Below are 55,052 nucleotides of genomic sequence, written 5' to 3'. Positions count from 1 at the left end.
ATCGCGCGCTTCGGAAGACCAAGCGATGCAAGCTCTTTCGCGTAAAGATGATCGCCCAGCCGGACGCGCACGCCGCCAAGCCGGGTCCGTACACCGTCCAGCGTGTGCTCAAACGCGGTCTCGCGGGTGATGCCGTCGCGGTGCGAGTAGCTGCGCTGCGCCTGCTGTCGCGGCGTCAGCCGAATCGGCAGGCCGCGACGAAAGTCCATGCCGATCACCAGTTGCCCGTCGACACTGCAGTCGAAGCCGAACTCACGGCCCTCTCGAATCTTGAAGTCCGCCATCACTTTCGGATATCCCCAAATCTTGGTTCCCGCCTCCAGGGTGAACGCCTGGTCGACGGGGAGGTGGTGGATGAAAGCGCCGGCCGACCGCAGGGCACCAAGCCCGCTCGCCTTCGAACCCGGCGGATTGACCATCACGCTGGTACCGAACTCGTGGTACTGGCCCAGGTCGCCGTCGATGTAGTGCATCAACATCAGCACCACGACCGCGCGGCCGGGAAGGTAGCGGCACACCTGCAGGCCGCTGTAATCGATCATCCGCTGCGCGGCATCGGCGTCGACGGAGAACATCGCCATGTGTTGATTTGCCTGGCGGATCTTCACCGGCATCGTGAGTACCGTGCCCGCGATGGTGTGCTGCGAGGCTGTCATCGGGCCAATCTAGAACGTGTTCTATTCGTTGGGCAATACCGGGTCAGATTAGCGTGGCGAGCTCCCTGATCTGCGCCTCATTGCGTCCGTTGACCACCATCATGGTCACACCCGCGGCCTCCCAGACCTTGACCTGCTCACGGACGTAGTTGATATCGCCGACGATCGCGGCGTCGTCGACCACCTCGTCGGGGATGATCGTCGCGGCCTTGTCCTTCTGGTTGCTGCGGAACAGCTTGGTCACGTCGTCGACCACGTCGCCGTAGCCCATCCGGCGGTACACGTCGGCGTGGAAATTGGTGTCCTCGGCGCCCATCCCGCCCATGTAGAGGGCCAGATAGGGCTTCATGCCCGCGAAGGCTGCAGCGCGGTCGTCGGTGATGACGATGTTCGCGGTCGCGCAGATCTCGAAGTCCTTGCGGCTGCGCCGCGCCCCTGGCCGCGCGAACCCTTCGTCGAGCCATTCGTTGTAGGTATCCGCCATCCGCGGCGTGTAGAAGATGGGCAGCCAGCCGTCGCAAATCTCGGCGGCCAGCGCCACATTCTTCGGCCCCTCGGCCCCCAGCATGATCGGGATGTCGGGACGCAACGGGTGGGTGATGGGCTTGAGCGGCTTGCCCAGGCCGGTCGTGCCCTCGCCCGTCAACGGCAGCGGATAGTGCGGACCGTCGCTGGTCACCGGCTTCTCCCGGGCCCACACCTGCCGCATGATGTCGATGTACTCACGAGTGCGGGCCAGCGGCTTGGGGAACGGCCGACCGTACCAGCCCTCGACTACCTGCGGGCCGGAGACGCCGAGCCCAAGGATGTGCCGGCCCCCGGACAGGTGGTCGAGCGTCAGCGCGGCCATCGCGGTCGCTGTCGGGGTGCGCGCGGACAGCTGGATCACCGAGGTCCCGAGCCGGAGCCGGTGCGTCGACGATCCCAACCAGGCCAGCGGCGTGTAGGCGTCGGACCCCCACGCCTCGGCCGTGAACACGGCGTCGAATCCGGTTTCCTCGGCCGCCGCGACGAGCTCCGCGTGATTCTCAGGCGGCTGAGCGCCCCAATACCCGAGCTGCAACCCCAGCTTCATAGTCACTGACCCTTCCGAGGCCGTCCCGATACCAAAAAATTTGAAACCGTTCTTAGAACCTGTTCTACTCGATGGCGTGACAGCCAGCTCGAGCAGCCCGACCTTGACGGATCACCATGAGCCACCGCTCTCCGCGCCACTGACGTTGTCTTTCGACTACACCCGTTCGGTCGGCCCCACGCTAAGCAAATTCTTCACCGCACTGCGTGAGCGCCACGTCCTGGGGGTGCGCGGATCGGATGGCCGGGTGTACGTACCACCGGCGGAATATGACCCGGTTACCTACGAGCCGCTGGGCGAGATGGTACCGGTGTCGAGCGTCGGCACGGTCGTTTCCTGGACGTGGCAACCCGAACCGCTGGAGGGTCAGCCGCTGGACCGGCCGTTCGCCTGGGCGCTGATCAAGCTCGACGGCGCGGACACCCCACTGATGCACGCCGTGGACGCCGGCAGCCCCGGCGCCATCAAAACCGGCTCGCGGGTGCACGTGCACTGGGCCGACGAGCCGGTCGGCGCCATCACCGACATCGCCTACTTCGCGCTCGGCGGGGAAGCCGAACCCGTGTCCGAACATGCGGCGGGCGAACAAGACCCGGTGACCATGATCGTCACGCCGATCTCGCTGACGATCCAGCACACCGCCTCCCACGAGGAAAGCGCCTACCTGCGCGCCATCGCGCAGGGCAAACTACTGGGCGCGCGCACCGGCAAAAACGGCAAGGTCTACTTCCCGCCGCACGGCGCGGACCCGGCGACCGGCCAGCCCACCACCGAGTTCGTCGAGCTGCCCGACAAGGGCACGGTCACGACGTTCGCGATCATCAACATCCCGTTCCAGGGCCAGCGCATCAAACCGCCCTACGTGGCGGCCTACGTGCTGCTCGACGGGGCCGACATCCCGTTCCTGCACCTGGTCGCCGACATCGACGCGCACGAGGTGCGGATGGGCATGCGGGTGGAGGCGGTGTGGAAACCCCGCGAGGAGTGGGGCTTTGGCATCGACAACATCGAGTACTTCCGGCCGACAGGGGAACCCGACGCCGAATACGACACCTACAAGCACCACCTGTAAAGGGCATACCTGTAAATGAGCGCTCGCAACGTTGCGGTTGTCGGCTTCGCCCACGCCCCACACGTCCGCCGCACCGACGGCACCACCAACGGCGTCGAGATGTTGATGCCGTGCTTCGCCGAACTCTACGAGGACCTCGGAATCACCAAGGCCGATATCGGCTTCTGGTGCTCGGGGTCGTCCGATTACCTTGCCGGTCGGGCGTTTTCGTTCATCTCGGCGATCGACTCGATCGGTGCCGTTCCGCCGATCAACGAATCGCACGTCGAGATGGACGCGGCGTGGGCCCTCTACGAGGCCTACATCAAGATCCTGACCGGCGAGGTCGACACCGCGCTGGTGTACGGCTTCGGCAAGTCCTCGGCCGGGATTCTGCGGCAGATCCTGTCGCGGCAGACCGACCCCTACACCGTCGCGCCGCTGTGGCCGGACTCGGTGTCGATGGCGGGGCTGCAAGCCCGCATCGGGCTCGACACAGATAAGTGGACCGAAGAGCACATGGCGCGCGTCGCGTTCGACTCCTTCGAGAATGCCCGCCGGGTGGACTCCGTGGAGCCGGCCATCAGCGTCGCGGAATTGCTCGAAAGGCCGTTCTTCGCCGAGCCGCTGCGGCGCCACGACATCGCGCCCATCACCGACGGCGCCGCCGCCATTGTGCTCGCGGCCGGCGACCGGGCGCGCGAGTTGCGCGCAAACCCCGCCTGGATCACGGGAATCGAGCACCGCATCGAAACCCCGTCGCTGGGCGCGCGCGATCTCACCGACTCCGCGTCGACTAGGGCGGCGGCCAAAGCGGCAACGGGAGGCAGGACCGACAACCTCGATGTGGCAGAGATTTGCGCGCCCTTCACCCACCAGCACCTGATCATCGCGGAGGCCATCCGGATACCGGGGCAAACCAAAGTCAATCCGTCCGGCGGCGCGCTGGCCGCCAACCCCATGTTCGTCGCCGGGCTCGAGCGCATCGGCTTTGCGGCGCAACACATCTGGAACGGGTCCGCCGAGCGGGTCCTCGCGCATGCCACCAGCGGGCCCGCGCTGCAACAGAACCTGGTCGCGGTCATGGAAGGAAAGATCTGATGGCCGGTGCAGGACCAAACCTCGCCGCGGTACTGGGTACCGGGCAGACCAAGTATGTAGCCAAGCGCAAGGACGTTTCGATGAACGGCTTGGTGCGCGAGGCGATCGACCGTGCACTGGAAGACTCCGGTTCGACATTCGATGACATCGATGCCGTCGTGGTCGGCAAGGCCCCGGACTTCTTCGAGGGCGTCATGATGCCGGAGCTGTTCATGGCCGACGCCATGGGCGCCACCGGCAAGCCGCTGATCCGGGTGCACACCGCGGGTTCGGTCGGCGGATCCACCGCGGTGGTGGCCGCGAGCCTCGTGCAATCCGGTAAATATCGGCGGGTGCTGGCGATGGCCTGGGAGAAGCAGTCGGAGTCAAACGCGATGTGGGCGTTGTCGATTCCGATCCCCTTCATCAAACCGGTGGGCGCGGGCGCGGGTGGGTATTTCGCCCCGCACGTGCGGTCGTACATCCGCCGCTCGGGCGCACCGTTGAACATCGGTGCCATCGTCGCGGTCAAGGACCGGCTCAACGGCGCCCGCAACCCGCTGGCTCACCTGCATCAGCCCGACATCACCGTTGAAAAGGTGATGGAGTCGCCGATGCTGTGGGACCCGATCCGGTACGACGAGACCTGCCCGTCCTCCGACGGTGCCGCCGCGGTCGTGATCGGCAACGAGGAGGCCGCCGAAGCCCGTCTGGCGCAAGGACAACCGGTGGCGTGGATCCATGCGACCGCGCTGCGCACCGAGCCGCTGCAGTTCTCGGGTCGCGACCAGGTCAGCCCACAGGCCGGGCGCGACGCGGCCGCCGCGCTGTGGAAGGCGGCCGGCATCAAGAGCCCGATCGACGAGATCGACGCCGCGGAAATCTACGTGCCATTCTCGTGGTTCGAGCCGATGTGGTTGGAAAACCTGGGATTCGCCGCCGAGGGCGAGGGCTGGAAACTCACCGAAGCCGGCGAGACGGCGATCGGCGGGCGGCTGCCGGTCAATCCGTCGGGCGGTGTGCTGTCGTCGAACCCGATCGGCGCCTCGGGCCTGATTCGGTTCGCCGAGGCGGCGATTCAGGTGATGGGCAAGGGCGGAGATCACCAGGTTCCCAACGCGCGCAAGGCCTTGGGGCACGCCTACGGCGGCGGCTCGCAGTACTACTCCATGTGGGTGGTCGGCGCGGACAAGCCCACGCCTGAAAAAGTCGGCGCGTGAGCGAGCATCCCGCGCACGAGGCCGGCCGGCGCTCCCGCGAGGCGGTCATAGCCAGGGACAAAGAAGCGTGGCTGGCGGTGTTCGCCGACGACGCCATCGTGGAGGACCCGATCGGGCCGTCGGCCTTCGACCCGGAAGGCAAGGGACACCGTGGCCGCGACGCGATCTCGGCCTTCTGGGACAAGGCCATCGCCCCCACCACCAGGATCGAGTTCGTCTTCCGCGACACCTACCAGTGCGGCAACGAGGAAGCCAACGTCGGGCACATCCTCATCACCCATGGCGACTTCCAGGTGACCGCGGAAGGCGTCTTCACCTATAAGGCCAACGACGAGGGCAAGCTGACCGCGCTGCGTGCGTATTGGGAGATGGACCGCGCGGCCGCGTCGGCCCGGAAGGTCTAGAGCGGCTCGAGCCCGGCCAGGTGCCGCTGAGCCAGTTCGCGGTAGGCCTGCGGATTCACCTTGATCCACATTTCCGCGCCTGTTCCGGCGACCGGGCCCTTGATCTGTGCCGGCGCGCCGACCGCCAGCATGCCGGCCGGAATCTGGGTGCCGGCCGTCACCAGCGAGTGCGCCGCGATCAGGCTGCGCGCGCCGACCACGGCGCCGTCGAGAACGGTGGCGTGGTTGGCGATCAGGGCCTCGGATCCGACGTGCGCCCCGTGAATGCAGCACATGTGCGCCACGGTGGCGCCCGGGCCGATGTCGACCGGGATGCCGGGTGGCGCGTGCAGCACGGACCCGTCCTGCACGTTGGCGCCCTCGCGCACCACGATGGGCCCGTAATCGCCGCGCAGCACGGTGTTGAACCACACCGATGCACCGGCCTCGACGACAACATCGCCGATCAGGGTGGCGGTCGGGGCCACAAATGCGGTGGGATCGACTCGCGGCGCCCGACCCTCGAAAGCGAACAGCGGCATCGTCTAGATATACCCTGAGCGCGCACGCGTCGCGGGAAAGCCCAGCCAGACTCGCCATCATTGCGCGCCACCGCCGCAAAACTGTAACGTGTTCTAGTTAGAGGGCCAGTGAGTTGGAGGTGACAGGTGAGTACCGACACCAAGGCGGTCGGCATCCGGGAGATCGATCCCGGCGCATTGCCGACAAGGTACGCCCGGGGCTGGCATTGCCTGGGCGTCGCGAAGGACTTCCAGGACGGTAAGCCGCACTCGGTCGAGGCGTTCGGTACCAAGCTGGTGGTTTTCGCCGACTCGCACGGGGACCTGAAGGTGCTGGACGGCTATTGCCGGCACATGGGTGGCGACCTGTCGGAGGGCACCATCAAGGGCGACGAGGTGGCCTGCCCGTTCCACGACTGGCGCTGGGGCGGTGATGGCCGCTGCAAGCTGGTGCCGTACGCCAAGCGCACACCCAAGACGGCGCGCACCCGCTCGTGGACGACCGATGTGCGCGGCGGCCTGCTGTTCGTCTGGCACGACCATGAACAGAATCCGCCGGATCCCGCGGTCCGGATTCCCGACATCCCGGAAGCGGCCAGCGACGAGTGGACCGAATGGCGGTGGAACCGCATCCTCATCGAGGGGTCGAACTGCCGCGACATCATCGACAACGTCACCGACATGGCGCACTTCTTCTACATCCATTTCGGTTTGCCGACGTACTTCAAGAACGTTTTCGAGGGCCACATCGCCTCGCAGTACCTGCACAACGTGGGCCGGCCGGACGTCAGCGACCTGGGCACCTCCTATGGCGAGGCGCACCTTGACTCGGAGGCGTCCTACTTCGGGCCGTCGTTCATGATCAACTGGCTGCACAACAGCTACGGCGGCTATAAGGCCGAGTCGATCCTGATCAACTGCCATTACCCGGTGACCCAGAACTCGTTCGTCCTCCAGTGGGGCGTCATCGTCGAAAAGCCCAAGGGCATGGACGAAGCGATGACCGACAAGCTGTCGCGGGTGTTCACCGAAGGCGTCAGCAAGGGCTTCCTGCAGGACGTCGAGATCTGGAAGCACAAGACCCGCATCGACAATCCGCTGCTGGTCGAGGAGGACGGCGCCGTCTATCAACTGCGCCGCTGGTATCAGCAGTTCTATGTCGACGTTGCCGACATCCAGCCGGAAATGGTGGAACGCTTCGAGATCGAGGTGGACACCACGCGCGCCAACGAGTACTGGAACGCCGAGGTCGAAGAGAACCTGAAGGGCGCCAACGACGAAATGCCGGCAGAGCAACACTGACGGCATGACCCACGATCAACCGGCGGTCCCAGACGTCGACCGGCTCGCCCGGTCGATGCTGATGCTGCACGGTGACCATCACGATCACGACGACGCGCCCGCGCGCAACGGCGGCTCGGGATCCTGGTCAAAGTCAAGGGATTTCACCAACGATCCGCAACGCGCGGCCGCCGTCGCCGAAGCCAGCCGCGCCGACCGGGAGCGCTACCTCAGCTCGGGGCTGCTGCCGGTGGACTGCCGGTTCTGCCACGTCACGGTCACCGTCCGGCGGCTGGGCCCGGGCCATACCGCCGTGCAATGGAACACCGAAGCATGGCAGCGCTGCGCGCACTTCACGGAGGTGCGCAACTCCGGTGGTGATACGGCACGCACCCGGTCGTGCCCCAAACTGAGCGACAGCATCGAGCATGCGGTCGCGGAGGGCTATCTGGGCGAGCCCGGCGACCCGGACGCTGACTGATTCACTGCCCTTGGGGCAGTTTGGTTATCGCCTCGAACGCCTCGAGGAATACCGCCGCGATGTCACCTTCCCGAGCGCTAACCATCGGCTTCTTCTGGAGCAGGACGCGCTGCACGCCGATGCCCAGCAGCAGGGCCGTGACCATGTCCGCGCGGATTCTGGCCCGGTCCGCCGTTATCCGCTTCGCCAGGTTGCGGGTAAGCCCCTCCTCGAGCTGCGCGTTGAGTCGCGTTACCACCGCGGGGTCGCCGCTGGACCGCAGCAGCGCGAACAACGGGGCGTCGACGTCGCGGCGGGCGTCCAGGACGCGGGCAATCAACCGCTCCCCCAGCGCGTCGTCTGCAGCGCCCAGGATCTCCTGCACGTTCTCCGAAACATCCGTTGCTTCCGCGAAAAGCCGTTCCTTGGAGCCGAAATAGCGGCGAACCAAAGTGACATCCACGCCGGCTTTCGACGCCACCTCGCGCAGACCGATGGCGCTATACCCCCTGGCCAGAAAGAGTTCGGGAGCCGCTTCCAGCAGGCGGGTTTTGGTGGCGCCGGCGTCGCGGCGCCGCGGCGGCACGGCGTTCATGTCGCTCCTTTCGCGTGGTCTACAACTGTAGACATGCCCACCGCAGCCGCGCTAGGCTGGACACTATGTCTACACATGTAGACATAGTGAACGGAGATTTTCATGACCGGAGTCATGCTTGTCAAACAGCGAGTCGCCAGCGTCGACCAATGGAACACGGTGTTTCGCGACCCGGAACTCGACGCGATTCGACGCCGGCACAGCCTGGTGGTAACGGGGACCTACATCGACGGCGACGACCCCAACACCGTCATCGTCGTCATGGAAATGGAAAACATCGATGCTGCAAGGCAGTTCGCGTCCTCGCCGGCCCTCGCCGCCGCGCGCGAGCGGGCGGGCGCGTTCGGGCCTCCGGACGGTGTGTGGTTAGGACCGCGGCGGATCGACGGCTGATCCAGTCGCGTCACAGCCCGGCGAAGCGCTCCTTAACGGTTTCGACGGTCAGCCCGTAATCGGCCAGCGAGTAACGGTGTTTCGGCGCGCGCTCGCCGGACTGGCTGTCGGCGTGCGCCTGTTCCATCGCCGCTCGCGCCTCGTCGGTCAGCGTCAAACCGAAGTGCCGGTAGACGTCGGCGACCGTGCCGATCGGGTCGGCAATCAGGTCCTTGTAGTCGACGTCGAAGAACTGGGCCGGCGAGTATTTGGCACGGGCGGTGTTGAAGCGCTCCAGCCCGCGCGACCAGGTGTCCATCGCGTCTGCACCGATCTGAGCCCCGTCGAACGCCGTGGACCATCCCTCGGCGGTGTGCTGGGCCAGCGAGCACATCGAAGCCATGATCGTCTCGACTGGCCGATGGGTCTGGATCACCAGCGCGTCCGGATAGGTCGCCATCAAGGCGTCCAACGCAAAAAGATGGCTGGGATTCTTGAGCACCCAACGCTTTTCGGCGTCATTGAGTCCGATTAGCTGGAGGTTTTTGCGGTGCCGTTGGTAGGACGGCGTCCAATCCTGTTCGGACAGCCACTGCGCGTAAGTGGGGAGGTGTGCCAACGTCTCATAGGACACCGAATGCAGCGACTGCCGAAGCAGCTGCCAACATTCCTCGAGTTCGTATGCGGCCATGAAATGCAGACCGGTGTAGCCGGGGTTGTCCTGGTGGTGCTGGTTGAATTGCGCGTCGAGCTGACGATAAAGGGGATGCGACTCCCAGGTTTCGCGTGGCGGACGCGGCTGCGGGAACTCGGCCAGCCACATGTGCAAGCCCTGATGCGCGGGATCGGCGCCCAGCAGCCGGTGTAACGCGGTGGTGCCGGTGCGCACCAGGCCGGTGACGAAGATCGGGCGCTCGATCACGACGTCGGCGTGCTGCGGGTACTGCTTCCACGAAGCCTCGGACAGCAACCTGGCCACCAGCGCGCCGCGCAGGAAGAACCGGTTCATCTTGCTGCCCAACACCGTCAGGCCGGCTTCACGCCGGTAGGAGTCCAGCAGCACCTCCAGCGCTTCGAGATAGTTGTCGTCGTTGGCCCCGAAGTCGTCGAGCCCGGTCAGCTTGGTGGCCGATGCGTGCAATTCTTCGACGGTGCCGATATCGGTGCGGTCGGACATCAGTTGTGGTACTCCCCGCAGTTGACGTCCAGGGTCTGCCCGGTGATGCCGCTGGACAGGTCGCTGGCCAGGAATAGGATCGCCGAGGCCACCTCGTCTTCGGTGGGCAAGCGCCTCAGGTCGGAGTTCGCTGCGGTGGCCGCGTAGATCTGATCCACCGTGGTGCCGTACTTGCCCGCCTGATGTTCGAAGTACGCCTGCAGGGTGTCGCCCCAGATATATCCGGGGGCAACGGAATTGACGCGGATGCCCTTCTCGCCCAGCTCGGTGGCCAGCGACTGCGACATGGACAGCAGCGCCGACTTGGCCATCTTGTAGGCGCCGTATTTGGCCTGTGAGTGTCGCAGCACCATGGAGTTGACGTTGACAATCGATCCGTGCGACTTCTCCAGCGCCGGCGTGAAAGCCTGGATGAGCCGCAGCGCGCCGAGCGCACTGAGCTCGATCGCGTCACGGATGTGCTGAAAGCTGGTACCGGCCAACGGCTTCATGGACGGCACCCGAAACGCGTTGTTGATCAGCACGTCCACCTTGCCGTAGGTCGCCATGGTGGTCTCGACGAGGTAGTTCACCTCGTCGTCGTCGGTGATGTCGGCACGCACCGCCAACGCCTTGTGCCCGGTGTCGTTGACCTGTTTGGCGACGCTTTCCAGCCGTTCCACGGTCCGCGCCGCCAGCACCAGGTCGGCGCCATCCTGGGAGCACCGGTGCGCCAGGGTGGTACCGAGCCCCGGTCCGACGCCGCTGATGACGACGACCTTTTCATTGAGCAAGCCTGACATCGTCACCCCAGCATCCTGGCCGCAATTTGTTGTTGGCGCAGCGTGATTCGTGCACGCCATTCGTCGTCGGAGATCTTATTGTGTTCGAAGTACGGCAACGTGGCCGGGATGGCATCGAAGTCGACCAGCTCCACGGTGGGGCCGTCCGCGTCGGTGAGTTGACGGGACACCCGCTGCCAGCGGAACTGCAAGAAGCCTCGCCGATGCCCCAGCGTCTCCACCCAGTTGGTCACTCCGGGGTTCTGGTCGGCAACGACGATGCGCACCTTGCCGTCCGGATCGGCTTGCGCCTGAGTGTTGTTCAGCGAAGTCTGGTGATTGATGTAGTCCAGCGAGATGTACCACAGGCTGCCCAGCTGGAAACCGAGGTAGGGCGCGTCGGAGACCGGGATGGTGATCACCAGCGCCTGATCGGGTCGCAGGTCGTAGTGGCCGACCGATGAATACTGGGTCGCCAGGCCGCCCGGCGTCAACCGGGGCGCGACCATGGTGTTGACCGGCAGGTCGAGATAGAACCACTGGGGAAACTGCAGCCAGGTCTTCACCCGGTTGACAAGCTGCTTTCCGGCCGTGGCATAACGCTTTTCGATGATCTCGCGGGTCAGCGGAGGCGGGGCGGTGCCCGCGGTGTCCAGGCGGGAAATGGCCAGCGTGCCGCGCTGCGCCGACCAGTCGCCGTAGACCTCGCGGATGACCAATTGCCCGGGGCTGGTGGGCCGCACCCGCCACTCGAAGCTGCCGTCGGCGGCGATCTCGAGCTCTCGGTCGTCGAACGCGGCCTGGCTGGCCGGCACGTTGTCGTCGGTGTATTCACCACCGAGTAGCTGGAAGCTCAGGTCGGTCGTGGTGCCGCGCCGGCCGGTCACGACGTAGTCGTGATTGGCGTGCACCCGGGTACCGAAGTACAGGGTGTCGGGGTTGTCCAGGCCCATCTTGGTGAACGGCCCGGTTCCCGACTGCAGGAACGGGTGGTCGCGGTCGTAATCGAAGGCCAGGTGTATGCAAGCCGAAACACAGCCCGCCAGATACTGCAGCCCTTCCAGCAGGTCGGCTTCGGTCTCGATGAAGGGCGCGTCGGCGACCAGTTTCTCGGCTTCGACGATCGCGGAGGTGAGGGGATCAGAGAACACGCATAGACGCTAGAACGTGTTCTACTTTTTCGTCAATGGCGAACGTTCCCGCGCGTCGGCCGCGTCGTTCAACGACGAGGCCGATTCACTAGGGTGCGCACTGCTGCGACAGGTCGATCAGATGCTGCCGCACGTCCGGATGCCGATTCAGGTAATCCATCACGTTGCCGTTGCCGCCCTCAGCCTGAGACTTGGCCTGCAGCTGCTGGTGGAGGTCGGGATGCCGCTTCAGGTACGAGTCGATGGAACTACCCACGGTCTGATCACACTGGGGAGCCGCGCTGGCCGCCGGCAGCGCGATCGTCATCGCGGCGGTAACAGCCAGCAAACCTCCGGCGAGCACGCCGTACAGTCCGCGGCCTCGAGATTTCCTGGATGTCACGGTCATGCGCGACAGATTACTCGCAGCACCTTTGTGTGGCCTGTGCGCGCGGCTGCCAGCTACTTGGCGGGGGCGCCGCTTTCTTGCTCGCGCTTGATTTCCAGGGCGATGTCGATGAGTTGGTCTTCTTGGCCGCCGATGAGTTTGCGTTGTCCGGCGCGGTGCAGTAGTTGGTGGGCGGGCACGCCGTAGCGCTCGGATTGGCGGATGGCGTGTTTGAGGAAGCTCGAGTACACCCCGGAGTACCCCATGATCAGGGCGTTACGGTCCAGCAGGCACTCGGCGGGCATCACCGGGGCGACCACCTCTTCGGCGGCATCAGCGATGTCGAAGAAATCGATGCCGGTCTTGACCCCGATCTTGTCGAACACCCCGATGAGCGCCTCGACGGGTGCGTTGCCCGCTCCGGCGCCGAACCGGCGACACGAGCCGTCGATCTGCTTGGCACCCGCCCGCACCGCCTCCACCGAGTTGGCCACCCCCAGGCCGAGGTTCTCGTGCCCGTGGAAGCCCACCTGGGCGTCGTCGCCGAGCTCGGCGACCAGCGCGGCCACCCGGTCGCGCACCCCTTCGAGCACGAGCGCGCCGGCCGAGTCGACCACGTAGACGCACTGGCATCCCGCATCGGCCATGATGCGGGCCTGCGCGGCCAGCTTCTCGGGGGAAATCGTGTGCGACATCATCAGGAACCCCACGGTCTCCAAGCCGAGTTCGCGGGCCAGGCCGAAGTGCTGGATGGACACGTCGGCCTCGGTGCAGTGGGTGGCGATCCGGCAGATCGACCCGCCGTTGTTCTGGGCTTCCTTGATGTCCTCTTTGGTGCCCACCCCGGGCAGCATCAAAAACGCGATCTTGGCCTCTTTGGCTGTCTGCGCGGCCAGCTTGATCAGCTCCTGCTCCGGAGTCTTGGAGAACCCGTAGTTGAAGCTCGACCCGCCCAGCCCGTCCCCGTGGGTGACCTCGATGACCGGCACCCCCGCGGCGTCCAGCGCGGCCACGATGGCACCCACCTCGTCTTTGGTGAATTGGTGGCGCTTGTGATGCGAGCCGTCCCGCAACGACGTGTCGGTCATCCGCACGTCCCAGACCGGATTGAAGAAGATGTCGGTACTCATGCCTGTATGCCTCCCGCCGTCGCGGATAGAGATTCCTTCGCGATTTCCTCGCCGACCTTGGTCGCCGCGGCGGTCATGATGTCCAGGTTGCCCGCATACGGGGGCAGGTAATCGCCGGCGCCCTCGACCTCGACGAACGTGGTGACCACCGCCTGCCCACCGGAGTTCAGCGACGGCTCGTCGAACTGTGGCTCGTTGAGCAGCCGATATCCCGGCACATAGGTCTGCACCTCGGCCACCACATCGTGGATCGACTTCGCGATCGCGTCCCGGTCGGCGTCCTCGGGGATCGCGCAAAAGATGGTGTCGCGCATGATCATCGGCGGGTCGGCCGGGTTCAGGATGATGATCGCCTTGCCGCGCGTGGCGCCGCCGATTGTTTCCACCCCCCTGCTGGTGGTCTTGGTGAACTCATCGATATTGGCCCGGGTGCCCGGCCCCGCCGACACCGACGCCACCGAGGCGACGATCTCGGCGTAGGGCACCTCAACAACCCGCGACACCGCGTACACGATGGGAATCGTCGCCTGTCCCCCGCAGGTGATCATGTTGACGTTCGGCGCATCCAGGTGCTGGCGCAGGTTCGCCGGCGGAATCACCGCCGGGCCCACCGCGGCCGGGGTCAAATCGATGGCGCGGATGCCCGCGGCCGCATACTTCGGCGCCGCGTCCCGATGCACATAAGCACTCGTCGCCTCGAACACCAGATCAGGCTTCTCCGACTGGGCCAGCAGCCAATCGACCCCTTCGTGCGTCGTCTCCAACCCCAACTTGCGGGCCCGCGCCAAACCCTCACTGTCCGGGTCGATGCCCACCATCCAGCGCGGCTCCAGCCAGTCCGACCGCAACAGTTTGTAGAGCAGGTCAGTACTGATATTTCCCGACCCGACAATGGCCACACTCGCCTTAGCCGGCATGACGCTCCTTTGCGAAGCTCTCGATTTTAAGTCCGACGATTTAATTCGAGACTATTCGAACGACAAATGAACAGAACCCAGGCCCGTGAAGTCGGCCACAAACTGGTCGCCGGCGTGCGCGTCGATCGCTCGCGTGCACGAGCCGGGAAGTACCACGTCGCCTTTGCGTAACCGTACGCCGAAGCCCTCCACCTTGCGGGCCAGCCAGGCCACCGCGGTGACCGGGTTGCCCAGCACCGCATCGGTCCGACCCTTGGCGACAACCTCACCGTTGCAGCTGAGGACGGCGTCGATCGCCTTGACGTCGATATCGCCCGGTGAGACGCGGGCCTTACCCAGAACGAAGCCCGCCGACGAGGCGTTGTCGGCGATGGTGTCGCACAGCTCGATCTTCCAGTCCGTGATCCGGGTATCGATCAACTCGATCGACGGGACCAGTGCCTCGGTGGCCGCCAGCACGTCGTCCTCGGTGCAGTCGGCTCCCGGCAGGTCGGCGTTCAAAATGAAACCGACCTCGACCTCGACCCTCGGCCACAGGTAGCGGCTCGCCTTCACCGGGGTGTCTTCGAACAATTGCATCTCGTCGAGCAAATGCCCGTAGTCCGGCTCGTCGACCCCCATCATCTGTTGGATCGCCTTCGACGACAGGCCCACCTTGTGGCCCAGCACCCGGGCCCCCTCGGCGACCCGCTGACGGATGTTGATCAACTGGATCTCGTACGCATCGACGACGTCGATGTCCGGGTGGGCGGCGGTCAGCGGAGCGATCGGCAGGCGACTCCGCTCGGCCTGCGCCAGGTCGGCAGCTAGCTCGTCTCGTGTCGCAACACTGAGCATCTGCAGAAGTCCCCTCGTTCGTGTGACCGGCCCAGTAGCGGCCGACCCGGGCAATTCTATAACGTGTTCTACATGACAGCACAGGAGCTCGACGTCGTCGTGGTCGGGAGCGGCGGAGCCGGCATGGTGGCTGCCCTTACCGCCGCTCACCGGGGCCTTTCCACAGTAGTCATCGAGAAGGCTGCGCATTTTGGCGGCTCGACCGCACGGTCCGGTGGGGGCGTCTGGATCCCCAACAACGAGGTGCTCAAGCGTGACGGCGTCCGAGACAACCCCGAGGCGGCCCGGACCTACCTGCACGGCATCATCGGCAACATCGTCGAGCCGGAACGCATCGACGCCTACCTCGACCGCGGACCCGAGATGCTGTCGTTCGTGCTGAAGCACACCCCGCTGAAGATGTGCTGGGTTCCGCGGTACTCGGACTACTACCCCGAAGCGCCGGGCGGCCGCGCGGAGGGCCGCTCGATCGAGCCGAAGCCGTTCGACGCGCGCAAGCTGGGCGCCGACATGCCCGGCCTGGAACCGGCATACGGCAAGGTGCCACTCAACGTCGTTGTGATGCAACAGGACTACGTGCGGCTGAACCAGCTGAAGCGGCACCCACGGGGCGTGCTGCGCAGCCTGAAGGTCGGCGGCCGCACGATGTGGGCGAAGGCGACCGGTAAGAACCTCGTCGGCATGGGCCGGGCGTTGATCGGTCCGCTGCGAATCGGGCTGCAGCGGGCTGGGGTTCCGGTGTTGCTCAACACCGCGCTGACCGATCTGTACGTCGAGGACGGTGTGGTGCGCGGAGTTTACGTTCGCGACACCGGTGCATCGGAGTCATCCGAGCCGCGGCTGATCCGGGCTCGGCGCGGGGTGATCCTCGCCTCAGGCGGTTTCGAGCACAACGAGCAGATGCGGGTGAAGTATCAGCGCGCGCCGATCACCACGGAGTGGACCGTCGGCGCCAAGGCCAACACCGGCGACGGCATCGTCGCCGCCGAAAAGCTCGGCGCCGCACTGGAACTGATGGAAGACGCCTGGTGGGGGCCGACCGTGCCGCTGGTGGGTGCACCCTGGTTCGCGTTGTCGGAACGCAACTCGCCAGGATCGATCATCGTCAACATGTCGGGCAAACGTTTCATGAACGAATCGATGCCCTACGTCGAAGCCTGCCACCACATGTACGGCGGGGAATTCGGCCAGGGACCGGGACCGGGCGAGAACATTCCGGCGTGGCTGGTGTTCGACCAGCAATACCGGGACCGCTACATCTTCGCGGGATTGCAGCCGGGACAACGCATTCCCCGCAAGTGGCTGGAGTCCGGCGTCATCATCCAGGCCGACACCCTCGAGGAACTGGCCCAGAGAGCCGGCCTTCCGGTTGCCGAGTTCGCCGCAACGGTGGCGCGCTTCAACGGCTTTGCCAGGTCGGGTGTCGACGAGGACTACCACCGCGGCGAGAGCGCCTACGACCGCTATTACGGTGACCCGACCAACAAGCCCAACCCCAACCTCGGCGAGCTCACGCACGCGCCGTACTACGCCGCCAAGATGGTGCCGGGCGACCTGGGCACCAAGGGCGGTGTCCGCACCGACGTCCACGGCCGCGCGCTGCGGGACGACGGCACAATCATCGAAGGCCTTTACGCCGCGGGCAATGTCAGCGCCCCGGTGATGGGCCACACCTATCCGGGCCCGGGCGGCACCATTGGCCCGGCGATGACCTTCGGCTACTTGGCCGCACTGCACATTGCGGGGGAACACTAATGCCCATTGATGTAGACGTTGCGTTGGCCGCCGAACTGGACCCCATTGAATTCTCTTGGACGAGCAGCGATGTGCAGCTCTACCACCTGGCGTTGGGGGCCGGCAAGGATCCGATGGACCCGCGCGAACTGCGCTACCTCGTTGACGACACACCGCAGGTCCTGCCGACGTTCGGCAACGTGGCGGCCTCCTTCCACATGACCAAGCCGCCGACCGTGCAGTTCCCCGGCATCGACATCGAGCTGGGCAAGGTGCTGCACGCCAGCGAGCGAGTGGAGGTTCCCGGGCCGCTGCCGCCTTCGGGGTCCGCCCGCGCCGTCACCCGGTTCACCGACATCTGGGACAAGGGCAAGGCCGCGGTGATCTGGAGCGAGACAACGGTCAGTGCGCCCCACGGCACGCTGCTGTGGACGCAGCGGCGGTCCATCTTCGCCCGCGGCGAAGGCGGATTCGGTGGCGAGCGTGGCCCATCGACGTCGGACGCGGCGCCGGACCGGGCGCCCGATGTAGAGGTCGCGGTGCCGATCCTGCCGCAGCAGGCACTGCTGTACCGGCTCTGCGGGGACCGCAACCCGCTGCACTCCGACCCGGAATTCGCTGCGGCCGCGGGCTTTTCGCAGCCCATCCTGCACGGTTTATGCACGTATGGCATGACGTGCAAGGCCATCGTCGACACGCTGCTGGACGGTGACGCCGCAGCGGTGGCCGCCTACGGCGCACGCTTTGCCGGTGTGGCGTTCCCCGGCGAGACACTCAATGTCGGCATCTGGAAGGAAGACGGGCGGCTACTGGCCAGCGTTGTCGCGCCCTCGCGCGACAACGCGGTGGTGCTCTCCGGCGTCGAGCTCATCCCGGCCTAGGGTTTTTGGCTTTGCACCGAGCGTCACGCTAGCGTGGCGCTAGGCAGCGAGCGTGACGCTAGCGTGACGCTCGGCGGGCTAGTGCGGCCCCTACGCGTCGAACGATGTCGAATGGCCGGTCGCCGGCAACCACCCGGATAACCATCCAACCTAGGCGCTCCAGCATTTCGCTGCGACGGATATCCCATGTGTATTGTCTGCGGTCGGTGCGGTGTTGCTCGCCGTCGTACTCCACCGCGACTTTTACGTCCTCCCAACCCATATCGAGATAGGCGACCAAATCGCCGAACTCGTCACTGACTGCGATCTGCGTCCGTGGTCGCGGCAAACGAGCCCGGATGAGCAGTAGCCGTAGCCATGTCTCTTTCGGTGACTGCGCTCCGGCATCCGCCAGCCCCAAGGCACTCCGCGCTCGCCGGATCCCGCGTCGGGCCGGATACCGCTGCGCCAGCATTTCAACGTCGGCCACCTTAACGTCTGCCGCCCCCATCAGGGCGTCCATTGCCGCCACCGCATTGTCCATCGGATACCAGCAACCCAAGTCAAGGACCGTCCGGGTTGGCGTCGTGACCGGTATGCCGTCGATCAGGCTGAACTCGTCACATTCGATGCGATCACCGCGCACTCGCAGACCTGGCGATGGGTTTCTGTTGCTGTGGATTATCTCCAAAGGCGCAGCGGCGTCAATCCAATGCGCACCATGCAGTGCGGAGGCCGATAGGCCCGCAACAATCCCTTGTCGTCGCGACCACAGCCAACCCGCTCGCGCGCGAACAAGCGGAGTCAATTCAGTGCCAGAGCAGACATACACGTCGCGAAATAACCTGGTGTACCGGCTTCGCAGGGCGCTCTTAACGACATCACCGTTCGCGACCGCCTCGCTGCCGATGAATGGCTCCGCCATGACGGCAGGGTTCCACGTCTCACGGCAAGCGTCACGTCAGCACACGGCAACCATCCACAGCGTCACCCCAGCGTGACGCTCGGCGACCACAGCCACGCTAGCGTGACGCTCGGCGTGGTCAGAGAGATGGAGGCTAGCCGAGGATGAGGCCCGACGTGGGCACGCCGGTGCCCGCGGTGACGAGGACGTGCTCGACGTCGGGGACCGGGTTCACCGAGGTCCCGCGCAACTGCCGCACACCCTCGGCGATGCCGTTCATTCCGTGGATGTAGGCCTCACCAAGCTGGCCGCCATGCGTGTTGATGGGGAGCCGGCCACCAATTTCGATCGCACCGTCGGCGATGAAGTCCTTGGCCTCGCCCTTACCGCAGAATCCCAACTCCTCCAACTGAATCAGCGTGAAGGGTGTGAAGTGGTCGTACAGGATGGCGGTCTGAATGTCGGACGGCTGCAGACCGGATTGCTGCCACAGCTGCTGCCCCACCACGCCCATCTCGGGCAGGCCCAGTTCCGGTCGGTAATAGCTGACCATCGTGTACTGGTCGGGGCTCGAGCCCTGCGATGCCGCCTCGATGACGGCCGGCCGCTGCTTGAGGTCCCGCGCGCGCTCGGGCGAGGTCACCACGATCGCAACCGCGCCGTCGGTCTCCTGGCAGCAGTCCAGCAGCCGCAATGGTTCGGCGATCCACCGCGAGTTCTGGTGATCCTCAATGGTTATCGGCTTCTCGTAGAAGTACGCCCTCGGATTTCTGGCGGCGTGCTTGCGGTCGGCCACCGAGATGATGCCGAAGTCGCGGCTGGTTGCGCCGGACAGATGCATGTACCGCTGGGCGATCATCGCGACCTGGGCGGCCGGTGTGGAGAGGCCATGCGGGTAGGAGAACGAATTGTCCGCCGCGGTCGAATCAGCCTGTGCGCGGGCGTCTCCCACGAGTCGAGTCTGCACCTGCCCGAACCGCATGCCCGACCGCTCGTTGAACGCCCGGTACGCCACCACGACGTCAGCGACCCCGGTGGCGACGGCGATCGCGGCCTGCTGGACGGTCGCGCACGCCGCGCCACCGCCGTAACCGATCTGCGAGAAGAACTTCAGGTCACCGATACCGACCGCACGCGCCACCGCGGTCTCGTTGTTGGTGTCCATCGTGAACGTGGTCAGCCCATCGACATCGGCCGGGCTCAGACCAGCATCGTCCAACGCATCCAACACCGCCTCGGCCGCCAACCGCAGCTCGCTCCGGCCGGAATCCTTCGAGAAGTCGGTGGCGCCAATTCCGACGATCGCAGCTTTACCCGACAACATCAGGAATCCCCCATCGTCAGCGTCACGGTCGCGATGACGTGGTCGCCAAGGCTGTTGCGGCCGAACACCTTCACCGTGATCAGGCCGTCTTCCACGGCGATCACCTCACCCGAGAAGGTCACCGTGTCGTAGGCGTACCACGGCACGCCGAGCCGCAGCCCGATGGACTTGATCAGCGCCGATGGGCCCGCCCAGTCGGTGACGTAGCGCTGCACCAGCCCGGTGTCGGTGAGGATGTTGACGAAGATGTCCTTCGACCCCTTGGCCTGCGCCAGATCGCGGTCGTGATGGACGTCCTGAAAGTCCCGCGTGGCCAGAGCCGTCGAGATGATGAATGTGGGATCACCGTGCAGCTTGAGCTCTGGCAATACAGTGCCCACTTCGATAGCGGGTGCGCTCATGCCTCGGGCTCCCAGGCGTAGAGGCTCCACTCCGGGCCGCTGTCGCCCGCGGGGAAGTCGATATAGGTTGCGCGCACCGGCATTCCGATCTTCACCTTGCCGGGGTCGGCGCCCCGCAGCTCGCCCAGCATCCGCACGCCCTCGTCGAGTTCCACCAGCGCGATCACGAATGGCAGCGTGCGGCCCGGCACCTTCGGCGCATGGTGCACAACGAAACTGAACACCTTGCCTTTGCCGCTTGCCACGAGATAATCGGACGGGGCGACCTCCTTTTTCGGGTCCTGCCACACCGCCGGCACCGGCGGATGCTGCAGGCTGCCGTCGGGCCGCCGCTGGATCCTCAGCTCGTGCGCCTTGACACCCTCCCAGAAGAATGCCGTGTCGCGCGACGACGCGGGACGCATCATGGCGTCGGGATCCAGGTCCGCGGGCACCGAAGACGCCTGCCCAGAGGACTCACGCGGCTTGAATTTGAGGATGCGCCAGTTCATCTCGGCGACGTCCTCGTCCCCGACCCGCCAGATGATGTGCTGGTTGATGAACCAGCCCTCTCCGAGTCCGGTCTGTTTGGGTCCGACCACATCACCCATCTCCGAGGTGATGCTGACCTGCTCGCCAGGCTGCAGGTAGCGGTGATAGGTCTGTTCGCAGTTGGTGGCGACGACGCCGATGTAGCCGGCGTCGTCGAACAACTGCATGATGGGCCCCATCGGATCGTCCTTCGGGCGTTCCCCGCCCAGGCCGAACATCGTCCACACCTGAATCATGGCCGGCGGGGCGACAATTCCCGGATGTCCGACGGCGCGGGCGGCTGCCTCGTCGACGTAGATGGGGTTGCGGTCGCCGATGGCCTCCACCCAGTTGTTGATCATCGGCTGGTTCACCGGGTCGCGGCCGGCGCGCGGCTTGGGGCCGCCGGCCGCTTTGATCTCCGCGATCGCTTCTTGAATGTCGGTCACCGGGGCACCCTCGGCACTTTGAGGCCGGCGGCCGCGATCATCTCTCGCATGACTTCGTTTACGCCTCCGCCGAAGGTGATCACCAGGTTTCGCTTGGTCTGCGAGTCCAGCCAGTTGAGCAGGTCGGCGGTTTCCGACTCGGCCGGGTTGCCGTACTTGCCGACGATCTCCTCGGCGAGCCGTCCGATGTACTGAATTCGCTCCGTACCAAAGACTTTCGTTGACGCGGCATCCGCCACGTTGATGTCTTCGCCCGCCGCGGCCACCTGCCAGTTCAGCAGCTCGTTGATCCGCCACATCGCATGGATCTCACCCAGTGCCCGCTTGACGTCGGCGTGGTCGATCGGCGTGACCCCGTCACCACCGGGCTTGGACGCCCAGGCGTGCACCCGGTCGTAGATACCGGCAGTACGGCCCGCGGGGCCCAGCATGACCCGTTCGTTGTTGAGCTGGGTGGTGATCAGCCGCCACCCGCCGTTCTCCTCGCCGACCAACATGTCGGCGGGTACCCGCACGTCGTTGTAGTAGGTGGCGTTGGTGTGGTGGGCGCCATCGGACAAAATGATCGGCGTCCAGGAGTAGCCGGGATCCTTGGTGTCGACGATCAGGATCGAAATGCCTTTGTGCTTTACGGCTTCGGGGTCCGTGCGGCAGGCCAGCCAGATGTAGTCCGCGTCATGGGCACCGGTGGTGAAGATCTTCTGTCCGTTGACGATGTACTCGTCGCCCTGACGCACCGCGGTGGTCCGTAGCGAAGCCAGGTCGGTACCCGCCTCGGGCTCGGTGTAGCCAATCGCGAAGTGCACTTCGCCGGCCAGGATCGCCGGCAGAAACCTCTTCTTTTGCGCCTCGCTGCCGAACTGCTGCAGCACGGGGCCGACCGTCTGTAACGTCACCGCGGGCAGCGGCACGTCGGCCCGATGCGCCTCGTTGACGAAGATCGACTGCTCAATCGGCCCGAACCCCAAGCCGCCGAACTCTTTTGGCCACCCGACGCCGAGCTTGCCGTCCCGACCCATCCTCCGGATCACCGCGCGATAGGCCTCGTTGTGACGGTCCTGCTCCATCGCCTTCATCTCGTCGGACGAGATCAGATTCGAAAAGTATTCCCGCAGTTCCGCTTGCAGCTGGCGCTGCTCCGGAGTCAGGTCTATGAACATTGCGCTCCCACCAGGTCGAGACGATGAGAAGGCCCGCCCAGCAGCCTGGTCAGGTCTTTGATCGTGGAGTAGTACCGGTGCATCGGATAGGTGATGTCCATGCCCATGCCGCCGTGCAGGTGGTGGCAGAGTTGCATCACCGGCGGCGCCTGCGAGGTGATCCAGTAGCCGAGCACATCCAGGTCGTCGTCGGCATCCCGTCCTTCCGACAGTCGCCAAACGACCGACTTCGCCGCCAAATCGATGGTGCGCGAGGCGATGTAGACCTCTGCGAGCTGGGCGGCCACGGTTTGGAACGTCGACAGCGGCTTGCCGAACTGCTTGCGATTGGCCACGTAGTCCGCGGTGAGGCGCAGCGCCCCGGCCACCAACCCGTCGGCGTAGGCCCCGATGGCCGCCAGTGCCAGCTGGTTGACCCGAGGAGCCGTCGCGCCCGCCAGCACATCGGAATCACCGACCACGACGTCGGCGAACGTCACCGTGTACTCGTCGGAGTCGTTGGATGTCGGGGTTTGGGCCAGCTGCACACCGTCGGCCGTCGGCGACACGACGACGACCGCGTTGTCCGCCGTGACGATCATCCAATCCGCTTGTCCGGCATAGCCAACGCCGACCTTGGTGCCCGACAACCGCCCGTTGGTGAAGGTGGTCGACGGCCGGTCCGGCAGCGCGGTGCCAGGCTCGTTGAGCGCGGCCGTCAGCACGCCACCCTTGGGGACGCCAGCCAGGAATCGGTCCTGCTGTTCGTCGGACGCCAGGTCGAGGAGCGGCACCACGCCGAAGCCGAGCGTGGCCAGCGCCGGCGTGACGGCGCCGTGGCGGCCCGCCTCGGTGAGCACCGTGGCGACCTCGGGCAGTCCCACGCCGTCGCCGCCGAGCCGCTCGGGCACCGGCAGCGCCGTCACGCCACCGCCGACCAACGCGTCCCAGCTGAGGTCCCGATCCAGCACTGACGTCGCCACATCGGCGACGGCCTGTTGCGTCGCAGTGAGATTGAAGTCCATCAGGACGTCACCGAGTTTTGCCGGTGTAGTCGACCTGCCAGTGCTTGATCCCGTTGAGCCAGCCCGACCGCAGCCGCTCGGGCTCACCGATCGGCTTGAGGTCCGGCATGTGATCGGCGACCGCGTTGAAGATCAGGTTGATGGTCATGCGGGCCAGGTTCGCGCCGATGCAGTAGTGGGCGCCGGTGCCGCCGAAACCGACATGGGGATTCGGGTCGCGCAGGATGTTGAAGGTGTGCGGGTCTTCAAAGACCTCTTCATCGAAATTGGCTGACCGGTAGGACATCACCACCCGCTCACCCTTCTTGATCCGCACGCCGGCCAATTCGGTGTCCTCGCTGGCGGTGCGCTGGAAGGCCGATACCGGAGTGGCCCACCGGATGATCTCGTCGGCGGCGGTCGATGGGCGCTCCTTCTTGAAGAGCTCCCATTGATCGGGGTTGTTCGCCATCGCGATCATGCCGTGGGTGATCGAGTTGCGGGTGGTCTCGTTGCCTGCCACAGCGAGCATGACCACGAAGAAACCGAACTCGTCATCGGAGAGCTTCTCGCCGTCGATGTCGGCCTGGATGAGCGTGGTGACGATGTCGTCGGTGGGGTTCTTGCCCCGCTCCTCGGCCATGGCCATGGCGTAGGCGATCAGTTCCATTGACGATTGTGCGGGATCGACGTGCGCGTACTCGGGGTCGGTGCCACCGGTCATCTCGTTGGACCAGCGGAAGAGCTTGTCGCGATCCTCCTGGGGAACGCCGAGCAGGCCCGCGATGGCCTGCAGCGGCAGCTCGCACGACACCTGCTCGACGAAGTCGCCGCTACCCTCGGTCGCCGCGGTCTTGGCGATGTTCTGGGCGCGCTGGGCCAGTTCGGCTTCCAGCCGTCCGATGGCCCGGGGCGTGAAGCCGCGGGAGATGATTTTGCGCAGGCGGGTGTGGTGGGGTGCGTCCATGTTGAGCATGACGCTGCGCTGCAGTTCGACCTGCTCTCGCTTCATCTCCGGCGGCCACGTTGGGATGGCGCCGTTCATCCAGCTCGAGAAGACGTCGCTGCGGCGTGATACCTCCTTGACGTCGGCATGCTTGGTGACGATCCAATATCCGTGGTCCTCGAAGCCGCCCGAGCCGCCCGGGATGTCCACCCAGTGGATCGGCTCCGCCTTGCGCAGCTCGGCTAGTTCCGCGACGGGCAACCCTGCAAGGTTGACGTCCGGGTCAAGGAAGTCGAAGTCGGCGGGAATGTTGGGGGGTGCCATGTGTGTGCGCTCCTCAATTGCAACGTGTTCTAGTGCCAGTAAAACACGCCTCCTGCGCAGATAAAAGGCAGGTCACCATCCTCGCTTGTCAGAGTAATGAAACGTGTTCTAGCCTGACGGAATGGGTAACCCGGTAATCGTCGAAGCCACCCGCAGCCCAATCGGCAAGCGCAATGGATGGCTGTCAGGGCTGCACGCCACCGAGCTGCTTGGTGCGGTGCAGAAGGCATTAGTTGAGAAGGCAGGCATCGACGCCGGCGACGTCGAACAGGTCATCGCCGGCTGCGTAACGCAGTTCGGCGAGCAGTCCAACAACATCAGCCGGGTTAGCTGGCTTGTCGCCGGGCTGCCGGAGCACGTTGGCGCCATGACGGTGGACTGCCAGTGCGGCAGCAGCCAGCAGGCCAACGGCCTGGTTGCCGGCCTGATCGCGGCGGGCGCCATCGACATCGGCATCGCGTGCGGAATCGAGGCCATGAGCCGCGTCGGACTGGGTGCCAACGCCGGCCCCGACCGCAGCATCCTGCGGCCCGAGTCGTGGGACATCGATCTGCCCGACCAGTTCACCGCGGCCGAGCGGATCGCCAAGCGGCGTGGCATCACCCGCGAAGACATCGATGAGTTCGGCTACCAGTCGCAGGCCAAGGCCAAGCAGGCGTGGGAAGAGGGCCGTTTCGATCGCGAGATTTCCCCGATCGAGGCGCCGGCGCTGGACGAGAACAAACAGCCGACGTCGGAGCGGGTCATGATCTCCCGCGACCAAGGCCTGCGCGACACCACGCTCTCCGGCCTGAGCTCGCTGAAGCCGGTCATCGACGGTGGGATTCACACGGCGGGGACGTCGTCGCAGATTTCCGACGGAGCCGCGGCCGTGTTGTGGATGGACGAGGACAAGGCGAAGGCGCTCGGGCTACGGCCGCGGGCCCGCATCGTCAGCCAGGCGCTGGTCGGCGCCGAGCCCTACTACCACCTGGACGGCCCGGTGCAGTCGACGGCCAAGGTGCTGGAGAAGGCCGGCATGAAGATGGGCGACATCGACATCACCGAGATCAACGAGGCGTTCGCGTCGGTCGTGCTGTCGTGGGCGCGGGTGCACAACCCCGACATGGACAAGGTGAATGTGAACGGTGGCGCGATCGCGTTGGGCCACCCGGTGGGCAGCACCGGCAGCCGGCTGATCACCACCGCGCTGCACGAACTGGAGCGCACCGACCAGAGCACCGCGCTGATCACCATGTGCGCGGGCGGTGCCCTGTCGACTGGCACCATCATCGAGCGCATCTAGCCGTAGGTGATCGTCTCGGAAGAGAGCCGCATCGCGGCGGCGCAGTCATACATCGACGCGCTCGTCAGCCATGACGGCGACTCCGTTCCGTTCGCTGCGCGGTGCACCCGCGTCGAGCAGGGGATCAAGAACGGGTTTTCCGGAAATCACCTGCGCCGCAGCCTTAATCGCGGAGCTCAGTACCGATTCCTCGCGGACACGACGCCGCCGGACTACCGGATCGACGGCGACCGGGTGCGCGCGGCGTACACGGTGCTGACCAAGGCCGCGTTCGGCGGCAGGCGGCTGGCCGCCCGGGTCGACGAGACGTTTGTGATTCCCGCCGAAACCTCAAGCGGGAGAGCCGAGATCCACCACATCAAGGTTCGCTTCCAACCGTTTATTCAGCGCTAAGGACCACCATGGCGAAACCGAAGCCACGCTCACTGAACGCACCTTGGGTCAACTTCATCATCAAATGGATGGCCAAGGGCAACGCGTGGATCTACCGACGCAGTAATGGAAGATTCGGCGGCACTTTCCAGAATGCCCCGGTCGCGCTGCTCACCACGACGGGCCGCAAGACCGGTGAACCGCGGGTGAGCCCGCTGCTCTACCTGCGCGAGGGGAACCGGGTGATACTGGTCGCATCGAAGGGCGGCAGCGACAAGCACCCGTTGTGGTACCTCAATCTCAAGGCCGATCCCAAAGTCTCCGTGCAGATCAAGGACGAGGTGCTGCAGCTGCAGGCGCGCGACGCCACGGCCGAAGAGCGCGCGGAGTACTGGCCGAAGTTGAATGCCATGTATCCCTCGTTCGACGACTACCAGTCGTGGACCGATCGGCTGATCCCGATCGTGATCTGCGACCCGTAAGGGTCGCGCCCCCTATCGCCGAGCGTGCAATCACCCCTTGAGCCCAAGCCGGAAATCTCGCGGTGAGTGCACGTTCGGCGCATTACGTAGCCGCGCTAGGCCCCGTACACCGGTACCGGCGGGCGCGCCTTGGCAAGCAGGTCGGCGACGACGGGCCCCAGCTCCGCGGGGTCCCACCTTGCGCCCTTGTCGATCTGCGGCCCGTGCGCCCAGCCTTCCGCGACCCTGATCTTGCCGCCCTCGACCTCGAACACCTTCCCGGTGACGTCGCGGGATTCGGCGCTGCCCAGCCACACCACCAGCGGCGAGATGTTCTCCGGCGCCATGGCGTCGAAATCCTGGTCCTGCGTTGCCATCATCTCGGCGAAGACGGTCTCGGTCATGCGCGTGCGTGCCGACGGCGCGATGGCGTTCACGGTGACGCCGTAGCGACCCATCTCGGCCGCGCCGACCAACGTCATCGCCGCGATGCCGGCCTTGGCGGCGCTGTAGTTGCCCTGTCCGACGCTGCCCTGCAGGCCGGCACCCGAACTGGTGTTGATGATGCGCGCGTCGACGGTCTTGCCCTCCTTGGACAGCCCGCGCCAGTACGACGCCGCGTGCCGCATCGTGGCGAAGTGACCCTTGAGGTGCACGGCGATGACGGCGTCGAACTCCTCCTCGCTGGTGTTGGCCATCATCCTGTCGCGCACGATGCCGGCATTGTTCACCAGAACGTCCAAGCCACCGTAGGTGTCGACGGCGGTCTGGATCAGGCCGGCGGCTTCGTTCCAGTCGGCGATGTTAGATCCGTTGGCCACGGCTTCCCCACCGGCGGCGGTGATTTCGTCGACCACGCCCTGGGCGGCGCTGCCGCCACCGGCGGGTGACCCGTCCAGGCCGACGCCGATGTCGTTGACCACCACGCGCGCACCTTCGGCCGCGAAGGCCAGCGCATGCGCGCGACCGATACCGCCGCCCGCTCCGGTGACGATGACGACGCGGCCGTCAACCACTCCCATTGTTCGTGTCTCCTCTACTTGATCGCGCTGGCGTTCGTTGTGGCCAGGTAGTGCGGCGGCTCGCCGCCGCCGTGCACCTCCAGCGAGGCGCCGCTGATGTAGGACGCCGCGTCGGAGGCCAAAAATGCTGTGGCCCAACCGATGTCTTCCGGTTTGGCCAGCCGCCCCAGCGGCACGTTCTTCGATATCGCGGCGATGGAATCGGCATCACCATAGAACAGTTCCGACTGCTCGGTCTCCACCATGCCGACCACACAGGCGTTCACCCGGACCTTCGGCCCCCACTCCACCGCCAGTGTCTGCGTGAGGCTTTCCAGACCGGCCTTGGCCGCCCCGTACGCGCCGGTGCCGGGCGACGGCCGTCGACCACTGAGACTGCAGATGTTGATGATCGACCCGCCGCCGTGCTGGTCCTGCATCTTGTCGTTCGCATGTTGCGAAACCGACAGTGCGCCAATCAGGTTGAGCTCGATGATCTTGCGGTTGAACTTCGCGCTGGACTCCGCGGTCAGCACGTACGGCGAACCGCCGGCGTTGTTGACCACGACGTCGAGCCGGCCATGCTTGTCGACGACGGAGTCGATCAGCGCCTTGACGGCGTCGTCGTCGCGGACGTCGCAGGAGTGAAACTCATAGGGCAGGCCCTCGACCGCCCGGCGTGCGCAGGTGATGACGGTCGCGCCCTGCCCGGCGAAGACCGAGCTGATCCCGGCGCCCACCCCGCGGACCCCGCCGGTGACCAGAACCACCCGCCCGGCCAGCCCTAAGTTGATGACGTCGGGTGCTTCGGCGCGAGTCACTGTGCTAGCGTACCAAGCAAGTGCTTGCTTAGGTAGTTACCCCCACAAGGAAGTGGCACCTTGCCCATCACATCCAAAACCACCGAACCGGGCATCGTCGCGGTCACCGTCGACTTCCCCCCGGTCAACGCCATCCCGTCGCGCGGCTGGTTCGAACTGGCCGACGTCATCACGGCCGCCGGCCAAGACCCGGAGACCCACGTCGTCATCCTGCGAGCCGAGGGCCGCGGTTTCAATGCCGGGGTCGACATCAAGGAGATGCAGCGCACCGAGGGGTTCACCGCGCTGATCGACGCCAACCGCGGCTGCTTCGCCGCGTTCCGCGCGGTCTATGAGTGCGCGGTGCCGGTCGTTGCCGCCGTGAACGGCTTCTGCGTCGGCGGCGGCATCGGCCTGGCTGGCAACTCCGACGTCATCGTCGCCTCCGACGACGCCACCTTCGGGCTACCCGAGGTGGAGCGCGGCGCCCTGGGCGCGGCCACCCACCTGTCCCGGCTGGTGCCGCAGCACCTGATGCGGCGGCTGTTCTTCACCGCCGCCACCGTCGACGCCGCCACCCTGCACCACTTCGGTTCGGTGCACGAGGTGGTGCCGCGCGACCAGCTGGACGAGGCCGCGTTGAAGGTGGCCCGCGACATCGCCGCCAAGGACACCCGCGTCATCCGCGCGGCCAAGGAAGCGCTCAACCTCATCGACGTGCAGAGGGTCAACTCGAGTTACCGCATGGAACAAGGCTTTACGTTCGAGCTCAACCTGGCCGGCGTCGCCGACGAGCATCGCGACGCATTCGCCGGTACGGCGAAGGGCAAGAAGGAATAGCCGCCGACGACGATGCAAAACGAAGTGATGAGAAGGAGTGGCGCATAGTGTCCGACAAAAGGACCAGCCTGGACGAGGCCGTCGCGCAACTGCGCAGCGGCATGACGATCGGCATCGGCGGCTGGGGCTCGCGGCGCAAACCGATGGCGTTCGTGCGGGCGATGCTGCGCACCGACGTCACGGACCTCACGGTGGTCACCTACGGCGGACCCGATCTGGGTTTGCTGTGCTCGGCCGGCAAGGTCAAGCGCGTCTACTACGGCTTCGTCTCGCTGGACTCCCCGCCCTTCTACGACCCGTGGTTCGCCAAGGCCCGCACCAGCGGCGCGATCGAGGCCCGGGAAATGGACGAAGGCATGCTGCGTTGCGGCCTGCAGGCCGCCGCGCAACGCCTGCCGTTCCTGCCCATTCGGGCCGGGCTGGGCAGCTCGGTCCCCGACTTCTGGCAGGGCGAGCTGCAGACCGTGACCAGCCCCTACCCCGCACCCGAGGGCGGCCACGAGACACTGATCGCCATGCCGGCGCTGCGCCTGGACGCGGCCTTCGTGCACCTCAATCTCGGTGACTGCCGGGGCAATGCGGCCTACACCGGGATCGACCCCTACTTCGACGACCTGTTCCTGATGGCCGCCGACAAGCGCTTCCTGTCAGTGGAACGTATCGTCTCCACGGAGGAGCTGGTCAAGGCCGTTCCCCCGCAGGCGCTGCTGGTGAACCGGATGATGGTCGACTCCGTGGTGGAGGCGCCCGGCGGCGCCCACTTCACCACCGCCGCACCGGATTACGGCCGCGACGAGAAGTTCCAGCGACATTACGCCGAGGCGGCCTCCACCGAGGAGGGCTGGCAGACGTTCGTCCAGACCTACCTGTCGGGCAGCGAGGACGACTACCAGGCGGCGGTTCGCACATTCGCAGAGGAGGCCTCCAAGTGAGCAGCACCCGCGCCGAGGTGTGCGCAGTCGCCTGCGCCGAATTGTTCAGGGATGCGGGCGAAATCATGGTCAGCCCGATGACGAACATGGCCTCGGTCGGCGCGCGACTGGCGCGGCTGACCTTTTCACCCGACATCTTGCTTACCGACGGCGAGGCGCAGCTGCTGGCCGACACCCCAGCCCTGGGCAAGACCGGACCGGTCGAGGGCTGGATGCCGTTCGGCCGGGTGTTCGAGACCCTGGCCTGGGGGCGGCGGCACGTGGTGATGGGCGCGAATCAGGTTGACCGCTTTGGCAATCAGAACATCTCGGCGTTCGGCCCGCTGCAACACCCGACCAGGCAGATGTTCGGCCTCCGAGGCGCGCCCGGCAACGCGATCAACCATGCGACCAGCTATTGGGTGGGTAACCACTCGAAGCGGGTGTTCTGCGAGGCCGTCGACGTGGTCTGCGGCATCGGCTGGGACAAGGTGGACGCGAACAATCCCGCGTTCCGCTTCGCCAACACCTACCGGGTCGTGTCCAACCTCGGGGTGTTCGACTTCGGCGGCCCGGACCGGACGATGCGCGCGCTGACCCTGCATCCCGGGGTGTCGCCCGATGACGTTCGCGAGGCCACGTCGTTCGAGGTGCACGGCGTGGACGAGGCCGGCGAGACCAGGCTACCGACGGACGAAGAGCTCCACCTGATCCGCGAAACGATCGACCCGAAGTCTTTGCGCGACAGAGAGATACGTTGATGAAGTTGCGCACGCCGCTGACCGAGCTGGTCGGTGTCGAGCACCCGGTGGTTCAGACCGGGATGGGATGGGTGGCCGGTGCCCGGCTGGTGGCCGCCACGGCCAACGCGGGCGGGCTGGGCATCCTGGCTTCGGCCACCATGACGCTGGACGAGCTGGCGACGGCCATCGGCAAGGTCAAGGCCGCCACCGACAAACCGTTCGGGGTGAACATCCGCGCCGACGCCGCGGACGCCGGCGACCGCGTCGATCTGATGATCCGCGAGGGCGTGAAGGTGGCGTCGTTCGCCCTGGCGCCCAAGCAGGAGCTGATCGCTCGGCTGAAAGAGGCTGGCGCCGTGGTGGTTCCGTCGATCGGGGCGGCCAAGCATGCGCGCAAGGTCGCGGCCTGGGGCGCCGACGCGATGATCGTGCAGGGCGCCGAGGGTGGCGGGCACACCGGCCCGGTCGCCACGACGCTGCTGCTGCCGTCGGTGCTGGACGCGGTGCAGGGCACCGGAATCCCGGTGATCGCGGCGGGTGGATTCTTCGACGGGCGCGGGCTCGCGGCCGCGCTGAGCTACGGCGCCGCCGGTGTGGCGATGGGCACCCGCTTCCTGCTGACCTCCGATTCGACCGTGCCCGATGCGGTCAAGCGGCGTTACCTGGAGTCGGCGCTGGACGGCACGGTGGTCACGACGCGCGTCGACGGCATGCCGCACCGCGTGCTGCGCACCGGCCTGGTCGAGAGGCTGGAAAGCGGCTCGCCGGTTCGGGGTCTCACCGCGGCCGTCCGCAATGCGGCGAAGTTCAAGCACATGTCGCAGATGACCTGGCGGTCGATGATTCGCGACGGCCTGGCGATGCGCCACGGCAAGGAGCTGACTTGGTCACAGGTGGTGATGGCGGCCAACACCCCGATGCTGTTGAAGGCCGGGCTGGTCGAGGGCAACACCGAGGCCGGAGTGCTCGCCTCCGGCCAGGTGGCCGGCATCCTCGAAGACCTGCCGTCGTGCGCCGAGCTGATCGAGTCGATCGTGCGTGACGCGATCGAGCATCTGCACTCGGCGTCCGCACTGATCGAAGAGCGGTAAACAGGCGACCAAAGACCCTGGCCTCGGCGCAGTCCGCGGGTCATCGTGGAGTCATGAGTGCGCTGCTACCTGAGACGTGGCCCAAGCCGTTGCTAAGCGCGATCCGCGTTTCCAACAGACACCTGCTCAACCCGCTGATGCTGCGCCTGGCCGGCCGAAAGCACTGGTACGCATCGGTCATCCACCACGCCGGGCGGCGGTCGGGCAAGCAGTACGCCACGCCGGTCGTCGCGGACCGGACGGACGGCGGGTTCGTCATACCACTGCCCTACGGCACCGGAGTGGACTGGCTGCAAAACGTCCTTGCCGCGGGGCACGCAACGATCTCCTCCCAGGGCGACAGTTACGATGTGGCGCAGCCCGAGGTCATTGACGCGGCGGCGGCCATGCCCATGCTGTCGGCCGACCGGCGACGCACATTCTCCCGGCTCGGCATCGATCACTACCTCAGAGTCGTGGACGCTTCATCGCCGAATTGACGCCCGCGCTGTTCGTTGAGACATAAACCACGCACACCTTTTCCGGCGTGTCGTCTGCGTGGTTTACGTGTCGCGGTCGGCGGCCCGGCGTATAGGGCCTACAGCCGCTCGATGATCGTGACGTTCGCGGTGCCGCCGCCCTCGCACATCGTCTGCAAGCCATAGCGGCCGCCGACGCGCTCGAGTTCGTTGAGCATGCTGGCGAACAGCTTGGCGCCGGTCGCGCCCAGCGGGTGACCGAGCGCGATCGCGCCCCCGTTGGGGTTGACCTTCTCCGGGTCGGCCTTGATCTCCTTGAGCCAGGCCATAACCACCGGCGCGAACGCCTCGTTGATCTCGACGGTGTCGATGTCGTCGATGGACAGCCCGGTCTTTTCCAGCGCATAGCGGGTGGCCGGGATGGGCCCGGTCAGCATGAACACCGGGTCGGCGGCGCGGGCACTGATGTGGTGGATGCGGGCCCGCGGGGTCAGCTTGTGGTCCTTGACCGCCTGCTCGGAAGCCAGCAGCACCGCGCTGGCGCCGTCGGAGATCTGGCTGGCCATCGCCGCCGTCAGCCGGCCGCCGTCGACGAGCGTTTTCAGGCCGGCCAACTTCTCCAGTGACGACTCGCGCGGACCCTCGTCGATCCGGAACGGCCCGGATTCCGTTTCGACGGTGATGATTTCGTTGTCGAAGTGGCCGCCGCGGATCGCGGCGAACGCGCGCTCGTGGCTGCTCAGCGCGTACCGCTCCATTTCTTCACGCGACAGGTTCCACTTCTCGGCGATCAGCTCCGAGCCGCGGAACTGCGAGATCTCCTGGTCGCCGTACCGGTGCAGCCACTGCTTGGATTCGTTGGTCGGCGAGGTGAACCCGAACTGCTCGCCCACGGTCATGGCCGACGAGATCGGGATCTGGCTCATGTTCTGCACGCCGCCGGCCACGATAAGGTCGGCCGTGCCGGCCATGATCGCCTGTGCACCAAAGGAAATGGCCTGCTGGCTGGACCCGCACTGCCGGTCCACGGTGACGCCGGGAACCTCTTCGGGGTAGCCCGCAGCCAGCCACGAGAGCCGGGCGATGTTGCCCGCCTGCCCACCGATGGCGTCGACGCAGCCGGCGATCACGTCCTCGACGGCAGCGGGGTCGACATCGACCCGGTCGAGCAGTCCGCGCCACGCATAAGCACCGAGATCCACGGGATGCACCCCGGCCAGCGATCCGTTGCGCTTGCCGACCGCGGTACGCACAGCATCGATGACGTACGCCTCTGTCATTTGTGTCGCTCCTCTTAGTCGCTTCGCTCCGCATCGTCGCCGACGCGGGGCATTGTCATTTTCGGTCTTTGGTAATCCCACCAAGAACGATGGCGAGGTATTGCTGACCCACCTGTTGGGCGGTGAGGGGTCCGCCGGGTTGATACCAGCGGACCGACACCCACGTGGTGTCCCGGATGAAACGGTAGACGAGGTCGACGTTGAGGTCGGGCTGGAAGTAGCCCTCGTCGATGCCCTGGTTGATCACCTCGACCCACATCTTGCGTTGCTGACGGTTCATGTCTTCGATGTAGGAGAACCGGGGCTGCGACAACAACCGTTGGGCTTCGTCCTGATAGATGACGACCTGCGCGTGCCGATGCTCGATCGCCTCGAACGACGCCATGAACAGCCCCTTGAGCCGCTCCAGCGGGTTGGCCTCGCTGTCCACGATCTCGCGGTAGCGGGTGAACAACCAGTCCAGGAAACTGCGCAGCAGCTCGTCGACCATCTCCTCCTTGGAGGAGAAGTGGTGATAGAGGCTGCCGGAAAGGATGCCGGCGCTGTCCGCGATGTCGCGCACGGTGGTGGCGCGCAATCCGCGCTCCGCGAACATGGTCGCGGCGAGCTCCAACAACTCGTCGCGGCGGCTGTTGGCCTGACCGGCCACTCGGTCCATCCGGCCAGGATATCAACCAAGCGCTTGCTTGGCCAGCTATCGGCTCACGGATGCTGGCTGGACACCGAGATGACCTCGCCGGTGAGGTAGCTGGAGTAGTCGCTGGCCAGGAACGCGATGGTGGCCGCCACCTCCCACGGCTCGGCGGCCCGGCCGAACGCTTCACCGGCGGACAGCCGGTCGAGCAGGTCGGCCGAGGTCGTCTTGTCCAGGAACTTGTGGCGGGCGATGCTCGGGGACACCGCGTTGATACGCACCCCGTATTCGACGGCTTCGATTGCGCTGCAACGGGTTAACGCCATCACGCCCGCCTTGGCGGCCGCATAGTGCGACTGCGAGTGCTGTGCCCGCCAGCCCAGAACGCTTGCGTTGTTGACGATCACCCCGCCGTGGTCCGCTTCGCGGAAGTACCCGAGTGCCGCCCGCGTGGCCCGGAACACCGACGACAGCGTCACATTCAGGACGCGGTCCCACTCGTCGTCGGTCATGTCGACCACCGGCGTCTGACCACCCAGTCCGGCGTTGTTGACCAACACGTCGAGCCGGCCCATCCGGGCGGTGGTCGACGCGATCAGCGCGTCCACCTGCACGCTGGACGTGACGTCGCACAGTACGCTCTCGACCCGGCCCAATCCCAGCGCTGTCAGTTCGTCGGCGGTCTCCCCCAGCCGCCGTTCGTGATGATCGGACACCACGACGTCGGCGCCTTCGACCAGGGCGCGCCGCGCCGTCGCCGAGCCGATGCCGGTGCCCGCCGCCGCGGTTACGACGACCACCTTGCCTTGCAGAAGCCCGTGCCCGGCAACCTCTTTCGGAGCTTCGGACAGGCTCATCCCTTTACCTCCCGGGGCAGGCCGAGCACCCGCTCGGCGATGATGTTGCGCTGGATCTCGTTGGAGCCGCCGTAGATGGTGTCGGCACGGGTGAACAGGAACAACCGCTGCCATTCGTCGAATTCGCCGTCCGACAAGGTCAGCCCCGGCTTGCCGATCACGTCCATCGCCAGCTCCCCCAGCGCGCGATGCCAGTTGGCCCACAACAACTTTGAGACGTTGTCCTGTCCGTCGACGGCTCGTCCTTCCAAGGTGGCCAACGCGTAGCTGCGCATCGCGCGCAACCCGGTCCACGCGCGGGTCAGCCGCTCCCGGATAAAGGGGTCATCGGCCGCGCCGTTGCGGCGCGCGAGGTCGGCGAGGTTGGAAAGCTCACGGGCGTAGCGGATTTGCTGCCCGAGTGTTGACACGCCGCGCTCGAAGGTCAGCGTCCCCATCGCGACCCGCCAGCCGTCACCGGGCTGGCCGACCACGAGGCCGGCGTCGGTGCGGGCGTCGTCGAAGAACACCTCGTTGAACTCCGCGGTGCCGGTGATCTGGACGATCGGCCGGACCTGCACGCCCGGTTGGTCCAGCGGCACCAGCAGGTAGGAGAGCCCGGCGTGGCGCTTGGAGCCCTTCTCCGTACGAGCGACCACGAAGCACCACTGCGACAGGTGCGCCAGCGACGTCCACACCTTCTGGCCGTTGATCACCCACTGGTCGCCGTCCAACTCGGCGGTGGTGGACACGTTGGCCAGGTCGCTGCCGGCGCCCGGTTCGGAATAGCCCTGGCACCACAGCTCGGTGACATCGAGGATCTTGGGCAGGAAACGCTGCTGCTGCTCGGGTGTGCCGAAGGCGATCAGCGTCGGGCCGAGCAGCTCCTCCCCGAAGTGGTTCACCTTGTCCGGTGCGTCGGCGCGGGCGTACTCCTCGTAGAACGCCACCCGGTGCGCGGTCGAAAGCCCGCGGCCGCCGTGTTCCACCGGCCAGCCCAGACAAGTCAGACCGGCCTTGGCGAGATGCTGGTTCCATGCCCGGCGCTCTTCGAACGCCTCGTGCTCGCGCCCCGGTCCGCCAAGACCTTTGAGAGCCGCGAATTCGCCGACCAGATTGTCGGCGAGCCACTGGCGGACCTCCGCCCGGAACTCCTCGACGTCCTGCATGCCCTGTAGGCTAACCTACCAAGCACTTGCTTTGTTAGAGAGGCAATGATGACCGACGATCCGCGCACCGTGCCGGCCGCGCTCGATCGTTTGGCGCAGCGACTCCCCGGTCACGACGCGTTGATCACCGACGAGCGGTCGTTCACGACGGCCGTCCTGCGCGACGAGGTGCATCGCGCCGCGGCCGCGCTGATCAGCCTCGGGGTGGGTGCGGGAGACCGCGTGGCCATCTGGTCGCCGAACACCTGGCACTGGGTGGTCGCCTGCCTGGCGATCCACCACGCCGGCGCGGCCATGGTGCCCCTGAACACCCGCTATACCGCCGAAGAAGCCGGCGACATCCTGGCCCGCACCGCTGCGCCGGTGCTGTTCGGGATGGGCAAGTTCCTCGGCAACGATCGCGTCGCCGACCTGGATTGCGGCGTCCTGCCCGCGCTGCGGCACGTCGTCCGGATCCCGATCGAGGCGGACGACGGGACGTGGGACGACTTCATCGCCCGCGGCACCGGGCTCAATGCGGTCACCGATCGCGCCGCCGCCGTCAGCCCCGACGACGTCAGCGACATCCTGTTCACCTCGGGGACCACCGGCCGCAGCAAAGGAGTGCTCTGCGCGCACCGGCAGTCGTTGTCGGCCTCGGCGTCGTGGGCTGCCAACGGAAAGATCACCAGCGACGACCGCTACCTGTGCATCAACCCGTTCTTTCACAACTTCGGGTACAAGGCCGGCATCCTGGCCTGCCTGCAGACCGGCGCGACGCTGATCCCGCACCTGACTTTCGACCCGCTGCGCGCGCTGCAGGCGATCGAGCGACACCGCATCACCGTATTGCCCGGACCGCCCACCATCTACCAGACGCTGCTGGATCATCCGCAGCGCAAGGACTACGACCTGAGCTCGCTGCGGTTCGCGGTGACGGGGGCGGCCACCGTGCCCGTTGTGTTGGTCGAACGCATGCAATCCGAGCTCGACATCGACATCGTGCTGACCGCCTACGGGCTGACCGAGGCCAACGGCATGGGCACCATGTGCCGCCCCGACGACGACGCGGTCACCGTCGCCACCACCTGCGGGCGCCCGTTCGCCGACTTCGAATTGCGCATCGACGCAACCGCTCCCGGCGCGGCGGGCGAGGTGCTGCTGCGCGGACCGAACGTGATGCTGGGTTACCTCGACGACCCGGCCGCGACGGCGGCCGCCATCGACGCCGACGGCTGGCTGCACACCGGCGACATCGGCGCCGTCGACACAGCCGGCAACCTGCGCATCACCGACCGGCTCAAGGACATGTACATCTGCGGCGGATTCAATGTCTATCCCGCCGAGGTCGAGCAGGTGCTGGCCCGGATGGACGGGGTGGCCGACGCCGCGGTGATCGGCGTCCCCGACGAGCGCCTCGGCGAGGTGGGCCGGGCCTTCCTGGTGACGCGTCCCGGCGCCAACCTCGACGAGCAATCCGTGATCGCTTACACCCGTGAACATTTGGCGAACTTCAAGGCACCGCGGTCGGTGCGGTTCGTCGACGCATTGCCGCGCAATCCCGGCGGCAAGGTGGTCAAACCACAACTGCGAGAGCAAGGCTGAATGGATCTGGAACTAGACGAAGAGACCCTGGCCTTCCAGGCCGAGGTGCGGGACTTCTTGTCGGCCAACGCCGAGTCGATCCCGACGAAGTCATACGACAACGCCGAAGGCTTCGCCCAGCACCGGCAGTGGGACCGCGTGCTGTTCGACGCCGGGCTGTCGGTGATCACCTGGCCGAAGAAGTACGGGGGCCGCGACGCGCCGCTGCTGCACTGGGTGGTGTTCGAGGAGGAGTACTTCCGCGCCGGCGCCCCGGGCCGGGCCAGCGCCAACGGCACCTCGATGCTGGCGCCGACGCTGTTCGCGCACGGCACCGAGGAGCAGCTGGACCGGATCCTGCCGAAAATGGCCAGCGGCGAACAGATCTGGGCGCAGGCGTGGTCGGAGCCGGAATCCGGCAGCGACCTGGCCTCGCTGCGATCAACGGCGACCAAGACCGACGGCGGCTGGCTGCTCAACGGGCAGAAGATCTGGAGTTCGCGCGCACCGTTCGCCGAAATGGGCTTCGGGCTGTTTCGGTCGGACCCGGAAGCCGAGCGGCACAACGGCCTGACCTACTTCATGTTCGACCTGAGGGCCAAGGGCGTCACCGTGCGGCCCATCGTCCAGCTGGGCGGCGACACCGGCTTCGGCGAGATCTTCCTCGACGACGTGTTCGTCCCCGACCACGACGTCATCGGCACCCCGAACGATGGCTGGCGGGCCGCGATGAGCACGTCGAGCAACGAGCGCGGCATGTCGCTGCGCAGCCCGGCCCGCTTCCTGGCGACCGCCGAGCGACTGGTGCGGCTCTGGAAGGACAGCGGCTCGCCCGCGGCGTTCGCGGACCGGGTTGCCGACGGCTGGATCAAGGCGCAGGCCTACCGGCTGCAGACCTTCGGCACGGTGACCAGGCTGGCCGGCGGCGGTGAGCTGGGCGCCGAATCGTCGGTGACCAAGGTGTTCTGGTCCGACCTGGACGTCGAGCTGCACCAGACGGCGCTCGACGTACTGGCCGCCGACGGCGAGCTCGCCGGCACCTGGACGGACGGTCTGCTGTTCGCGCTGGGCGGCCCGATCTACGCCGGTACCAACGAGATTCAGCGCAACATCATCTCGGAGCGGCTGTTGGGCCTGCCGCGCGAACAATCAGGGCAGAGGTCCGGGGGCAAGAAGTGAAATTTGCGCTAGACGAACAGCAGCGCGACTTCGCGGCCAGCATCGACGCCGCGCTCGGCGCGGCCGACCTGCCCGGCGCGATCCGCGCGTGGTCCGCGGGCGACACCGCACCCGGCCGCAAGGTGTGGGAGCAGCTGGCCGACCTCGGCGTCACCGCGCTGGCGGTCCCCGAGAAGTTCGACGGCATCGAGGCGCATCCGGTCGACCTGGTGGTCGCGCTTGAGCGCCTGGGGCGCTGGTGTGTGCCCGGTCCGGTGGCCGAATCCATCGCCGTGGCACCGGTTTTGCTCGCCAACGATGAGCGCTGCGCCGCGCTGGCGTCAGGCGAGCTGATCGCCACCGTCGCGCTGCCGCCGCAGGCTCCGCGCGCGGTGGACGCCGACACGGCCGGACTGGTGCTGTTGGCCACCGACGGCGGCGTGAGCGAGGCCGCGCCCGGTGACCGGCACGAGTCGGTCGATCCCAGCCGGCCCCTCTACGACGTGACCGCGACCGGGCGAGCCTGGCAGGCGAATATCGAGCGCGCCTACGAGTTCGGGGCGCTGGCCACCGCCGCGCAGCTGGTCGGTGCGGCCGAGGCGCTGCTGCGTGACACCGTCGACTACGCCAAGCAGCGGGCGCAGTTCGGCCGGGTGATCGGTTCCTATCAGGCGATCAAGCACAAGCTCGCCGATGTGCACATCGCGATCGAGCTCGCCCGGCCGCTTCTCTACGGCGCGGCGCTGTCGCTTCGGGCCCGCGATGTCAGCGCCGCCAAGGCGGCGGCGTCCGAGGCGGGCCTGCTGGCGGCGCGATCGGCGTTGCAGACCCACGGCGCGATCGGGTTCACCCAGGAACACGACCTGTCCCTGTGGTTGCTGCGGGTGCAAGCATTGCGGTCGGCCTGGGGTACTCCCGAGGCTCACCGGCGACGAGTGCTGGAGGCGCTGTGACCTGCGCCGCGGCGATGCAGTGGGAGTACCGCCCGCTTGCGGGGGACGGAGCGATGATGAGGAGCGGCGCTCGTGACTGACGAACGGGAGATGCTGCGGGAGACCGTCGCGGCCCTGGTGGCCAAGCACGCGAACCCGGCGGCGGTGCGCGCGGCGATGGAGTCCGACCGTGGCTACGACGAGGCGCTGTGGCAGCTGCTGTGCGAGCAGGTGGGTGCCGCCGCGCTGGTCATACCCGAGCAGCTGGGCGGTGCGGGCGGCGAATTGGCCGATGCCGCAACGGTTCTGCAGGAGCTGGGCCGGGCCCTGGTGCCCTCCCCGCTGCTGGGCACGACGCTGACGGAGCTGGCCCTGCTGGCCGCGCCCGAGCCGGACGCCGATACGCTGGGCGGCCTCGCCGAGGGCACCTCGATCGGCGCGCTGGTGCTCGACGCCGACTATGTGGTCAACGGCGATATCGCCGACGTCGTGGTCGCCGTCGACGACGGTCAGCTGAGCAGGTGGACCCGATTCAGCGCGCAACCCGTTGCGACCATGGACCCGACGCGGCGGCTCGCGCGGGTGGAGCCGGAGGAGACCGAAACGATCGGCGCCGATCCCGGCATCGCCGACACCGCGGCCATCCTGCTGGCCGCCGAGCAGATCGGTGCCGCCGAACGCTGCCTGGAACTCACCGTCGAATACACCAAGAGCAGAGTGCAATTCGGCCGGCCGATCGGCAGCTTCCAAGCACTCAAACACCGGATGGCCGATCTGTACGTCACGATCGCCGCGGCGAAGGCCGTCGTGGCGGACGCGTGCGTCGACCCCACCGCGACCAATGCGGCCACCGCGCGACTCGCCGCCACCGAGGCGCTGGCCGCCGCGGCCGCCGAAGGCATCCAACTGCACGGCGGGATCGCGATCACCTGGGAACACGACATGCACCTGTATTTCAAACGCGCCCACGGCAGCGCGCATCTGCTCAGCGCACCGCAAGAAGTGCTCGCGCGACTGGAAGTCGAGGTGCTCGAACCGTCGTGAACGACCATGTCGCGCTGCGCGCCGCCATCCCACCGTTCTATGTGATGGACGTGTGGCTGGCGGCCGCCGAGCGACAGCGCAGCCACGGAGATCTGGTGAACCTGTCGGCGGGCCAGCCCAGCGTGGGGGCGCCGGAGCCGGTGCGGGCGGCCGCGGCCTCCGCCCTGCACCTCAACGAGCTGGGTTATACCGTGACGCTGGGCATCCCCGAGCTGCGCGCGGCGATAGCGGCGGATTACCAGCGCCAGCACGGGCTTCGGGTCGAACCCGACGATGTGGTGGTCACCACCGGTTCCTCCGGCGGATTCCTGCTCGCGTTTCTGGCGTGCTTCGACGCGGGTGACCGGGTGGCTCTGGCCACTCCCGGCTATCCGTGCTATCGAAACATCTTGTCCGCGTTGGGATGTGAGGTGGTTGAGATCCCATGCGGACCGCAGACCCGCTTCCAGCCCACCGTGCAGATGCTCGCCGAGCTCGACCCGCCGCCCCACGGCGTGATCGTCGCCAGCCCGGCCAATCCCACCGGAACCGTCATCGCGCCGGCGGAATTGGCCGCCATCGCGTCGTGGTGCGAGACGTCCGGGGTGCGGCTGATCAGTGACGAGGTTTACCACGGCCTGGTCTACGAGGGCGCGCCGCAGACCAGCTGCGCCTGGCAGACATCACGAGACGCCGTGGTGGTCAACAGCTTTTCGAAGTATTACGCGATGACGGGCTGGCGGCTGGGCTGGATGCTGGTGCCGCCCGCACTGCTGCGAGCGGTGGACAGGCTGACCGGCAACTTCACCATCTGCCCGCCGGTGCTCTCGCAGATCGCCGGGGTGGCGGCCTTCACCCCGGAAGCGACCGCCGAGGCCGACGGCAACCTGCACCACTACGCGACCAACCGCGCGCTGCTGCTGGATGGGCTGCGCCAAATCGGCATCGACCGGCTGGCCCCCACCGACGGCGCGTTCTACGTCTACGCCGACGTGTCGGACCACACCAATGACTCGATCGCGTTCTGCTCGAAACTGTTGAACGAGACCGGCGTTGCCATCGCACCCGGTATCGATTTCGACACCACGCACGGCAATTCGTTCGTCCGGCTGTCGTTCGCCGGGCCGACGGGCGACATCGAAGAGGCCGTGCGGCGCATCGGCACCTGGCTCTAGGCGTCCAGGATCTTGTCGAGGCGAGCCTCGAGCGCGCCCCGTTCGCCGGCATCGGCCACGTTGATGCCGAACCGATCGCTGAGGGTGTCGACCACCGCCGCCGCGTCGTCGAGGCGGATCTTCTCGCTGCCGTCGGCGCGGTGGATGGCCAGGTTCCGGCCGGCCAGGTTCAGCCGGGCGTCGTCGGTGACGCGCGCGGCCGTCAGGCCGGTCACGAAGTGCGACGAGGGGTGGGTCGAGACGAACCAGCTGCCCACTTCCAAGTCGATGTCCGGTGCGGTCCGGGTGCTGAACACGTAGAGGGGTTGCCACTCGCCGCGAACCTGGGCCTGCAAGACCAAGCCGTCGCCATGGTCCTCCAGCCGGTAGGGCTCGTGCGTTGTCTGCTGGACGGTGCCGGTTTCTATGCGCAGTGGCGAGGTTGGGGTCTGCCCGCCGAAGCCCACGTCGACGAGGTAGGAACCGTGGGAGCCGGGGAACGTCACCGCCAACACGGTGTGGGTCTGCGGCGGTGACGGCGCGTCGGGCGGCCGCATCCAGACCACCCGGCCGGCCAGTCGCCGCACCCGGAAGCCGAGCTCGGTCAGCACGTAGCCCATCAACCCGTTGTGCTCGTAGCAATAGCCCCCGCGGCCGCGGTGAACCAGCTTGCCGGCAAGGGCTCCCGGGCTCAGGTCATCGACCGGCACCCCCATCACCGGATCGAGGTTCTCGAAGGGAATCGCTTTCGTGTGCGCGCTGACCAAAGCGTGCAGCACATCGAGGTTGGGCGCCGCGTCGCCGCCATAGCCGATGCGCTCGAAGTACTCGCCCAGGTTCAGCGTCATAGGACCATTCTGCTGCCATCGCCATCGGCGGGCGTGCGACGGCCGGTAGCGGGTATGCCGTTCGGTAGTTCAAGCCTTGACGCGAAGGAGGAGCCCGTGGCCGCCGTCGACCTGTACCTCGACCCCGTCTGTCCTTTCTCCTGGGTGACCGCGCGCTGGCTGCTCGTCGCCGCGCAATCGACCCACACGCAAGTCGCCCTGCGGCAGATGAGCCTGGCGGTCCTCAATGAGGGCCAGGACGCCGACGCGAAACAACAAGACATGATGGAGCGCTCGACGCGGCTGGGACGCCTGTTCGCCGCGGCCGTCGCCGAGCGCGGACCAGACGCGTTCGCGGGCCTCTATGACTCGATTGGCCGTCGCATTCACGTGCGCCGGGAGGACCTCACCGCGGCCGGGATCCGCGAGGCCCTCGCCGAGAACGGCCTCGAAGAACGCCTCGCCGAAGCGCTCGACGACAGCGGCTTCGACGACGCGGTCAGGCGGGCGCACCAAGCCAGCCAAGATGCCCTGGGCGACGAGGCCGGCAGCCCGATCATCGCGGTCGATGGCCGCGCGTTCTCCGGACCGGTCCTGACCCGCAGACCCGACAAAGAGGACGGCGTTCGGCTGCTGGAGGCCGTGCTGACCATGGCCGGCATACCCGAATTCGCCGCGCTGCAACGGCCGTACGAAGGCCCCCCGACCATCGACGCCTGAGCGTGGCCGACCGGGCTTGCCGGCTAACTGCCCCGGCCCGGATCGTGGCCGGGTGAACGAAGGTTGCCGAAAGGCACACCCGCGGGGTTCTGAGCGCTAATCTTGAGCTCGCCAAATCTACTTCGCGGAGGGTTGAGCGCCAGCAAATGCCTGAAGAGCCACGGCCCGAGAGTGTCGCACCGGTACCGAGCGGCATCGCCGCGGAGCTGGCGGCCGCGGGGTTCGAAGACGCGCGCCAAGTAGCCCGTGGCGGGGCAGGGGTCATCTACTGCTGCTACGAGACCGCCCTCGGGCGAAACGTTGCGGTGAAGGTGCTGCCGTCGCACATCGACGACGACAGCCGGGAACGGTTCCTTCGCGAGGGCTACGCGATGGGTGGGCTTTCCGGGCATCCGAACATCGTCAACATCCTGCGGGTCGGCGTCACCGCGAGCGGCAAGCCATACATCGTGATGCCGTACCACTCGGCGGATTCGCTGGCGGTCCGGCTGCGCCGGGAGGGGCCGGTGCCCTGGCCCGAGACGTTGCACATCGGCGTAAAGCTTTGCGGCGCACTCGAAACCGCGCACCGAACCGGTACCTTGCACCGCGACATCAAGCCGGCGAACATACTGCTGAACGACTACGGCGAGCCGCAACTGAGTGACTTCGGAATCGCCCACATCGAAGGCGGGTACGAGACGGCGACCGGGTTCTTCTCCGGCACTATCGATTACACCGCGCCCGAGGTGATGACGGGCAATCCGGCCACGGTCGCCTCCGACATGTATTCACTGGGCGCCACGCTCTACGCACTCATCGCGGGCAACGCCGCGCACGAGCGCCAAAAGGGCGAGGACCTGATCGCGCAGTATTTGCGGATCAGTACCACCGGGATCCCGGACATGCGTCCCGACGGCATCCCGGACGCGGTGTGCTCGGCGATCGAGAAGGCGATGTCGATCGACCCGGCCGACCGGCCCGCCTCGGCCGAGGAGTTCGGCCGCGACCTGCAGGCCGCCCAGCGGCTCAACGGCCTCAAACCGGACGCAATGGCGATCACCGGACGCCCCTCTGGCGTGGCGGCGGATGTCCCGTATGCAGCGCCGGTCCCCCCTGGGGGGTACAGCGAGGTGGCGCGGCCGTCGGCCCTGAACACGTCGAGCATGCCCGCGCCACCGCGTGGGCCGACCGGGCACAACGACCCGACCTCCGCGATCGGCGCGCCGATCGATCGCCGACACGAGCTGGAGACCGCGGCATTGCCGCAATCCGGACCAGCTGGGTTAGCGGAGGCCGCCAGCTTGCTGCGGGGCGGGCACGGGTCGGCTACGCAACCGAAGGTGCGGCCGCCCAAAGCTGCCGCGCCGTCAGGCCGAAACGGCGGCGCCCAGGGCCCGCCGCGCGGTCCCAGGGCGCGGGCGGCCGCGTGGTTCGCGGAGCCCGGGAAAAAGCGGAACCGCGTCGCGTTGTCGGCCGGCGCGATCGCCGCTGCTCTGCTGTTGGTGGTCGGCGGTGTCTATTTCGCGCTTTCGCCCGACAACAACGCCGGTTCGAAAGGCGCTTCCACCAAGCCGACCGCGCAGCCGCCCATGCAGTGGAAGCCGATCACCAACGCGCGCATTTCGCGGGACGCGGCGGCCACCACGCAGGCCGACGGCACGATCTGGATCTTCGGCGGGATCCGCAGCGACGGCGCCCTCACCGGATTGCAGGAGGGCTATGACCCCGTCATCGACAGCTGGAAGGTCGGCGACGACCTGCCGGTCCCGGTCTCGCACGCGATGGCGGTCACCTGGCAGGGAAACCCCGTCGTACTCGGCGGCTGGAAATCCGAAGGTGGCAAAAACGTTGCGACCGACCAGGTTTGGCGGGTCATCAACAGCCGCTGGGTCGAGCTTCCGCACCTGCTGCAGCCCCGGGCCGCCGCCGCGGCGGCTGTGGTGGGCGACCGCCTGATCGTCACGGGCGGTGTCGACGCGGCCGGCGCGCTGCTGAACACCACCGAGGTGTTCGACGGCAACGCCTGGACCCTCGGCGCGCCCATCCCGACCCCGCGCCAGATGCTGGCCGCGGCCTCGGACGGAAAACAGGTCTACACCGTGGGCGGCACCAACGGCAGCGCAGACCTGGCGGCGGTCGAGGCGTACGACCCGGCCGCTAAGGCCTGGACGTCGTTGCCCGCGCTGCCCCAGCCGCGCAGCGACCTCGGCGTGGCGATCGTCGACGGGCGCCTGGTCGCCGTCGGGGGCATGTCCGCGGGGCAACTCCTCAGGAGCGTCTCCGCGTTCGACCTGATGACAAAGACATGGTCTGGGTTGCCCGACATGACGACCCCGCGGCATGGCATGGCCGTCGACGCGGTCGAGAAGTCCGTGTACGCGATCGGCGGGTCGACCGCCGTCGGCGACGGCCAGCTCACCTCGTCGGCCGAAGCGCTGAAACTGCCGGCCCGCAGGATCCAGCCGGCGGCGCAGTGGCGGTCGCTTCCGGACGCGCCGACCGCTCGGCTGATGACGGCCTGGGCCGTCCAGGGCGACAAGATCTGGATCGTGGGCGGCCTGCGGAACGGCACCCCGCTGCAGACCGTCGAGAGCTATGACCCGCACACCGGCGCCTGGCAGACCGGGCCGCCACTACCCATCCCGCTGCACCACGCCGCGGCGACGACCTACCGCGGCGAGGTGGTGGTGCTCGGCGGTGCGAGCGATCAACTCGCCGACGCATCCGACAAGGTGTTCGCACTGCGTGGCGGCAATTGGGTTGAGCTGCCGCATCTCACGCACGCGCGCGCGGCGCCTGCCGCGGCGGTGGTGGGTGACAAACTCGTCGCGGTGGGCGGCCAGAACGCCAAACATATCGTTCCGCAGACCGAGGTGTTCGACGGCAGTTCGTGGAAGGACGCCGCCGACATGCCGACCCCGCGCGAACATCTGGCCGCGGTGTCGGACGGCACCTACGTGTACGCGATCGGCGGTCGATTCCTTTCCGCCGACAAGAACTCCTCGGCGAATGAACGGTTCGATCCTCAATCGGGCACCTGGACGAAGCTGGTGGGCATGCCGACCCCGCGCGGGAGTTACGGTGCGACCTACATCGACGGCCGCATCGTGGTGGTCGGCGGCGAGGAACCGACGATGGTGCTGAACGTCGTCGAGATGTACGACATCGCCGACGCGAAGTGGAGCACCTTGCCCCCGATGCCCACCGCGCGCCACGCCGAGGTAGTGGCGACGGTGGGGAACACCGTCTACTGCATCGGCGGCGCGAACCGGCCGACCCACGAGGGCCCGATCGCGACCGTGGAGGCGCTGGACTTCATGTAGTGACGGTCAGCATGGTTGTCGACTGGCTGTACGGCGCCAAGCGGTGGATGTATCGCGGTGGGCGACCGGGCTTTCCGGCCAGAGTGATGAATCGGCTATCCGCACTGCAGTATTCGGCCAGCGTACTGTCCCCGACGCGGGCGATGACCCTCGAGGTGCTTGGACGGCGCTCCGGCCGAGTGGTCTGTGTCCCCGTTGTTGTGGTGGATTACGACGGCGAGCGCTACCTGGTGTCGATGCTTGGCAACGACGTGAACTGGGTGCGAAATGTTCGCGCTGCCGACGGGCGGGCCGTCATGCGACGCAGGCACGCCGAACAGGTGCACCTGCTTGAGGTTGCCATCGATGGCCGCGCACCCATCTTGCGGCGCTACGTCGCCGTCGCGCCCGGAGCGCGCCCACACATCCCGCTCACCAGCAACGCACCATTGGCGGAATTCGAGCGCATCGCTGCGCGCTACCCCGTCTTCCGGATCACGCCGGAGGATCCGTCTTGTCCGCAACAGCACGGGCACGCCGGTAGGCACTGAGGAACAGCACCGCAAGACTCAACTGCAAGGCAAGGACGGGCGCCATATAGACGGCGCGTACGAGCCCGCTGCCTATCGCATAACCACCCGCAGCCGCGAGTCCCACGAGCACCGGGCACGCCGTGAGCAGCAGTATCCCCCGCCGGTCGAAGCCGTGATTGCAGTCCGTTGTTTTACTTGCGCCAAATACGGGGATCCCACTACGAGCCAGTGCCCAGTACCAGCCGGAAACCGATCTGACGGGAGCCGATGATGAATAGCAGCGTTATCTGGATCGTGATCGCCGCCGCGGCAATCTTGTTGATTGTCGTCTTCCTCGTCGCGTTCAGCAGCATGCGGCGCCGTCGACGGCAGCGGCAAGCCGAGCAGATTCGCGAACAAGCGAGCCTGGCCACGGCCAAAGTCGAGCGGCGCGAAGCACTTGCGCAAGAAACGGCCGCCAAGGCTCGCGCCGCACAGGCCGAGGCCGAGGTCAAGGCGGCCGAAGCCGCACGGCTGCAAGAGCGGGCGGCGGAGCACCAAAACGAAGCCGCGACATCGCGCGAGCAGCTCCACGAGCAATGGAACCGTGCTGACAGCCTTGACCCCCGGGCGGGAAAGCAAGCGGCCGATCCCGAGGCCGTGGAGGCCGGCAACCGCCACGACACCGGATCAGATCGGTCGACCACCGGCTGAATGGGGCCACTGGGCTACCCGCTGGCTCGCCCCCTCAACGAGCCATCGGGTAGCCCATTTCCACCCAGCCGGGCGCACAGACCGCTTGCATGGAAGCGTCGGCGCGGAATATCAAGTCGGGGAACGCAACAGCGAATCGTCGGCAAGCGGGCGATGCCCGAACTCGCACAAGCGTTTAAAGCCAGGTGTCCTGGGTGGTGGCGGTGAGGAACGCCTCCAGGTCGTCGCGCCACTGCGCCGGCGTGGTCTTGTCCGGTTCTATCCCGGTGTACTCCCCGCGATAGAACAGCAGCGGCCGCGGCTTGATCTTGGGTGCCTCCGACAACGATTGGACCGCGCCGAACACCACGAAGTGGTCGCCACCGTCGTGCACGGACGCCACTGTGCAGTCGATGTGGGCGAGCGACCCGTCGATGATCGGCGACCCGAGTTCTGAGGCGTGCCAGTCGATCCCGGCGAACTTGTCGGGCTCCTTCGACCCGAACCGCGCGGATACGTGCTTTTGCTTCTCGGTCAGCACGTTGACGCAGAACCGGCCGCTGGCCTCGATGGCCTGCCAGGACCGCGACACCTTGGTGGGGCAGAACAGCACCAACGGCGGGTCCAGCGACAGCGCGGCGAAGGACTGGCAGGCGAAGCCGACCGGAACCTCGTCGTGCACCGTGGTGATGATCGTGATGCCGGTGCAGAACTGGCCCAGCACCTGCCGGAAGGACCGCGGATCGATCGGCGCCGACATGACTACCCGCGGGCGCCGACCGTGAAGTCGTGGCCCCAGAGACTGACCGCGGTGCTTTCCCGGGCGACCCAGTCGCCATCCTCGACTTGCCGTCCCTCACAACCGAATTCAACGTCGAACCCGCCGGGTGTCTTCATGTAGAAGGACAGCATCAGGTCGTTGACGTGCCGGCCGAGCGTGGCGGACATGGGCACCTTGCGGCGCAACGCCCGGTCCAGGCACAGGCCAACGTCGTCGGAGTTCTCGACCTCCATCATCAGGTGCACGATGCCGCTGGGCGTCGGCAGCGGCAGGAAAGCCAGGCTGTGGTGACGCGGGTTGCAGCCGAAGAACCGCAGCCACGCGGGAGCCCCGTCGGCGGGCCGGCCGACCATCTGCGGCGGCATCCGCATGGAGTCGCGCAGCTTGAAGCCGAGTACATCCCGGTAGAAGTGCAAGGCCTGGTCGTCGTCGCGGGTGGACAACACCACGTGCCCCAGACCCTGCTCACCGGTGACGAACTTGTGCCCGTACGGGCTGACCACGCGGCGGTGTTCCAGCGCGACCCCGTGGAAGACCTCCAGGCAGTTGCCGGACGGGTCGGAGAACCGGATCATCTCGACGACCCGGCGATCCGCCAGCTCTGCGGCGGTGGCCTCCTTGTACGGCACGCCCTCGACGTCGAGCCGATTCCGGATCTCTTGCAGCCCTTCGGCATTGGCGCATTCCCAGCCAGCCTCCATCAGATGGTCGCGCTCACCCGGCACGATCACCAGCCGGGCGGGGAAATCGTCCATCCGCAGGTACAGCGCCCCCTCGGTGCTGCCGCTGCCCTCGACCATGCCGAGCACCTTCAGGCCGTATTCACGCCAGGCCGCCATGTCGGTGGCCTCGATGCGTAGATAGCCCAGCGAACGGATGCTCATCACGCACCTCCAAGGAAATCAACGGTCAACTTGTTGAACTCGTCGAACTTCTCCACCTGCGCCCAGTGCCCACATTGCCCGAAAACGTGGAGTTGCGCACGCGGGATGGTCTTCAGCGCAACGAGCGCGCCGTCCAGCGGGTTGACCCGGTCCTCGCGACCCCAGATCAACAGCACGGGCTGACGCAGCCGGTGCACCTCGCGCCACATCATGCCGAGCTCGAAATCGGCCCCCGCGAACGACATTCCCATCGCCCGGGTCGCCGTCAGCGATTCCGGCGTGCTGGCCAGCGCGAACCGCTCGTCGATCAGCTCGGACGTGATCAGCTTCTGGTCGTAGACCATCACCCGCAGGAACGCCTCGAGGTTTTCCCGGGTGGGTTCGACGGAGAACTTCCCCAGCCGCTTGACGCCTTCGGTCGGATCGGGGGCGAACAGGTTGATACTCAGCCCGCCGGGCCCCATCAACACCAGTCGGCCGGCGCGATCGGGATAGTCGAGGGCGAACCGGACCGCGGTGCCCCCGCCCAGCGAATTGCCCACCAGCGGAACGCGTCCCAACCCGAGCTCGTGGAAGAGCCCCTTGAGCGCCCGCGCGGCGTAGTGGTTGAACTGCCCGTGTTCGGCGCGCTTGTCGGAAAGGCCGTAGCCCGGCTGATCGACTGCCAGCACATGAAAACGTTGCGCCAGCACCGGGATGTTGCGCGCAAAGTTCGTCCAGCTCGCCGCCCCGGGACCGCCGCCGTGCAGCAGCACCACGGTCTGGTCGTTGCCGACCCCGGCCTCGTGGTAGTGCAGCTTGAGCGGTCCGTCGACATCGACTTCGGCGAAGCGGGAGGTGGACTCGAACGTCAACTCTTCGGTAGCCGTCATGGCCCTAGACCATGGTGTCGCCCGGCGGCAACCCGAACTCGTTGTTTCCGAAGATCTGGTAAGCCCGCTCGGGATCATTGGCCGCGTGCACCCGGCCGGCGTGCGCGTCGCGCCAGAACCGTTGCACCGGTTGGTCGTTGGCCAGGGCGGTGGCGCCGGAAGCCTCGAACAGCCGGTCGATGGAGGCGATCGCGCGGCCGGTCGCCCGGACCTGGTCGCGGCGGGCGCGGGCGCGCAGCTCGAACGGGATCTCCTTGCCGGCGGACAACAACGCGTATTCGTCGGCGACGTTGCCGCTCAACTGGCGCCACGCCGCGTCGATGTCGCTGGCCGCCTCGGCGATGCGCACCTTGGCGAACGGGTCGTCCTTGGCCTTCTCCCCGGCGAAGGCCGCGCGCACCCGCTTGCCCTGGTGCTCCACGTGCGCGTCGTACGCGCCGTAGGCCATGCCGACAATCGGCGCGGAGATGGTGGTGGGATGCATTGTGCCCCAAGGCATCTTGTAGACCGGGGCGGTGTTCGTCTGGTACCCGCCGGCGGTGCCGTCGTTCATCGCCTTGTAGGAGAGGAACCGGTGCCGGGGCACGAAAACGTCCTTGACGACCACGGTGTTGCTGCCGGTGCCGCGCAAGCCGACGACATGCCACACGTCGTCGATGCGGTACTCGCTGCGCGGGATCAAGAAGCTGCCGAAGTCGACCGGACGACCGTCTTTGATCACCGGACCGCCGAGGAAGGCCCACGTGGCGTGGTCACATCCCGACGACCAGTTCCACGAACCGTTGACCAGATATCCGCCGTCGGTCACCACGCCCGCGCCCATCGGCGCGTACGACGACGAGACCCGCACGTTCCGGTCCTCGCCCCAGACTTCCTCCTGGGCCTGCTGGTCGAACAACGCCAGATGCCAGTTGTGCACGCCGATGATGGAGCTCACCCAGCCGGTGGAACCGCACGCGCTGGCCAGCCGCCGCACCGCCTCGTAGAACAGGGCGGGGTCGCATTGCAGCCCACCCCACTGCTCGGGCTGCAGCAGGGTAAAGAAACCGATGTCCTGCAGATCCTGAACGGTCTCGTCGGGCAGCCGCCGCAAATCCTCCGTCGCCTGCGCGCGCTCGCGAATCCGCGGCAGCAGATCATCGATGCCAGCCAAAACCGACTGCGCGTCACGTTGTTGAATGGACGTCACTAGGTTTGCCTCCTGGGCCAGACTTACTCAGCGGACTTACACCAGAGACTAGAACACGTTCCGATTTGTGTCGAGCAGGGTATTCCTGCGGCTGGTAGCGATACGAATCCACTTTTCTGTAACATGTTCTAGTTGTAACGAGAGGGAGGATGGGGTCTTGGCCGAGGCCAATCTCGACGAGCCACTCGGTGACCACGTCCTTGAACTGCAGATCGCCGAGGTCGTCGCCGAAACGGACGACGCGCGGTCGCTGGTGTTCGCGGTGCCCGACGAGCCGGGCGACCCCGGCATCCCGCCCGAACGGCTGCGCTACGCGCCGGGCCAGTTCTTGACGCTGCGCGTTCCCAGCGAGCGCACCGGCTCGGTCGCCCGCTGCTACTCGCTGTGCAGCTCGCCGTTCACCGACGACGCGCTGACCGTCACGGTCAAGCGGACCGCGGACGGATACGCGTCGAACTGGCTGTGTGAGCACGCGCGGGCGGGCATGCGGATCCACGTGCTGGCCCCGTCGGGCAACTTCGTGCCGAAAACGCTCGACGACGATTTCCTGCTGATGGCCGCCGGTAGCGGGATCACCCCGATCATGTCGATCACCAAGTCGGCGCTCGCCGAGGGCAGCGGTCAGGTGACGCTGCTGTATGCCAATCGCGATGACAGGTCGGTGATCTTCTCCGACGCGCTGCGCGAGCTGTCGGCCAAGTATCCCGACCGGCTCACGGTGGTGCACTGGCTGGAATCGCTGCAGGGGATGCCGAGCGTGACCGCGCTGGCGAAACTCGCCGCCCCCTATACCGAACGGCCGGTGTACATCTGCGGGCCCGGCCCCTTCATGGACGCCGCCGGCGAGGCGCTGGAATCGCTGAAAGTGCCTGCGCCGCAAGTGCATATCGAGGTGTTCAAGTCGCTGGACTCCGACCCGTTCGCGGCGGTGAAGATCGACGACACCGCCCCCGGCGACCAGCCGCCGGCCACCGCGGTGGTGCAGCTGGACGGTGAAACCCACACCGTGTCGTGGCCGCGCAACGCCAAATTGCTCGACGTCCTGCTGGCGAAGGGCCTCGACGCGCCGTTCTCCTGCCGCGAGGGTCACTGCGGGGCGTGCGCGTGCACCTTGCGCAGCGGCAAGGTGAGCATGGAGGTCAACGACGTGCTCGAGCAGCAAGATCTCGACGACGGCCTCATTCTGGCCTGTCAATCTCACCCGGAATCTGATTCGGTAGAAGTCACCTACGACGAGTAGTCGCGGGGTTAGGTTCGCCCTTAGCGTTGGCGAACCGAAAGGGGAGCAGCATGAAGCGACTGATAACCGGGTTTGCCGTCGTCGGAACGGCGTTGACGTTCCTGCCCGCACCGGTCGCCGGCGCGGCCAGCAACACCGCGACCACGTTGTTCCCGCTGGACGGGCCCAACCAGCTGGAGACGCGCACCATCCTGAATTGCTTCAAGTCCGACGGCCACTGCGACTTCACCGCGGGCGCGGACATGCTGACGCCCGACGGCGTGACCGGCTTCCCGCCCGGCCTGTGGGCCCGCCAGACCACCGAGATCCGGTCGTCGAACCGGCTGGCCTACCTGGACGCGCACGCCAACGGCCAATACGAGCGGGTGATGAAGTCCATGGGTTCCGACGAAATCACCTCCGTCTACTTCGGTGAGGGCCCGCCGGACAAGTACCAGACGACCGGTCGCATCGACTCCACCGATTGGCAGACGGGCCAACCCAAGACCGACAACAACGTCATCGTCTGCACCCACATCCAGGTGGTCTACCCCGGGGTCAACATCACCTCGCCGAGCACCTGCGCCCAGACCACGTTCTCCTGAGCTGCCCGGTCGCCGAGATTGCGCCCACGGTTGCGATTTCATGCAATCCACGACCGTGCAGGCAATCTCGCCGGATTCCCAGAGGCATCGGTGTCAACGACGCACTTCGGACCAGATGTGTGACACCGAGTCAGCGGCCACACGTCTGGCTCTGCATGGCCGAAAAGCCTTGCGGCGCTAGCGCGGCAGCCCGAGGAGCCGCTCGGCGGCCACGGTGAGCAGGATCTGCTCGGTACCACCGGCGATGGTGAGGCAGCGGGTGTTCAGGAAGTCGAACACCGCGTGGTTGCGGACCAGGCCGCCGCCCTCGGCGACGTCCATCATGAACTCGGCCAGTGCCTGCCGGTAGCGCACCCCGATGAGCTTGCGGACGCTGGACTGCGCCCCCGGGTCCTGCCCGCCCACGGCGAGCTGCGCGATCCGCTGGTCCAGCAGCGCGCCGGTTTGGGCGATGACGATCAACCGGCCGAGCCGATCCTGCTGCGCGGCATCGAGGTCGAGCTCCGCGACCACCTTGAGCAGCTCCTCCATCGGGTTACCCAGCGCGGTGCCGGTGGCCATCGCGACCCGCTCGTTGGCCAGCGTGGTGCGGGCCAGCCGCCAGCCGTCGTTCACCGCGCCGACCACCATTTCGTCGGGGACGAACACGTTGTCCAGGAAGACCTCGTTGAACAGTGAGTCGCCGGTGATCTCCCGCAGCGGGCGGATCTCGATGCCCGGCGACTTCATGTCCACCAGGAAGTAGGTGATGCCCTTGTGCTTCGGCGCGTCGGGATCGGTACGCGCCAGGCACACGCCCCACCGCGCCTTGTGCGCCGCCGACGTCCAGACCTTCTGCCCGGTGAGCAGCCAGCCGCCGTCACCACGCACGGCCTTGGTGCGCAGCGACGCCAGGTCGGAGCCGGCTCCCGGCTCGGAAAACAGTTGACACCAGAGGAATTCACCACGCAGGGTGCCCGGCACAAAGCGCTCGATCTGCTCCGGCGTGCCGTGCTCGAGGATGGTCGGCGCCGCCCACCAGCCGATCACCAGGTCGGGACGAGCCACACCGGCCGCCGCCAGCTCCTGATCGATCAGCAGCTGTTCGGCGGGTGACGCGCCGCGCCCGTGCGGCACCGGCCAGTGC

Annotated in this window: 58 protein-coding genes (2 of these 58 running past the window's edge); 28 read left to right on the top strand and 30 right to left on the bottom strand. The window is 66.8% G+C overall.

Translation table 11 applies throughout. From position 1 onward, the window contains the following. Both AWC17_RS26680 and AWC17_RS26675 read right to left on the bottom strand, forming a co-directional pair. Nucleotides 1–656, bottom strand: partial view of an acetoacetate decarboxylase family protein gene (locus AWC17_RS26680; RefSeq protein ID WP_046183803.1) — the 5' portion only. It extends 61 nt beyond the left edge of the window; only the first 656 of its 717 coding nucleotides appear in the window; the start codon lies at nt 654–656; the stop codon falls past the left edge of the window. 43 nt (nt 657–699) lie between these two features. Beyond that, on the bottom strand, nt 700–1,731 hold the full coding sequence (locus tag AWC17_RS26675; RefSeq protein WP_046183804.1) for an LLM class F420-dependent oxidoreductase: 1,032 nt from the start codon (nt 1,729–1,731) through the stop codon (nt 700–702). A 76-nt stretch (nt 1,732–1,807) separates the two neighbouring features. Between AWC17_RS26675 and AWC17_RS26670 the strand changes: the two genes are divergently transcribed. From AWC17_RS26670 to AWC17_RS26655, 4 genes are read left to right on the top strand one after another with little or no spacing between them, the layout of a single operon-like run. Then, entirely contained in the window at nt 1,808–2,803 is a 996-nt protein-coding gene (locus AWC17_RS26670; RefSeq protein ID WP_046183805.1) for a Zn-ribbon domain-containing OB-fold protein, read from the top strand. A gap of 15 nt (nt 2,804–2,818) precedes the next feature. Further along, nucleotides 2,819–3,883 (top strand): thiolase domain-containing protein, encoded by a 1,065-nt coding sequence (locus tag AWC17_RS26665; RefSeq protein WP_047321914.1) that lies wholly within the window; start codon nt 2,819–2,821, stop codon nt 3,881–3,883. Next, nucleotides 3,883–5,082, top strand: coding sequence for a thiolase domain-containing protein (locus tag AWC17_RS26660; protein WP_046183807.1), 1,200 nt, complete (start codon nt 3,883–3,885; stop codon nt 5,080–5,082). Before AWC17_RS26665 ends, AWC17_RS26660 begins: the two co-directional genes overlap by 1 nt. After that, nucleotides 5,079–5,486 (top strand): nuclear transport factor 2 family protein, encoded by a 408-nt coding sequence (locus AWC17_RS26655; protein WP_046183808.1) that lies wholly within the window; start codon nt 5,079–5,081, stop codon nt 5,484–5,486. Before AWC17_RS26660 ends, AWC17_RS26655 begins: the two co-directional genes overlap by 4 nt. On the opposite strand, the gene AWC17_RS26650 is transcribed toward AWC17_RS26655, so the two are convergent. Continuing rightward, nucleotides 5,483–6,007 (bottom strand): gamma carbonic anhydrase family protein, encoded by a 525-nt coding sequence (locus AWC17_RS26650; RefSeq protein WP_046183809.1) that lies wholly within the window; start codon nt 6,005–6,007, stop codon nt 5,483–5,485. The two genes, AWC17_RS26655 and AWC17_RS26650, sit on opposite strands and share 4 nt — an antisense overlap. A 126-nt stretch (nt 6,008–6,133) precedes the next feature. On the opposite strand from AWC17_RS26650, the gene AWC17_RS26645 reads away from it, so the two are divergent. Together AWC17_RS26645 and AWC17_RS26640 are read left to right on the top strand one after the other, a co-directional pair. Beyond that, nucleotides 6,134–7,288 carry a 3-ketosteroid-9-alpha-monooxygenase, oxygenase component gene (locus tag AWC17_RS26645; RefSeq protein ID WP_047321915.1) on the top strand — a complete coding sequence of 385 codons (1,155 nt, stop codon included), beginning with the start codon at nt 6,134–6,136 and terminating at the stop codon, nt 7,286–7,288. Nucleotides 7,289–7,292: 4 nt separating this feature from the next. Beyond that, nucleotides 7,293–7,748 (top strand): hypothetical protein, encoded by a 456-nt coding sequence (locus AWC17_RS26640; RefSeq protein WP_046183811.1) that lies wholly within the window; start codon nt 7,293–7,295, stop codon nt 7,746–7,748. A 1-nt stretch (nt 7,749) separates the two neighbouring features. Here AWC17_RS26640 and AWC17_RS26635 read toward each other — a convergent pair whose 3' ends face one another. Next, entirely contained in the window at nt 7,750–8,322 is a 573-nt protein-coding gene (locus AWC17_RS26635) for a TetR/AcrR family transcriptional regulator (RefSeq protein ID WP_085165457.1), read from the bottom strand. A 102-nt stretch (nt 8,323–8,424) separates the two neighbouring features. Here AWC17_RS26635 and AWC17_RS26630 point away from each other — a divergent pair, with 102 nt between their 5' ends. Further along, complete coding sequence (locus AWC17_RS26630; RefSeq protein WP_231614131.1) at nt 8,425–8,715, top strand: DUF1330 domain-containing protein; 291 nt, start codon at nt 8,425–8,427, stop codon at nt 8,713–8,715. Between the two features lie 10 nt (nt 8,716–8,725). Here the strand turns inward: AWC17_RS26630 and AWC17_RS26625 are convergent, their stop codons facing one another. The 7 genes from AWC17_RS26625 to AWC17_RS26595 form a co-directional block, all read right to left on the bottom strand. Then, nucleotides 8,726–9,871, bottom strand: a complete 1,146-nt coding sequence (locus AWC17_RS26625; protein ID WP_047321917.1) for a sulfotransferase family protein — start codon at nt 9,869–9,871, stop codon at nt 8,726–8,728. After that, nucleotides 9,871–10,653, bottom strand: a complete 783-nt coding sequence (locus AWC17_RS26620) for an SDR family oxidoreductase (protein ID WP_047321918.1) — start codon at nt 10,651–10,653, stop codon at nt 9,871–9,873. Before AWC17_RS26620 ends, AWC17_RS26625 begins: the two co-directional genes overlap by 1 nt. Before the next feature lie 2 nt (nt 10,654–10,655). After that, on the bottom strand, nt 10,656–11,783 hold the full coding sequence (locus tag AWC17_RS26615; protein ID WP_047321919.1) for a hypothetical protein: 1,128 nt from the start codon (nt 11,781–11,783) through the stop codon (nt 10,656–10,658). An 88-nt stretch (nt 11,784–11,871) separates the two neighbouring features. Further along, complete coding sequence (locus tag AWC17_RS26610) at nt 11,872–12,171, bottom strand: hypothetical protein (RefSeq protein WP_047321920.1); 300 nt, start codon at nt 12,169–12,171, stop codon at nt 11,872–11,874. 53 nt (nt 12,172–12,224) lie between these two features. Then, nucleotides 12,225–13,280: a 4-hydroxy-2-oxovalerate aldolase gene (gene dmpG / locus AWC17_RS26605; RefSeq protein ID WP_047321921.1), complete on the bottom strand. Its 1,056-nt coding sequence runs from the start codon at nt 13,278–13,280 to the stop codon at nt 12,225–12,227. Then, the gene (locus tag AWC17_RS26600; protein ID WP_047321922.1) at nt 13,277–14,197 is read right to left on the bottom strand and encodes an acetaldehyde dehydrogenase (acetylating); all 921 of its coding nucleotides are present in this window, start codon (nt 14,195–14,197) and stop codon (nt 13,277–13,279) included. Before AWC17_RS26600 ends, dmpG begins: the two co-directional genes overlap by 4 nt. A gap of 51 nt (nt 14,198–14,248) precedes the next feature. After that, nucleotides 14,249–15,034: a 2-keto-4-pentenoate hydratase gene (locus AWC17_RS26595; protein ID WP_046183006.1), complete on the bottom strand. Its 786-nt coding sequence runs from the start codon at nt 15,032–15,034 to the stop codon at nt 14,249–14,251. 72 nt (nt 15,035–15,106) lie between these two features. Between AWC17_RS26595 and kstD the strand changes: the two genes are divergently transcribed. Together kstD and AWC17_RS26585 are read left to right on the top strand one after the other, a co-directional pair. Beyond that, nucleotides 15,107–16,789 (top strand): 3-oxosteroid 1-dehydrogenase, encoded by a 1,683-nt coding sequence (kstD, locus tag AWC17_RS26590; protein ID WP_046183010.1) that lies wholly within the window; start codon nt 15,107–15,109, stop codon nt 16,787–16,789. Then, complete coding sequence (locus AWC17_RS26585; protein ID WP_047321923.1) at nt 16,789–17,649, top strand: MaoC/PaaZ C-terminal domain-containing protein; 861 nt, start codon at nt 16,789–16,791, stop codon at nt 17,647–17,649. Before kstD ends, AWC17_RS26585 begins: the two co-directional genes overlap by 1 nt. Nucleotides 17,650–17,707: 58 nt before the next feature. Here the strand turns inward: AWC17_RS26585 and AWC17_RS26580 are convergent, their stop codons facing one another. The 7 genes from AWC17_RS26580 to AWC17_RS26550 all read right to left on the bottom strand — a co-directional run bounded on the left by AWC17_RS26580 (nt 17,708) and on the right by AWC17_RS26550 (nt 24,629). Beyond that, nucleotides 17,708–18,553 carry a DUF559 domain-containing protein gene (locus AWC17_RS26580; RefSeq protein ID WP_047321924.1) on the bottom strand — a complete coding sequence of 282 codons (846 nt, stop codon included), beginning with the start codon at nt 18,551–18,553 and terminating at the stop codon, nt 17,708–17,710. Between the two features lie 133 nt (nt 18,554–18,686). Beyond that, nucleotides 18,687–19,856, bottom strand: coding sequence for a lipid-transfer protein (locus AWC17_RS26575; RefSeq protein ID WP_047321925.1), 1,170 nt, complete (start codon nt 19,854–19,856; stop codon nt 18,687–18,689). Next, nucleotides 19,856–20,257, bottom strand: a complete 402-nt coding sequence (locus AWC17_RS26570; RefSeq protein WP_047321926.1) for a MaoC family dehydratase — start codon at nt 20,255–20,257, stop codon at nt 19,856–19,858. Before AWC17_RS26570 ends, AWC17_RS26575 begins: the two co-directional genes overlap by 1 nt. Then, the gene (locus AWC17_RS26565; RefSeq protein WP_046183002.1) at nt 20,254–21,216 is read right to left on the bottom strand and encodes a bifunctional MaoC family dehydratase N-terminal/OB-fold nucleic acid binding domain-containing protein; all 963 of its coding nucleotides are present in this window, start codon (nt 21,214–21,216) and stop codon (nt 20,254–20,256) included. Before AWC17_RS26565 ends, AWC17_RS26570 begins: the two co-directional genes overlap by 4 nt. After that, nucleotides 21,213–22,376: an acyl-CoA dehydrogenase FadE29 gene (fadE29, locus tag AWC17_RS26560; protein WP_047321928.1), complete on the bottom strand. Its 1,164-nt coding sequence runs from the start codon at nt 22,374–22,376 to the stop codon at nt 21,213–21,215. The genes AWC17_RS26565 and fadE29 overlap by 4 nt, the downstream gene beginning before the upstream one ends. Continuing rightward, a complete protein-coding gene (locus AWC17_RS26555; protein ID WP_046183000.1) occupies nt 22,367–23,380 on the bottom strand; it encodes an acyl-CoA dehydrogenase family protein in 1,014 nt (337 codons plus the stop codon). Before AWC17_RS26555 ends, fadE29 begins: the two co-directional genes overlap by 10 nt. A gap of 7 nt (nt 23,381–23,387) precedes the next feature. Then, the gene (locus AWC17_RS26550) at nt 23,388–24,629 is read right to left on the bottom strand and encodes a cytochrome P450 (protein WP_046182999.1); all 1,242 of its coding nucleotides are present in this window, start codon (nt 24,627–24,629) and stop codon (nt 23,388–23,390) included. 121 nt (nt 24,630–24,750) lie between these two features. On the opposite strand from AWC17_RS26550, the gene AWC17_RS26545 reads away from it, so the two are divergent. Genes AWC17_RS26545 through AWC17_RS26535 form a run of 3 tightly spaced genes read left to right on the top strand, consistent with a single transcriptional unit; the run spans nt 24,751 to nt 26,768 of the window. Continuing rightward, nucleotides 24,751–25,914 carry a steroid 3-ketoacyl-CoA thiolase gene (locus AWC17_RS26545; RefSeq protein WP_046182998.1) on the top strand — a complete coding sequence of 388 codons (1,164 nt, stop codon included), beginning with the start codon at nt 24,751–24,753 and terminating at the stop codon, nt 25,912–25,914. Nucleotides 25,915–25,920: 6 nt separating this feature from the next. After that, nucleotides 25,921–26,307 carry a DUF8021 domain-containing protein gene (locus AWC17_RS26540; RefSeq protein WP_046182997.1) on the top strand — a complete coding sequence of 129 codons (387 nt, stop codon included), beginning with the start codon at nt 25,921–25,923 and terminating at the stop codon, nt 26,305–26,307. A gap of 8 nt (nt 26,308–26,315) precedes the next feature. Further along, nucleotides 26,316–26,768 (top strand): nitroreductase family deazaflavin-dependent oxidoreductase, encoded by a 453-nt coding sequence (locus tag AWC17_RS26535; RefSeq protein ID WP_046182996.1) that lies wholly within the window; start codon nt 26,316–26,318, stop codon nt 26,766–26,768. Nucleotides 26,769–26,863: 95 nt separating this feature from the next. On the opposite strand, the gene AWC17_RS26530 is transcribed toward AWC17_RS26535, so the two are convergent. After that, on the bottom strand, nt 26,864–27,769 hold the full coding sequence (locus AWC17_RS26530; protein ID WP_046182995.1) for an SDR family oxidoreductase: 906 nt from the start codon (nt 27,767–27,769) through the stop codon (nt 26,864–26,866). Between the two features lie 14 nt (nt 27,770–27,783). Continuing rightward, nucleotides 27,784–28,569 carry an SDR family oxidoreductase gene (locus tag AWC17_RS26525; RefSeq protein ID WP_372517425.1) on the bottom strand — a complete coding sequence of 262 codons (786 nt, stop codon included), beginning with the start codon at nt 28,567–28,569 and terminating at the stop codon, nt 27,784–27,786. A 60-nt stretch (nt 28,570–28,629) separates the two neighbouring features. On the opposite strand from AWC17_RS26525, the gene echA20 reads away from it, so the two are divergent. From echA20 to AWC17_RS26500, 5 genes are read left to right on the top strand one after another with little or no spacing between them, the layout of a single operon-like run. Continuing rightward, nucleotides 28,630–29,388, top strand: a complete 759-nt coding sequence (echA20, locus tag AWC17_RS26520; protein ID WP_085165455.1) for a (7aS)-7a-methyl-1,5-dioxo-2,3,5,6,7,7a-hexahydro-1H-indene-carboxyl-CoA hydrolase — start codon at nt 28,630–28,632, stop codon at nt 29,386–29,388. A gap of 47 nt (nt 29,389–29,435) precedes the next feature. Further along, entirely contained in the window at nt 29,436–30,320 is an 885-nt protein-coding gene (ipdA, locus tag AWC17_RS26515) for a cholesterol ring-cleaving hydrolase subunit IpdA (RefSeq protein WP_047321931.1), read from the top strand. Next, a complete protein-coding gene (gene ipdB, locus AWC17_RS26510) occupies nt 30,317–31,060 on the top strand; it encodes a cholesterol ring-cleaving hydrolase subunit IpdB (protein ID WP_046182991.1) in 744 nt (247 codons plus the stop codon). The genes ipdA and ipdB overlap by 4 nt, the downstream gene beginning before the upstream one ends. Beyond that, a complete protein-coding gene (ipdC, locus tag AWC17_RS26505) occupies nt 31,060–32,133 on the top strand; it encodes a (3aS,4S,5R,7aS)-5-hydroxy-7a-methyl-1-oxo-octahydro-1H-indene-4-carboxyl-CoA dehydrogenase (RefSeq protein WP_085165453.1) in 1,074 nt (357 codons plus the stop codon). The genes ipdB and ipdC overlap by 1 nt, the downstream gene beginning before the upstream one ends. A 53-nt stretch (nt 32,134–32,186) precedes the next feature. Continuing rightward, nucleotides 32,187–32,612: a PNPOx family protein gene (locus AWC17_RS26500; RefSeq protein WP_046182989.1), complete on the top strand. Its 426-nt coding sequence runs from the start codon at nt 32,187–32,189 to the stop codon at nt 32,610–32,612. 98 nt (nt 32,613–32,710) lie between these two features. Here the strand turns inward: AWC17_RS26500 and fadA6 are convergent, their stop codons facing one another. From fadA6 to ipdE1, 4 genes are read right to left on the bottom strand one after another with little or no spacing between them, the layout of a single operon-like run. Then, nucleotides 32,711–33,871, bottom strand: a complete 1,161-nt coding sequence (gene fadA6 / locus AWC17_RS26495) for a steroid 3-ketoacyl-CoA thiolase FadA6 (protein ID WP_046182988.1) — start codon at nt 33,869–33,871, stop codon at nt 32,711–32,713. 55 nt (nt 33,872–33,926) lie between these two features. Beyond that, entirely contained in the window at nt 33,927–34,529 is a 603-nt protein-coding gene (gene kstR2 / locus AWC17_RS26490; protein ID WP_046182987.1) for a TetR family transcriptional regulator KstR2, read from the bottom strand. Nucleotides 34,530–34,573: 44 nt separating this feature from the next. After that, nucleotides 34,574–35,362: a (5R,7aS)-5-hydroxy-7a-methyl-1-oxo-2,3,5,6,7,7a-hexahydro-1H-indene-carboxyl-CoA reductase gene (ipdF, locus tag AWC17_RS26485; protein WP_046182986.1), complete on the bottom strand. Its 789-nt coding sequence runs from the start codon at nt 35,360–35,362 to the stop codon at nt 34,574–34,576. Next, nucleotides 35,359–36,510 carry an acyl-CoA dehydrogenase IpdE1 gene (gene ipdE1 / locus AWC17_RS26480; protein ID WP_046182985.1) on the bottom strand — a complete coding sequence of 384 codons (1,152 nt, stop codon included), beginning with the start codon at nt 36,508–36,510 and terminating at the stop codon, nt 35,359–35,361. The genes ipdF and ipdE1 overlap by 4 nt, the downstream gene beginning before the upstream one ends. Before the next feature lie 48 nt (nt 36,511–36,558). Here ipdE1 and fadD3 point away from each other — a divergent pair, with 48 nt between their 5' ends. The 5 genes from fadD3 to AWC17_RS26455 all read left to right on the top strand — a co-directional run bounded on the left by fadD3 (nt 36,559) and on the right by AWC17_RS26455 (nt 42,361). Beyond that, on the top strand, nt 36,559–38,094 hold the full coding sequence (fadD3, locus tag AWC17_RS26475; protein WP_046183009.1) for a 3-((3aS,4S,7aS)-7a-methyl-1,5-dioxo-octahydro-1H-inden-4-yl)propanoate--CoA ligase FadD3: 1,536 nt from the start codon (nt 36,559–36,561) through the stop codon (nt 38,092–38,094). Beyond that, on the top strand, nt 38,095–39,252 hold the full coding sequence (locus AWC17_RS26470) for an acyl-CoA dehydrogenase family protein (protein WP_046182984.1): 1,158 nt from the start codon (nt 38,095–38,097) through the stop codon (nt 39,250–39,252). It begins immediately after the preceding gene. Beyond that, entirely contained in the window at nt 39,249–40,184 is a 936-nt protein-coding gene (locus tag AWC17_RS26465) for an acyl-CoA dehydrogenase family protein (protein WP_047321932.1), read from the top strand. Before AWC17_RS26470 ends, AWC17_RS26465 begins: the two co-directional genes overlap by 4 nt. A gap of 72 nt (nt 40,185–40,256) precedes the next feature. Beyond that, a complete protein-coding gene (gene ipdE2, locus AWC17_RS26460; protein WP_046186394.1) occupies nt 40,257–41,207 on the top strand; it encodes an acyl-CoA dehydrogenase IpdE2 in 951 nt (316 codons plus the stop codon). Next, the gene (locus AWC17_RS26455; protein WP_046186395.1) at nt 41,204–42,361 is read left to right on the top strand and encodes a pyridoxal phosphate-dependent aminotransferase; all 1,158 of its coding nucleotides are present in this window, start codon (nt 41,204–41,206) and stop codon (nt 42,359–42,361) included. Before ipdE2 ends, AWC17_RS26455 begins: the two co-directional genes overlap by 4 nt. Here AWC17_RS26455 and AWC17_RS26450 read toward each other — a convergent pair. Further along, entirely contained in the window at nt 42,358–43,188 is an 831-nt protein-coding gene (locus tag AWC17_RS26450) for an arylamine N-acetyltransferase family protein (RefSeq protein ID WP_085165451.1), read from the bottom strand. The genes AWC17_RS26455 and AWC17_RS26450 overlap by 4 nt on opposite strands. A gap of 96 nt (nt 43,189–43,284) precedes the next feature. On the opposite strand from AWC17_RS26450, the gene AWC17_RS26445 reads away from it, so the two are divergent. The 4 genes from AWC17_RS26445 (at nt 43,285) to AWC17_RS26430 (ending at nt 48,397) form a co-directional block, all read left to right on the top strand. Continuing rightward, a complete protein-coding gene (locus AWC17_RS26445) occupies nt 43,285–43,887 on the top strand; it encodes a mycothiol-dependent nitroreductase Rv2466c family protein (protein ID WP_085165504.1) in 603 nt (200 codons plus the stop codon). 146 nt (nt 43,888–44,033) lie between these two features. After that, nucleotides 44,034–47,192: a serine/threonine-protein kinase gene (locus AWC17_RS26440; RefSeq protein WP_047321933.1), complete on the top strand. Its 3,159-nt coding sequence runs from the start codon at nt 44,034–44,036 to the stop codon at nt 47,190–47,192. Continuing rightward, nucleotides 47,192–47,722 (top strand): nitroreductase family deazaflavin-dependent oxidoreductase, encoded by a 531-nt coding sequence (locus tag AWC17_RS26435; RefSeq protein ID WP_244193538.1) that lies wholly within the window; start codon nt 47,192–47,194, stop codon nt 47,720–47,722. The genes AWC17_RS26440 and AWC17_RS26435 overlap by 1 nt, the downstream gene beginning before the upstream one ends. Nucleotides 47,723–47,998: 276 nt before the next feature. Next, nucleotides 47,999–48,397: a hypothetical protein gene (locus AWC17_RS26430; RefSeq protein ID WP_231588628.1), complete on the top strand. Its 399-nt coding sequence runs from the start codon at nt 47,999–48,001 to the stop codon at nt 48,395–48,397. 175 nt (nt 48,398–48,572) lie between these two features. Here AWC17_RS26430 and hsaB read toward each other — a convergent pair whose 3' ends face one another. Genes hsaB through hsaA form a run of 4 tightly spaced genes read right to left on the bottom strand, consistent with a single transcriptional unit; the run spans nt 48,573 to nt 52,102 of the window. After that, the gene (gene hsaB / locus AWC17_RS26425) at nt 48,573–49,136 is read right to left on the bottom strand and encodes a 3-hydroxy-9,10-secoandrosta-1,3,5(10)-triene-9,17-dione monooxygenase reductase subunit (protein ID WP_046185352.1); all 564 of its coding nucleotides are present in this window, start codon (nt 49,134–49,136) and stop codon (nt 48,573–48,575) included. Between the two features lie 2 nt (nt 49,137–49,138). Beyond that, nucleotides 49,139–50,041 (bottom strand): iron-dependent extradiol dioxygenase HsaC, encoded by a 903-nt coding sequence (hsaC, locus tag AWC17_RS26420; RefSeq protein ID WP_046185353.1) that lies wholly within the window; start codon nt 50,039–50,041, stop codon nt 49,139–49,141. Then, a complete protein-coding gene (gene hsaD, locus AWC17_RS26415; protein ID WP_046185354.1) occupies nt 50,041–50,913 on the bottom strand; it encodes a 4,5:9,10-diseco-3-hydroxy-5,9,17-trioxoandrosta-1(10),2-diene-4-oate hydrolase in 873 nt (290 codons plus the stop codon). The genes hsaC and hsaD overlap by 1 nt, the downstream gene beginning before the upstream one ends. 4 nt (nt 50,914–50,917) lie before the next feature. Then, nucleotides 50,918–52,102 carry a 3-hydroxy-9,10-secoandrosta-1,3,5(10)-triene-9,17-dione monooxygenase oxygenase subunit gene (hsaA, locus tag AWC17_RS26410; protein ID WP_046185355.1) on the bottom strand — a complete coding sequence of 395 codons (1,185 nt, stop codon included), beginning with the start codon at nt 52,100–52,102 and terminating at the stop codon, nt 50,918–50,920. A gap of 157 nt (nt 52,103–52,259) precedes the next feature. Between hsaA and AWC17_RS26405 the strand changes: the two genes are divergently transcribed. Continuing rightward, complete coding sequence (locus tag AWC17_RS26405) at nt 52,260–53,342, top strand: ferredoxin--NADP reductase (RefSeq protein ID WP_085165450.1); 1,083 nt, start codon at nt 52,260–52,262, stop codon at nt 53,340–53,342. Between the two features lie 50 nt (nt 53,343–53,392). Continuing rightward, on the top strand, nt 53,393–53,926 hold the full coding sequence (locus AWC17_RS26400; RefSeq protein ID WP_046185357.1) for a hypothetical protein: 534 nt from the start codon (nt 53,393–53,395) through the stop codon (nt 53,924–53,926). Nucleotides 53,927–54,103: 177 nt separating this feature from the next. Here the strand turns inward: AWC17_RS26400 and AWC17_RS26395 are convergent, their stop codons facing one another. Next, nucleotides 54,104–55,052: the 3' portion of an acyl-CoA dehydrogenase family protein gene (locus AWC17_RS26395; protein WP_085165448.1), read on the bottom strand. Its footprint extends 1,172 nt past the window's final position; only the last 949 of its 2,121 coding nucleotides appear in the window; the start codon falls outside the window, past its right edge; its stop codon occupies nt 54,104–54,106.

This window comes from Mycobacterium nebraskense (genome assembly GCF_002102255.1).
GTDB classification, from domain to species: domain Bacteria; phylum Actinomycetota; class Actinomycetes; order Mycobacteriales; family Mycobacteriaceae; genus Mycobacterium; species Mycobacterium nebraskense.
Note: the sequence above shows the minus strand (reverse complement) of the source record. Positions and strands in the feature narration are given on the sequence as shown.

What these genes read in the sequence shown, in the direction of transcription:
- AWC17_RS26610 (WP_047321920.1), bottom strand. Translation starts at nt 12,171, where the DNA reads ATGACCGTGACATCCAGGAAATCTCGAGGCCGCGGACTGTACGGCGTG.
- ipdE1 (WP_046182985.1), bottom strand. Translation starts at nt 36,510, where the DNA reads ATGCAGGACGTCGAGGAGTTCCGGGCGGAGGTCCGCCAGTGGCTCGCC.
- AWC17_RS26440 (WP_047321933.1), top strand. Translation starts at nt 44,034, where the DNA reads ATGCCTGAAGAGCCACGGCCCGAGAGTGTCGCACCGGTACCGAGCGGC.
- dmpG (WP_047321921.1), bottom strand. Translation starts at nt 13,280, where the DNA reads ATGAGTACCGACATCTTCTTCAATCCGGTCTGGGACGTGCGGATGACC.
- AWC17_RS26665 (WP_047321914.1), top strand. Translation starts at nt 2,819, where the DNA reads ATGAGCGCTCGCAACGTTGCGGTTGTCGGCTTCGCCCACGCCCCACAC.
- AWC17_RS26675 (WP_046183804.1), bottom strand. Translation starts at nt 1,731, where the DNA reads ATGAAGCTGGGGTTGCAGCTCGGGTATTGGGGCGCTCAGCCGCCTGAG.
- AWC17_RS26630 (WP_231614131.1), top strand. Translation starts at nt 8,425, where the DNA reads ATGACCGGAGTCATGCTTGTCAAACAGCGAGTCGCCAGCGTCGACCAA.
- hsaD (WP_046185354.1), bottom strand. Translation starts at nt 50,913, where the DNA reads ATGACGGCTACCGAAGAGTTGACGTTCGAGTCCACCTCCCGCTTCGCC.
- AWC17_RS26595 (WP_046183006.1), bottom strand. Translation starts at nt 15,034, where the DNA reads ATGCTCAGTGTTGCGACACGAGACGAGCTAGCTGCCGACCTGGCGCAG.
- fadD3 (WP_046183009.1), top strand. Translation starts at nt 36,559, where the DNA reads ATGACCGACGATCCGCGCACCGTGCCGGCCGCGCTCGATCGTTTGGCG.
- AWC17_RS26530 (WP_046182995.1), bottom strand. Translation starts at nt 27,769, where the DNA reads ATGGGAGTGGTTGACGGCCGCGTCGTCATCGTCACCGGAGCGGGCGGC.
- AWC17_RS26575 (WP_047321925.1), bottom strand. Translation starts at nt 19,856, where the DNA reads ATGTTGTCGGGTAAAGCTGCGATCGTCGGAATTGGCGCCACCGACTTC.
- AWC17_RS26585 (WP_047321923.1), top strand. Translation starts at nt 16,789, where the DNA reads ATGCCCATTGATGTAGACGTTGCGTTGGCCGCCGAACTGGACCCCATT.
- AWC17_RS26450 (WP_085165451.1), bottom strand. Translation starts at nt 43,188, where the DNA reads ATGACGCTGAACCTGGGCGAGTACTTCGAGCGCATCGGCTATGGCGGC.
- AWC17_RS26650 (WP_046183809.1), bottom strand. Translation starts at nt 6,007, where the DNA reads ATGCCGCTGTTCGCTTTCGAGGGTCGGGCGCCGCGAGTCGATCCCACC.
- AWC17_RS26470 (WP_046182984.1), top strand. Translation starts at nt 38,095, where the DNA reads ATGGATCTGGAACTAGACGAAGAGACCCTGGCCTTCCAGGCCGAGGTG.
- kstR2 (WP_046182987.1), bottom strand. Translation starts at nt 34,529, where the DNA reads ATGGACCGAGTGGCCGGTCAGGCCAACAGCCGCCGCGACGAGTTGTTG.
- AWC17_RS26400 (WP_046185357.1), top strand. Translation starts at nt 53,393, where the DNA reads ATGAAGCGACTGATAACCGGGTTTGCCGTCGTCGGAACGGCGTTGACG.
- fadE29 (WP_047321928.1), bottom strand. Translation starts at nt 22,376, where the DNA reads ATGTTCATAGACCTGACTCCGGAGCAGCGCCAGCTGCAAGCGGAACTG.
- AWC17_RS26640 (WP_046183811.1), top strand. Translation starts at nt 7,293, where the DNA reads ATGACCCACGATCAACCGGCGGTCCCAGACGTCGACCGGCTCGCCCGG.
- AWC17_RS26500 (WP_046182989.1), top strand. Translation starts at nt 32,187, where the DNA reads ATGAGTGCGCTGCTACCTGAGACGTGGCCCAAGCCGTTGCTAAGCGCG.
- AWC17_RS26570 (WP_047321926.1), bottom strand. Translation starts at nt 20,257, where the DNA reads ATGAGCGCACCCGCTATCGAAGTGGGCACTGTATTGCCAGAGCTCAAG.
- fadA6 (WP_046182988.1), bottom strand. Translation starts at nt 33,871, where the DNA reads ATGACAGAGGCGTACGTCATCGATGCTGTGCGTACCGCGGTCGGCAAG.
- AWC17_RS26545 (WP_046182998.1), top strand. Translation starts at nt 24,751, where the DNA reads ATGGGTAACCCGGTAATCGTCGAAGCCACCCGCAGCCCAATCGGCAAG.
- AWC17_RS26555 (WP_046183000.1), bottom strand. Translation starts at nt 23,380, where the DNA reads ATGGACTTCAATCTCACTGCGACGCAACAGGCCGTCGCCGATGTGGCG.
- AWC17_RS26580 (WP_047321924.1), bottom strand. Translation starts at nt 18,553, where the DNA reads ATGGCGGAGCCATTCATCGGCAGCGAGGCGGTCGCGAACGGTGATGTC.
- hsaB (WP_046185352.1), bottom strand. Translation starts at nt 49,136, where the DNA reads ATGTCGGCGCCGATCGATCCGCGGTCCTTCCGGCAGGTGCTGGGCCAG.
- hsaC (WP_046185353.1), bottom strand. Translation starts at nt 50,041, where the DNA reads ATGAGCATCCGTTCGCTGGGCTATCTACGCATCGAGGCCACCGACATG.
- AWC17_RS26620 (WP_047321918.1), bottom strand. Translation starts at nt 10,653, where the DNA reads ATGTCAGGCTTGCTCAATGAAAAGGTCGTCGTCATCAGCGGCGTCGGA.
- AWC17_RS26550 (WP_046182999.1), bottom strand. Translation starts at nt 24,629, where the DNA reads ATGGCACCCCCCAACATTCCCGCCGACTTCGACTTCCTTGACCCGGAC.
- AWC17_RS26625 (WP_047321917.1), bottom strand. Translation starts at nt 9,871, where the DNA reads ATGTCCGACCGCACCGATATCGGCACCGTCGAAGAATTGCACGCATCG.
- ipdF (WP_046182986.1), bottom strand. Translation starts at nt 35,362, where the DNA reads ATGAGCCTGTCCGAAGCTCCGAAAGAGGTTGCCGGGCACGGGCTTCTG.
- AWC17_RS26660 (WP_046183807.1), top strand. Translation starts at nt 3,883, where the DNA reads ATGGCCGGTGCAGGACCAAACCTCGCCGCGGTACTGGGTACCGGGCAG.
- AWC17_RS26535 (WP_046182996.1), top strand. Translation starts at nt 26,316, where the DNA reads ATGGCGAAACCGAAGCCACGCTCACTGAACGCACCTTGGGTCAACTTC.
- kstD (WP_046183010.1), top strand. Translation starts at nt 15,107, where the DNA reads ATGACAGCACAGGAGCTCGACGTCGTCGTGGTCGGGAGCGGCGGAGCC.
- ipdC (WP_085165453.1), top strand. Translation starts at nt 31,060, where the DNA reads ATGAAGTTGCGCACGCCGCTGACCGAGCTGGTCGGTGTCGAGCACCCG.
- AWC17_RS26635 (WP_085165457.1), bottom strand. Translation starts at nt 8,322, where the DNA reads ATGAACGCCGTGCCGCCGCGGCGCCGCGACGCCGGCGCCACCAAAACC.
- AWC17_RS26600 (WP_047321922.1), bottom strand. Translation starts at nt 14,197, where the DNA reads ATGCCGGCTAAGGCGAGTGTGGCCATTGTCGGGTCGGGAAATATCAGT.